The 57,671-nt window shown below is 58.3% G+C and carries 49 protein-coding genes (2 of these 49 cut by a window edge); 30 read left to right on the top strand and 19 right to left on the bottom strand.

Annotated elements, in window-relative coordinates:
* From ntrB to VGE55_RS11965, 4 genes are all read left to right on the top strand, one after another.
* Nucleotides 1-770: the 3' portion of a nitrate ABC transporter permease gene (gene ntrB / locus VGE55_RS11950; protein ID WP_331131909.1), read on the top strand. It extends 79 nt beyond the left edge of the window; only the last 770 of its 849 coding nucleotides appear in the window; its start codon lies beyond the left edge, outside the window; the stop codon is at nucleotides 768-770.
* A gap of 5 nt (nucleotides 771-775) precedes the next feature.
* Nucleotides 776-1,705, top strand: coding sequence for an ABC transporter ATP-binding protein (locus tag VGE55_RS11955; protein WP_331131910.1), 930 nt, complete (start codon nucleotides 776-778; stop codon nucleotides 1,703-1,705).
* Nucleotides 1,702-2,145, top strand: coding sequence for a cyanase (cynS, locus tag VGE55_RS11960; RefSeq protein ID WP_331131911.1), 444 nt, complete (start codon nucleotides 1,702-1,704; stop codon nucleotides 2,143-2,145). The genes VGE55_RS11955 and cynS overlap by 4 nt, the downstream gene beginning before the upstream one ends.
* An 84-nt stretch (nucleotides 2,146-2,229) precedes the next feature.
* On the top strand, nucleotides 2,230-2,589 hold the full coding sequence (locus VGE55_RS11965; protein WP_331131912.1) for an FKBP-type peptidyl-prolyl cis-trans isomerase: 360 nt from the start codon (nucleotides 2,230-2,232) through the stop codon (nucleotides 2,587-2,589).
* A gap of 7 nt (nucleotides 2,590-2,596) precedes the next feature.
* Here VGE55_RS11965 and VGE55_RS11970 read toward each other — a convergent pair whose 3' ends face one another.
* The 4 genes from VGE55_RS11970 to senB all read right to left on the bottom strand — a co-directional run bounded on the left by VGE55_RS11970 (nucleotide 2,597) and on the right by senB (nucleotide 8,588).
* Nucleotides 2,597-4,588 (bottom strand): methyl-accepting chemotaxis protein, encoded by a 1,992-nt coding sequence (locus VGE55_RS11970; protein WP_331131913.1) that lies wholly within the window; start codon nucleotides 4,586-4,588, stop codon nucleotides 2,597-2,599.
* 65 nt (nucleotides 4,589-4,653) lie between these two features.
* Entirely contained in the window at nucleotides 4,654-5,274 is a 621-nt protein-coding gene (locus tag VGE55_RS11975; RefSeq protein WP_331131914.1) for a TVP38/TMEM64 family protein, read from the bottom strand.
* Between the two features lie 4 nt (nucleotides 5,275-5,278).
* Nucleotides 5,279-7,573 carry a selenide, water dikinase SelD gene (gene selD / locus VGE55_RS11980; RefSeq protein WP_331131915.1) on the bottom strand — a complete coding sequence of 765 codons (2,295 nt, stop codon included), beginning with the start codon at nucleotides 7,571-7,573 and terminating at the stop codon, nucleotides 5,279-5,281.
* A complete protein-coding gene (gene senB, locus VGE55_RS11985) occupies nucleotides 7,560-8,588 on the bottom strand; it encodes a selenoneine biosynthesis selenosugar synthase SenB (RefSeq protein WP_331131916.1) in 1,029 nt (342 codons plus the stop codon). Before senB ends, selD begins: the two co-directional genes overlap by 14 nt.
* Here senB and senA point away from each other — a divergent pair.
* Together senA and VGE55_RS11995 are read left to right on the top strand one after the other, a co-directional pair.
* Nucleotides 8,587-9,831: a selenoneine synthase SenA gene (senA, locus tag VGE55_RS11990; protein WP_331131917.1), complete on the top strand. Its 1,245-nt coding sequence runs from the start codon at nucleotides 8,587-8,589 to the stop codon at nucleotides 9,829-9,831. The genes senB and senA overlap by 2 nt on opposite strands.
* Nucleotides 9,832-9,848: 17 nt before the next feature.
* A complete protein-coding gene (locus VGE55_RS11995; protein ID WP_331131918.1) occupies nucleotides 9,849-11,039 on the top strand; it encodes a methyltransferase in 1,191 nt (396 codons plus the stop codon).
* 4 nt (nucleotides 11,040-11,043) lie between these two features.
* Here the strand turns inward: VGE55_RS11995 and egtD are convergent, their stop codons facing one another.
* On the bottom strand, nucleotides 11,044-12,015 hold the full coding sequence (egtD, locus tag VGE55_RS12000; RefSeq protein ID WP_331131919.1) for an L-histidine N(alpha)-methyltransferase: 972 nt from the start codon (nucleotides 12,013-12,015) through the stop codon (nucleotides 11,044-11,046).
* Nucleotides 12,016-12,124: 109 nt separating this feature from the next.
* Here egtD and VGE55_RS12005 point away from each other — a divergent pair, with 109 nt between their 5' ends.
* The 4 genes from VGE55_RS12005 to phnE all read left to right on the top strand — a co-directional run bounded on the left by VGE55_RS12005 (nucleotide 12,125) and on the right by phnE (nucleotide 15,528).
* The gene (locus VGE55_RS12005; protein WP_331131920.1) at nucleotides 12,125-12,994 is read left to right on the top strand and encodes a putative selenate ABC transporter substrate-binding protein; all 870 of its coding nucleotides are present in this window, start codon (nucleotides 12,125-12,127) and stop codon (nucleotides 12,992-12,994) included.
* Nucleotides 12,991-13,821 (top strand): phosphonate ABC transporter ATP-binding protein, encoded by an 831-nt coding sequence (locus VGE55_RS12010; protein WP_331131921.1) that lies wholly within the window; start codon nucleotides 12,991-12,993, stop codon nucleotides 13,819-13,821. Before VGE55_RS12005 ends, VGE55_RS12010 begins: the two co-directional genes overlap by 4 nt.
* Nucleotides 13,822-13,885: 64 nt before the next feature.
* On the top strand, nucleotides 13,886-14,665 hold the full coding sequence (locus VGE55_RS12015) for a PhnE/PtxC family ABC transporter permease (protein ID WP_414675041.1): 780 nt from the start codon (nucleotides 13,886-13,888) through the stop codon (nucleotides 14,663-14,665).
* 26 nt (nucleotides 14,666-14,691) lie between these two features.
* Nucleotides 14,692-15,528, top strand: coding sequence for a phosphonate ABC transporter, permease protein PhnE (gene phnE, locus VGE55_RS12020; RefSeq protein ID WP_331131923.1), 837 nt, complete (start codon nucleotides 14,692-14,694; stop codon nucleotides 15,526-15,528).
* Here the strand turns inward: phnE and VGE55_RS12025 are convergent.
* The 3 genes from VGE55_RS12025 to VGE55_RS12035 form a co-directional block, all read right to left on the bottom strand.
* Complete coding sequence (locus VGE55_RS12025) at nucleotides 15,517-16,113, bottom strand: YHS domain-containing (seleno)protein (protein WP_331131924.1); 597 nt, start codon at nucleotides 16,111-16,113, stop codon at nucleotides 15,517-15,519. The two genes, phnE and VGE55_RS12025, sit on opposite strands and share 12 nt — an antisense overlap.
* A gap of 38 nt (nucleotides 16,114-16,151) precedes the next feature.
* Nucleotides 16,152-17,507, bottom strand: a complete 1,356-nt coding sequence (locus VGE55_RS12030) for an ATP-grasp domain-containing protein (protein ID WP_331131925.1) — start codon at nucleotides 17,505-17,507, stop codon at nucleotides 16,152-16,154.
* Nucleotides 17,508-17,579: 72 nt separating this feature from the next.
* The gene (locus VGE55_RS12035) at nucleotides 17,580-18,014 is read right to left on the bottom strand and encodes a hypothetical protein (protein WP_331131926.1); all 435 of its coding nucleotides are present in this window, start codon (nucleotides 18,012-18,014) and stop codon (nucleotides 17,580-17,582) included.
* 218 nt (nucleotides 18,015-18,232) lie between these two features.
* Between VGE55_RS12035 and VGE55_RS12040 the strand changes: the two genes are divergently transcribed.
* Nucleotides 18,233-19,903 (top strand): MFS transporter, encoded by a 1,671-nt coding sequence (locus VGE55_RS12040; protein WP_331131927.1) that lies wholly within the window; start codon nucleotides 18,233-18,235, stop codon nucleotides 19,901-19,903.
* A gap of 125 nt (nucleotides 19,904-20,028) precedes the next feature.
* Complete coding sequence (locus VGE55_RS12045; RefSeq protein WP_331131928.1) at nucleotides 20,029-20,262, top strand: hypothetical protein; 234 nt, start codon at nucleotides 20,029-20,031, stop codon at nucleotides 20,260-20,262.
* A gap of 457 nt (nucleotides 20,263-20,719) precedes the next feature.
* On the opposite strand, the gene VGE55_RS12050 is transcribed toward VGE55_RS12045, so the two are convergent.
* The 5 genes from VGE55_RS12050 to VGE55_RS12070 form a co-directional block, all read right to left on the bottom strand.
* A complete protein-coding gene (locus VGE55_RS12050; protein WP_331131929.1) occupies nucleotides 20,720-22,219 on the bottom strand; it encodes a bifunctional serine/threonine-protein kinase/universal stress protein in 1,500 nt (499 codons plus the stop codon).
* Entirely contained in the window at nucleotides 22,216-22,968 is a 753-nt protein-coding gene (locus tag VGE55_RS12055; protein ID WP_331131930.1) for a metallophosphoesterase family protein, read from the bottom strand. Before VGE55_RS12055 ends, VGE55_RS12050 begins: the two co-directional genes overlap by 4 nt.
* Nucleotides 22,969-23,054: 86 nt before the next feature.
* Entirely contained in the window at nucleotides 23,055-24,980 is a 1,926-nt protein-coding gene (locus VGE55_RS12060; protein ID WP_331131931.1) for a potassium transporter Kup, read from the bottom strand.
* A 73-nt stretch (nucleotides 24,981-25,053) separates the two neighbouring features.
* Nucleotides 25,054-25,773, bottom strand: a complete 720-nt coding sequence (locus VGE55_RS12065; protein WP_331131932.1) for a winged helix-turn-helix domain-containing protein — start codon at nucleotides 25,771-25,773, stop codon at nucleotides 25,054-25,056.
* Nucleotides 25,770-27,350: a sensor histidine kinase gene (locus VGE55_RS12070; protein WP_331131933.1), complete on the bottom strand. Its 1,581-nt coding sequence runs from the start codon at nucleotides 27,348-27,350 to the stop codon at nucleotides 25,770-25,772. Before VGE55_RS12070 ends, VGE55_RS12065 begins: the two co-directional genes overlap by 4 nt.
* Nucleotides 27,351-27,467: 117 nt before the next feature.
* On the opposite strand from VGE55_RS12070, the gene VGE55_RS12075 reads away from it, so the two are divergent.
* Nucleotides 27,468-28,166: a haloacid dehalogenase type II gene (locus VGE55_RS12075; RefSeq protein WP_331131934.1), complete on the top strand. Its 699-nt coding sequence runs from the start codon at nucleotides 27,468-27,470 to the stop codon at nucleotides 28,164-28,166.
* A 19-nt stretch (nucleotides 28,167-28,185) separates the two neighbouring features.
* On the opposite strand, the gene VGE55_RS12080 is transcribed toward VGE55_RS12075, so the two are convergent.
* Complete coding sequence (locus tag VGE55_RS12080) at nucleotides 28,186-29,451, bottom strand: divalent metal cation transporter (protein WP_331131935.1); 1,266 nt, start codon at nucleotides 29,449-29,451, stop codon at nucleotides 28,186-28,188.
* Nucleotides 29,452-29,567: 116 nt separating this feature from the next.
* On the bottom strand, nucleotides 29,568-29,888 hold the full coding sequence (locus VGE55_RS12085; RefSeq protein WP_331131936.1) for a DUF2917 domain-containing protein: 321 nt from the start codon (nucleotides 29,886-29,888) through the stop codon (nucleotides 29,568-29,570).
* Between the two features lie 154 nt (nucleotides 29,889-30,042).
* Between VGE55_RS12085 and VGE55_RS12090 the strand changes: the two genes are divergently transcribed.
* Nucleotides 30,043-31,506 carry a PLP-dependent aminotransferase family protein gene (locus tag VGE55_RS12090; RefSeq protein WP_331131937.1) on the top strand — a complete coding sequence of 488 codons (1,464 nt, stop codon included), beginning with the start codon at nucleotides 30,043-30,045 and terminating at the stop codon, nucleotides 31,504-31,506.
* Here the strand turns inward: VGE55_RS12090 and VGE55_RS12095 are convergent.
* Entirely contained in the window at nucleotides 31,469-32,365 is an 897-nt protein-coding gene (locus VGE55_RS12095) for a LysR substrate-binding domain-containing protein (RefSeq protein WP_331131938.1), read from the bottom strand. The genes VGE55_RS12090 and VGE55_RS12095 overlap by 38 nt on opposite strands.
* Nucleotides 32,366-32,466: 101 nt before the next feature.
* Between VGE55_RS12095 and VGE55_RS12100 the strand changes: the two genes are divergently transcribed.
* The 5 genes from VGE55_RS12100 to VGE55_RS12120 all read left to right on the top strand — a co-directional run bounded on the left by VGE55_RS12100 (nucleotide 32,467) and on the right by VGE55_RS12120 (nucleotide 39,507).
* Nucleotides 32,467-33,696, top strand: a complete 1,230-nt coding sequence (locus tag VGE55_RS12100; protein ID WP_331131939.1) for an MFS transporter — start codon at nucleotides 32,467-32,469, stop codon at nucleotides 33,694-33,696.
* A gap of 108 nt (nucleotides 33,697-33,804) precedes the next feature.
* Nucleotides 33,805-34,767: an MBL fold metallo-hydrolase gene (locus VGE55_RS12105; protein ID WP_331131940.1), complete on the top strand. Its 963-nt coding sequence runs from the start codon at nucleotides 33,805-33,807 to the stop codon at nucleotides 34,765-34,767.
* Between the two features lie 81 nt (nucleotides 34,768-34,848).
* Entirely contained in the window at nucleotides 34,849-35,193 is a 345-nt protein-coding gene (locus VGE55_RS12110) for a DMT family protein (protein ID WP_331131941.1), read from the top strand.
* Between the two features lie 77 nt (nucleotides 35,194-35,270).
* Nucleotides 35,271-37,877, top strand: a complete 2,607-nt coding sequence (locus tag VGE55_RS12115) for a glycosyltransferase (RefSeq protein ID WP_331131942.1) — start codon at nucleotides 35,271-35,273, stop codon at nucleotides 37,875-37,877.
* Nucleotides 37,870-39,507 (top strand): sulfatase-like hydrolase/transferase, encoded by a 1,638-nt coding sequence (locus VGE55_RS12120; protein ID WP_331131943.1) that lies wholly within the window; start codon nucleotides 37,870-37,872, stop codon nucleotides 39,505-39,507. The genes VGE55_RS12115 and VGE55_RS12120 overlap by 8 nt, the downstream gene beginning before the upstream one ends.
* Nucleotides 39,508-39,515: 8 nt before the next feature.
* Here the strand turns inward: VGE55_RS12120 and VGE55_RS12125 are convergent, their stop codons facing one another.
* The gene (locus tag VGE55_RS12125; protein ID WP_331131944.1) at nucleotides 39,516-39,851 is read right to left on the bottom strand and encodes an STAS domain-containing protein; all 336 of its coding nucleotides are present in this window, start codon (nucleotides 39,849-39,851) and stop codon (nucleotides 39,516-39,518) included.
* A 312-nt stretch (nucleotides 39,852-40,163) separates the two neighbouring features.
* Here VGE55_RS12125 and VGE55_RS12130 point away from each other — a divergent pair, with 312 nt between their 5' ends.
* The 11 genes from VGE55_RS12130 to VGE55_RS12180 all read left to right on the top strand — a co-directional run bounded on the left by VGE55_RS12130 (nucleotide 40,164) and on the right by VGE55_RS12180 (nucleotide 54,058).
* Nucleotides 40,164-40,442, top strand: coding sequence for a TcpQ domain-containing protein (locus tag VGE55_RS12130; RefSeq protein WP_331131945.1), 279 nt, complete (start codon nucleotides 40,164-40,166; stop codon nucleotides 40,440-40,442).
* Entirely contained in the window at nucleotides 40,433-42,274 is a 1,842-nt protein-coding gene (locus VGE55_RS12135) for a hypothetical protein (RefSeq protein ID WP_331131946.1), read from the top strand. Before VGE55_RS12130 ends, VGE55_RS12135 begins: the two co-directional genes overlap by 10 nt.
* An 8-nt stretch (nucleotides 42,275-42,282) precedes the next feature.
* Nucleotides 42,283-43,590 carry a type 4b pilus protein PilO2 gene (locus tag VGE55_RS12140; protein WP_331131947.1) on the top strand — a complete coding sequence of 436 codons (1,308 nt, stop codon included), beginning with the start codon at nucleotides 42,283-42,285 and terminating at the stop codon, nucleotides 43,588-43,590.
* Nucleotides 43,580-44,053 carry a hypothetical protein gene (locus VGE55_RS12145; RefSeq protein ID WP_331131948.1) on the top strand — a complete coding sequence of 158 codons (474 nt, stop codon included), beginning with the start codon at nucleotides 43,580-43,582 and terminating at the stop codon, nucleotides 44,051-44,053. Before VGE55_RS12140 ends, VGE55_RS12145 begins: the two co-directional genes overlap by 11 nt.
* Nucleotides 44,050-45,774, top strand: a complete 1,725-nt coding sequence (locus VGE55_RS12150; RefSeq protein WP_331131949.1) for an ATPase, T2SS/T4P/T4SS family — start codon at nucleotides 44,050-44,052, stop codon at nucleotides 45,772-45,774. Before VGE55_RS12145 ends, VGE55_RS12150 begins: the two co-directional genes overlap by 4 nt.
* The gene (locus tag VGE55_RS12155; protein WP_331131950.1) at nucleotides 45,771-46,925 is read left to right on the top strand and encodes a hypothetical protein; all 1,155 of its coding nucleotides are present in this window, start codon (nucleotides 45,771-45,773) and stop codon (nucleotides 46,923-46,925) included. The genes VGE55_RS12150 and VGE55_RS12155 overlap by 4 nt, the downstream gene beginning before the upstream one ends.
* A gap of 97 nt (nucleotides 46,926-47,022) precedes the next feature.
* Nucleotides 47,023-47,622: a prepilin-type N-terminal cleavage/methylation domain-containing protein gene (locus VGE55_RS12160; protein ID WP_331131951.1), complete on the top strand. Its 600-nt coding sequence runs from the start codon at nucleotides 47,023-47,025 to the stop codon at nucleotides 47,620-47,622.
* A gap of 87 nt (nucleotides 47,623-47,709) precedes the next feature.
* A complete protein-coding gene (locus VGE55_RS12165; RefSeq protein ID WP_331131952.1) occupies nucleotides 47,710-48,609 on the top strand; it encodes a prepilin-type N-terminal cleavage/methylation domain-containing protein in 900 nt (299 codons plus the stop codon).
* Nucleotides 48,606-49,133, top strand: coding sequence for a YcbK family protein (locus tag VGE55_RS12170; RefSeq protein ID WP_331131953.1), 528 nt, complete (start codon nucleotides 48,606-48,608; stop codon nucleotides 49,131-49,133). The genes VGE55_RS12165 and VGE55_RS12170 overlap by 4 nt, the downstream gene beginning before the upstream one ends.
* A 1-nt stretch (nucleotide 49,134) precedes the next feature.
* Complete coding sequence (locus VGE55_RS12175; protein WP_331131954.1) at nucleotides 49,135-52,227, top strand: ATP-binding SpoIIE family protein phosphatase; 3,093 nt, start codon at nucleotides 49,135-49,137, stop codon at nucleotides 52,225-52,227.
* Nucleotides 52,228-52,348: 121 nt separating this feature from the next.
* A complete protein-coding gene (locus VGE55_RS12180) occupies nucleotides 52,349-54,058 on the top strand; it encodes a DUF4394 domain-containing protein (protein WP_331131955.1) in 1,710 nt (569 codons plus the stop codon).
* A gap of 35 nt (nucleotides 54,059-54,093) precedes the next feature.
* Here the strand turns inward: VGE55_RS12180 and VGE55_RS12185 are convergent, their stop codons facing one another.
* Nucleotides 54,094-55,512: a hypothetical protein gene (locus VGE55_RS12185; RefSeq protein ID WP_331131956.1), complete on the bottom strand. Its 1,419-nt coding sequence runs from the start codon at nucleotides 55,510-55,512 to the stop codon at nucleotides 54,094-54,096.
* Nucleotides 55,509-57,671, bottom strand: the 3' portion of a protein-coding gene (locus VGE55_RS12190) for a peptidase M19 (protein WP_331131957.1). Its footprint extends 36 nt past the window's final position; only the last 2,163 of its 2,199 coding nucleotides appear in the window; the start codon falls outside the window, past its right edge; its stop codon occupies nucleotides 55,509-55,511. The genes VGE55_RS12185 and VGE55_RS12190 overlap by 4 nt, the downstream gene beginning before the upstream one ends.

Here is a 57,671-nt window from a genome sequence, read left to right on the forward strand (position 1 = left end):
CGCTGGCCACACGGCCAGAAAGCAAGGCTGTGTCGGTGGATGCGGAGTACGCTGCACTGGTGGGCAATGCAGCGGCCAGCGGCAGCAAAACACCGCTGCCCACGCCGTGGGATGTGGGTGCAAAGTTATACGAGCACCTCAGCGACCCGTTCTATGACAAAGGCACCAACGACAAAGGCATCGGCATTCAGTTGGCGTATTCGATTGCGCGTGTATTGGCGGGCTACAGCCTGGCCGCATTGCTGGCCATTCCCTTGGGGTTTGTGATTGGCATGTCGCCCTTGTTGTACAAGGCACTGGACCCCTTCATTCAAATCCTGAAACCGGTCAGCCCATTGGCCTGGATGCCCCTGGCCTTGTACACCATCAAGGACAGCAGCACCTCGGCCATTTTTGTGATTTTCGTGTGTTCCATTTGGCCCATGTTGGTCAACACCGCCTTTGGTGTGGCCAGTGTGCGGCGTGATTGGTTGAACGTTGCGCGTACCCTGGAAATTGGTGCCCTGCGCACGGCCTTCACCGTCATTCTGCCGGCTGCTGCACCCACCATCATGACCGGCATGCGCATTTCCATTGGCATTGCCTGGTTGGTGATTGTGGCCGCTGAAATGCTGGTGGGCGGTACCGGCATTGGCTACTTCGTGTGGAACGAGTGGAACAACCTATCGATTGCCAACATTGTGAGTGCCATTCTGTTCATTGGTTTGATCGGCATGTTGCTGGACAACCTGCTGGCCCGCCTGGCGCGTGCTGTGGCTTATCGGGAGTAATCGCCATGACCGTTCATCACGACCTCAACCCTTTCCTGCAAGTGGAGGGTTTGAGCAAAACCTACCAACCGGGCAACCCAGCCGTACCCCCAGTGTTTGAGCATGTGAATTTCGATATTCACCAAGGCGAGTTTGTGTGCATCATCGGGCACTCGGGCTGCGGCAAAAGCACCATCCTGAACATTTTGGCTGGGCTGGATGAGGCCTCGGAAGGCTACACCATCATGAATGGCAAACAGGTGGTGGGCCCGTCGCTGGAGCGCGGTGTGGTGTTTCAAAGCCATGCACTGCTGCCGTGGTTGAGCGCATTGAAGAATGTGGAGTTTGGCGTGCGCTCGCGCTGGCCCAAGAAAAAGCCCGAGGAAGTCACCGAGCATGCCATGCGCTATCTCGACATGGTGGGCCTGGGCAAAGCCGCCCACAAAAAGCCGCATGAATTGTCGGGTGGCATGAAGCAGCGGGTGGGTATTGCCCGGGCCTTTGCCATTGAACCGCAAATGCTGCTGCTGGACGAACCCTTTGGTGCGCTGGACGCGCTGACGCGCGGCACCATTCAAGATGAACTGTTGCAGATTGTGCAGGCCACCCGTCAAACCGTGTTCATGATCACGCACGACGTGGACGAGGCGATTTTGCTGGCGGACAAGGTGCTGCTGATGAGCCACGGGCCGCGTGCACGCATTGCTGAAATTGTGGAAATCACCCTGCCGCGCAACCGGACCCGGGCCTCTGTTCACCACGATCCACAGTACTACGTCATTCGAAATCACCTGGTGGATTTTCTGGTGAACCGCGCCAGCCCATCTTTGCCCGTTCCAGTCGGTGATGTGCAGGCACGTCACCAGCAACCCCCGGTGGTACGCCCCGGTTTGACCGCGCTCAAACCTGAGGCAAGCCCCGCCCATATCCATGTTTTGCAAAGGAGTGCACCATGAACCGCGACGATGTAACCCAACTGATTTTGACCGCCAAGCGCAAAAAGAAAGCGTCCTGGAAAAGCTGTGCCGAGGTGGTCGGCCAGTCCAAGGAGTGGACCACCGCCGCATTGCTGGGCCAAATGACGCTGACCGAAGACCAGGCGAAAAAAATTGGCACGTATTTGAATCTGCCTGAAGATGCGGTCGAGCTGTTGCAAATCACACCGTACAAAGGCAGCCTGCCCACATCCGTGCCCACCGACCCGCTGATTTACCGTTTCTATGAATTGGTGAGCGTGTACGGCACCACCTTCAAGGAGCTGATCCATGAAGAGTTTGGCGACGGCATCATGAGCGCGATTGACTTCAAGATGGACCTGCAGCGCGAGCCCAACCCACAGGGCGACCGGGTCAGCATCGTGATGAGCGGCAAGTTCCTGCCGTACAAAACCTACTGAAACACCACTAAGGCGAGATCGGGCCGCCGTGCCCGATACAATAGGGGTTTCGCAGTCCGCGAAGTACCCCTATTGGAGCCTGCCATGAGCGACACCCCCAACACCCCCGATGAACTGGTTCTGCCGTCTGGCGTCAAGCTGACCTTCAAACAGCGCGGCACCGGCACGCAAAAGCCAACACCCACCTCCATGGTGGAAGTGCACTATGAGGGCACCTTTCTGGATGGCCGCGTCTTTGACAGTTCCATTCGCCGCAACGAGAAAATTTCATTTCGCCTGAATCAGGTGATTCCGGCCTGGACCCAAGGCCTGTGCGAAATGGTGGTGGGCGACCGTGTAACACTGTTCTGCCCCGCCGCCACCGCGTATGGTGCACGGGGAGCAGGTCCCATTCCCCCCAACACCGACCTGCTGTTCGATGTGGAGTTGTTCGACATTCGCTGAACGGCCCTCAATCCAGACTGTACCGACCCACCAATGCGTTCAACTGGGTCGATAGTCCGTTCACTTCCGTGGCCACCTGCTTCAGCGCGGCCACGGCAGTCTGCGCCTCTTCGGTGCCTTGCGCAATGCGTTCGATTTGACGGGCAATGGTTTGCGAGGCCACAGTCTGTTCGGCCAGTGCCTCATGAATTTCATTCACCGACTCCCGGGCCTGTGCAGACTGCGCACTGATGCCTTGCATGGCCTGCTCGGCCTGGTCTGATTTGGCCATGCCATCGGCGATTTGGTCGTTCCAGCCTTTCACCTTGCTGACGGCTGCCAGGGTGTCGGTTTGAATGTCCTGCACCAGGCCTGAAATGTCCTGCGTGGCTTGTGCTGTGCGCTCTGACAGCTTGCGCACTTCGTCAGCCACCACTGCAAAGCCCCGTCCCTGTTCGCCTGCACGGGCCGCCTCGATGGCAGCATTCAGTGCCAGCAGGTTGGTTTGCTCGGCGATGTCATGAATGGTTTGTACGATGGTGGAAATGCTGTTGGAACGTTCACCCAGCAGGTCCATGTCGCGGGCCAGCTGGCTGGTGGATTCACCAATGCCTTGCATGGCATGGCGTGTAGCGCCCACCGTACCCAGTCCTTGAAGGGAGGATTCCCCGGTCTGGTTGGCCAGGTTTTTGGCGGTTTCAGCATGCTCAGCCACCTGGCTCACCGACACGCTCAGCTCTTCAATCGAACTGGCCACCGTGGCCGAGGAATCGGCCTGGTCTGCTGCGTTTTGATGAATCTGTGTCGTCGTGTTTTCCAGCGTGTGTGTATTGCTGTTCAACTGGGCTGTGAGTGCGGCAATGTCGGCGATGGCCTTGGCCTGGGATTGGCGGACCGACTCCACCGCAGCCGAGATGGTGCCCAATTCGTCTTTTTGCACCAGCACCGCACAGGGGCCCAAGCTGAAGCGGGAAAGCTGTTCGCTTTGGGTCAGCACGCAGGCCACATCCTGATTCACTTTCCGGAATACCAGCCAGGCCATGCCAACGGCGGCAGTGCAAATCAACAGGGCCAGCCCCAATTCCACGGCAATGTCGCGTTCCAGGCGTGCAATCCGATCATTGAGGGCCTTTGCAAGCAGATCCCCGCTGTGTTTGGCCAGCTCATCGAGCAGGTCTTCAATCGGCTTGGTTTGTTGTTGAATGGCGGCCACCGAGCTGTTGCCCAAGGCCTGGTTAACGGTGTGGGCCATGTCGTCCAAGGCTGCCTGTTGTACCGGATAGATTTTCACCAACTCTCGAAGTTTGCCGTCCAAGGGAACGCCGGCAGCCTCCACTTTTTGTAATGACAAAATCACGTTCGAACCCAATTGGCGAATCATCAACATGCGAGCACCAATGTCGCCAGCCAGCACATCATCCGCCTCGCCCCGCCCAATCAAGTTGACCATCCGGTTCCGGACCAAGTCCACTTGCTCATGCAGTTGGGGCAGGTCAAAGTTCAGGGCGCTGATGAGGTAATAGGTGGCCACCTCGGGGTCGAATGTCATGGTGCTGTCATCGGCTGACCAGCGGATCAAGCCGACTTCATCGCTCAGCAAGGTGCTCATCGTCTCGACAGACTGCCTGCCCGATGCCGCTTTGATTCCTTCCCATTGTTGAGCCAGGGCCTTGAGCTTGTGTGGGGTGTCCACCCAGTCCTTCGGTACTGCGCTGGTCAACGCTTGCAGCGACGCATCCACCTGTGCAGCGGTATTCACCGGCACCTTGGCCGTGCCCGTGCCTAGGGCGTTCAATTGCAGGCTTTCGCGGTGGTCTTGCAGGCTGTTTTGCAGGGCATACCATTTGGGTATGAGTGCAACGCCCTCCAGTTCATCCTGCGTGGTGTTCACCAACTTCATTTGCTCGTTGATCAACAGACCAAACAGTGTGGCCACCGCCAGTGCGCAGGGTGCGGCAATGAGCAAAAACTTGGATTGCAGGCGCCAGTTGTGGATGGCCTTGGGCAGCGAGAAGGGCATGGATACACTCCGGTCGATGAACGAAACACCGCTTGAAGTGTTGCCGATTTATTCCGTTCACCCCATCAAACAGTTGGGGGTCCACCCGTGCGGGTCAGTTGGAGCCGTTTATTGAGCCACACCCCCATCCACGGAATGGCTGCCAGGGCCAGCAGCGTGAGCACCAGCGCAGGGTCCAGTGCGTCGCGCCAGGTGGTGAGTTGACCCAATTCATGGCCCGCTTTTACATAGAGCCATGTGCCCGGTGCCATGCCCAACAGGCTGGTCCACAAAAAAGTGCTGGACCGGGTGGTGCCCAAGCCACAGAGCACATTGAACAGTACAAATGGGATGGCGGGGGCCAGTCGCAAGCTGAGCAGCATGGCCGACTCGTGCCGCTGCACGACTGCTGAAAAGCGTTTGAGCCGGTCGGCATGGCGCTGTGCAAGCGCTGGTTTCAACCAGTGCCGGCAGGCCAGAAACGTGAGCCATGCACCCAGTGTCGAGGCACCCAGTGACAAACCAAAACACAGGCTGGAGCCCATGCAAACGCTGCCCAGCACCATCAGCACTGCAGCACCCGGCAGACACAGTGCAGTGATGGCGGTAAACACTGTGGTGTACGCCAGCGCAACCTGCCAGGGGTGGGTTTCAAACCACAGGCTCAGCCATTGCGCCCACTGCAGCAGCTCACCTGTGCTCACCATCGGATCAACCTTTCAGCACAATGGGTTCCAGCGCATCACTGGGGGCCAGTACCCGGCCGATGATGCGCGTGTGAACGTAGCCCAAGGTTTTCAACTCGGCCACACACGCGTCCACCTGGTCCGCAGGAACCGTGGCCAACAGGCCACCTGCAGTTTGAGGGTCGAACAACAAGGGGTAGCGTGGGTCGTCCACATGGTCGGCCTGATTGCGAATGGCCCGGCGCAGGCGAACGTTGGCGGGTTGCAGTGAACTTACAATGCCCGCCTTGACTGTTTCCAGCGCTCCGTCCAGCAGTGGCAACTGGTCAAGAAACAATTCTGCGTCCACTTCCGAGGGTTTGGTCATTTCCACCAAATGGCCCAGCAGCCCAAAACCAGTCAGGTCTGTACAGGCCTTTGAACCATGCTTGCGCAGGCACTGGGCACCCAAGCGATTGGACACCATCATGGACTGCAAGGCTGACTCAATCCACCGGCCTTTGGTTTTCAGTTGGGGCAGGGCGGCAAACAGGGTGCCTGTGCCAATCGGCTTGGTCAGCACAATCGCATCGCCCGGTTTCATGCCGCCTTTGATCATCACGCCTTCCAGGTTTTCGTCCACCAAGCCGTTGATGGCAAAACCCAGGGCCAGTTCCTTGCCTTCGCCCGTGTGGCCACCCACCAAGGCGCAGCCTGCGTCGTTGAGCACATCGACCGCACCGGACATCATCTGGAACAGCAGTTCTTCGACCTTGGCTTCCAGCCCTGGCGGTACGGTCACCACGGCCGTGGCGGACTGCGCCTCGCCACCCATGGCGAAAATGTCGCCCAGGGCATGGTTGGCGGCAATGCGCCCAAACACATACGGGTCGTCTACAAAAGCGCGGAAAAAGTCCACCGTGTGCACCATCGCCTTGCCGGGCGGCACTTTCACAATGGCCGCGTCGTCGGGGGCATGCAGCCCCACCAGCACATCGGCCCGTTCGACAGGCTGCAGGGCGCCCAGCGCACGGCTGAGCACGGTGCTGCCCACTTTGGCACCGCAGCCCCCGCAGCGCATGGCAATGGCGGAAATGGCCTGCAACGATTCTTCCTGGCTCAGGGCCACTTGCGGTTGGCTGGTCTCGGCAGGTTTTTCCGCCGACATGTCCGGGAAGTCGCTGAATTTCGCCATGAAGCGGCGATCAATCCAGTCTTTCCAGCGCCACACCCAGGCACCCCAAAATCCGATGGCGCCTTTGGAGGCCACCGCAAAACGGTCGCCCGTGCTGATCAACGCCAACCAGGTGCGTTGGGGTCGGTAATCGTCCAACCGCGCACCTTCCACCCAGTTTTGCAAATTGTTGACCAGGGGTTTGCCCATGCGCACGGCAAACACACCGGCCTTTTCCAGTGGGTTGGCCTCGAAATGGGCAATGTCGCCCGCTGCAAAAATATCCGGGTCGTTCAGGGTTTGCAGTGTGGGGCCAACCCGAATAAAGCCCTGCTCGGTTAATTCAAGCCCCGTGGTTTTCAGCCAGCTTGCGCCCCCCGCCTGTGTGACCCACATCACTTCATCCACAGACAATTCAACGCCTGTGTCGGTTTGCAGCGTTTTTCGCGCGCCGTCGGCTTGCAGGGCAGTCACTTCCGCGTTGCAGTGCAGCGTCACGCCCCGTTGGCGCAACACAGTCTCGAACTTGGCGCGCACCGTGGCATTGTGGGTGGGCAAAATGCAGGGGCTGGCGGTGAACAGGTGGAGTTTCAAATCGGCCGGGTTGTGGCCCAAGGTTTTCAATTCTGCCCGCAGGCGGTGTTGCATGGCCAGGGTTAGTTCAACGCCGCCGGCGCCACCACCCACCACGGCAATTGTGTGGGTGCCTGAATGCGCTTTGACACGTTCCAGCAAAGCCATCCACTTCTGGTTGAATTGCGCAATCGGTTTTACCGGCACCGCCCATTCGGCTGCGCCCGGCACGGTCAAGGTTTGGGGTGTTGAGCCAATGTTGATGGACAGCGCATCGTAAGCAATCGCAGGGCGGTTTTTGCAGAGTACTTTTTTGCGTTGGCGATCCAGCCCCACCACCTCATCCACCACCAGGCGTGCACCGGCAAACGCACACAGTCGGCCCAGGTCGATGTGTACATCGTCATAGCTATAGTGGCCGGCAATGTAGCCCGGCAGCATGCCCGAGTAGGGCGTGTGTACATCGGTGCAGATCAAGGTGAGCCGAACACCGGGCCAGGGTTTCATGCCAAACATGCGCAGCACCCCGACATGGCTGTGGCCGCCGCCAATCAGCACGATGTCTCGCAATACGGGTTGTTCAGTGCTTCGCATTCGTTGTTTGCTCCAGTTCAATCAGGTTTAACAGCGCTGTTTGTTCAGCGCTGGCCGTAAACAGGTGGGCCCTTTTCGCGCATTGTTGCTGCAGGGTGTGCATCAGGCTGCCGGCTGGGCAGCCAGCGGCCACATCGGCTTTGGCTTGCCGCAGCAGGCGGGCCAATTGTGCCGCATTGCCCATCTCAAAGTAACCGGCATAATCCCGACCCAGCATGCCCACATTGCCTTCCATGCGCGAGGCCAGCACCGGTGTGCCGCTGGTGACTGCCTCCATCACCACGTGCGCACCGCCCTCCATCTTGCTCATGTGTACCAACAAGTGGGCACGTTGGATGCGCTTGCGGGTCGCTTCATGGGGCAAGGCACCCAACCAGCGATATTGGGGGTTCGCAGCCATGGCCTCCTGTGCCATTTTTTCGTACTGGCTTTCAAGTGCTGCACCCAGGTGTATCAGGTGAATGTCCGGCTCATCGGCCAGTTCAATGGCTGCCTGCATCAGGGTGTCCGGCAATTTCTCGGCCCGCAAATGGCCCACGGCAATGGCGGCGAGGTGTCGATGGGTTTTTCGCACGGGTGCACGGCTGGGGGTGGACTGAAACACCACCCGGGTTTTGCTGCGGTGCTCAGCCGGCACAGTGTTCAGGGCTTCGTCCTGCAACACAATCAATTGGTTGGCCAGGGTCAGGGATTGCTGTGCCTCGGCGTTGTCGGGCAAATCCTTGTACAGGTCGGTGCCGGTTAACGCCACCACCAGGCCGGGCGCATTGGCCATGCTGTGCCGGTGCTTTGCCCAGGCGGCAATCGAATCAGCCGATCGGCGTGCGTGCAAAGCCAGCATCCACTGGTCTTCGTGGGGGGCATTGGGGTGGTCGGGCCACTGTTTGACAATGCGCACCTTGCAGTGGCGTTGCAGCAGCTTTTGCCAGCGGCGCGCTGTTTGCCAGTTGCCATTGTTCGAATCGGCCAGCGCTGGGCTTACAATCACCACAGAAGTTTTATTGGCCACGGTCATGCACACACCCAATTCAAGTCCAGATACAGCACCGCCAGTGTACACGAGCCCGCGTTGGCAAGCGGCACACGATGCCCGCTGCGCAGGGCCCGCCGACCTGGCGCTGCGCTTGGTTGAAACCCGGGTGCGCACCCTGGGCCTGCTGCATGATTATGCCAAGGCACTGGGCGAGGGTTTGGGTGTTCCGCAGCACAGCGGTTTGAACCCGCCGCTGTGGGAGGCTGGTCACATTGCCTGGTTTCAGGAATGGTGGATTGCCCGCAATGTCGAGTTGTTGAAAGGCATACACTGCAACCCGGCGCATGCGCGCAAAGCCAGTCTGCTGGAGCAGGCCGATGCCCAGTTCAACAGCAGCCAGGTACCCCATGCCACCCGCTGGCAACTGGCGCTCGACGGCTTGCCCGCCATTCAGGATTACTTGTTCGACACGCTGCAACTCACCTTGCAGGAGTTGGCTCGGGTGGAAGCCTTGATTCGGGCGCAGGGCTTGAGCCCTGTCGAGCAGGACGCTGTGCTCTATTTTTTCAGGCTGGTGTTGTTTCACGAGCAAATGCACAACGAGGCAGCCGTGTACATGGCCCGCCAACTTGATATTCCGCTACAGCCGACCCACGCGCAGCCTTCACCATGGCTGTTGGATGGGCCGACGCTGGCACCGCTGCAAGTACCCGCTGGTGAATGGACACTGGGCTGGCAAGGCCATGGTTTTGCGTTTGACAATGAATTGCAGCCGCACACGGTGGCCTTGCAAGCGTTTGAACTGGATGCACACCCGGTAAGCTGGGGGCAGTACCTGGCGTTTGTGGATGAAACGGGCCACGCATTGCCCGCGCGTTTTGAGTGGCGAGGTGGATTGCTGACCGAACAAGTCTGCGGTCAAGCTCGCTCGGTGAGCCTGGACACAGCAGTGGTCCATGTGGGCTTGAACGATGCCTTGGCGTATTGCGCATGGGCAGGCCGTCAATTGCCTTCTGAGGCGCAGTGGGAATACGCTGCATGCACCACACCAGGCCTGCAGTGGGGCGAGGTGTGGGAGTGGACTGCCTCCCCCTTTGAACCCTGGCCCGGGTTTGTGGCCCACCCGTATGCAGATTATTCCGAACCCTGGTTTGGAACCCGAACCGTGTTGAAAGGGGCATGCAGGGCCACGGCCGCAACCATGCGACACCCCAAGTACCGCAACTTTTTTACGCCCGATCGAACCGATATTTTTGCCGGGTTTAGAACCTGCGCAGCCCGTTGAACAAGGACCCCGCCACGATGGCCATTGATTTGCACCGACACACATTGACTTGGAACGAGGGGGCCGACCATTACACCACCCAGTGGATGACCGAACGGCTGGTGTCGCCGCCCAAGCAGGTGTTGCTGGCCGATGACACCGTCACGGCCGACATGGCTTATCGCGACATCATGCAGGGCGCTGTGCTGCTGTACCGGGGCGACTTTCAAAACGCCAAGCAGTTGATGTCGGCACTGGCCCGTCGGGTGGACAAGCGCAAGGGCTCCAAGAAGGCCAAGCCGGAAGTGACGCCCGCCCACGCCTTTCATTTGCACCGCCAAAGCCAGGCCCAACGCGCCCGAGTCCTCAATTCGATTCTGGTCCCTTTGAATGCCGACTTTTCGGTCCCCTTGCGGCGAGCGCCCGATGTGCATGAAGCCCTTCAGGCTGCCTGGGGCACCCTGCAATGGCAGGGTTTGGCTTGTATCTCATTGCGCGAGTTGTTGGGCTTGATTGGCGCGTTTGAATGGCGCAAAAAAGGGGTTGAAATTGCTGCGCTGGGTGCAGCACCCAACAACCGGGTGTTTCCGTTTTATGGCGTGTACTCTCCGGTGCGGGGCGAATACCTCGACCTGCTGGCCAAGGCCGATGTAAAGCCGTTCGTTCGGCCCGATGCGTTGGCCTTTGACATTGGCACCGGCACTGCGGTGATCGCAGCGTTGCTGGCCCGTCGGGGTGTGCCACGCATTTTGGCGACTGAGCTGGACACGCGTGCCTTGGAGTGCGCTGCTTTCAATGTGCAGCAACTGGGTGTTCAACAACAGGTGAGTGTGGTGCAAGCCGACCTGTTTCCACCCGGGCAGGCCGACTTGCTGGTGTGCAACCCACCGTGGTTGCCCGCCAAACCGGTGGCTGCGATTGAGCGTGCCATTTATGACGACAACAGCGCCATGCTGAAAGGGTATTTGAATGGCGTGAAGACCCACCTGAAACCGGGTGGTCGGGCTTGGTTGTTGATGTCGGACCTGGCCGAGCATTTGGGCCTGCGAAAACCCGGCGAACTGCAACAATGGATTGCTCAAGCAGATTTGCGGGTGGTGCATGTGTCACACACACGACCAGTGCACAGCAAGTCGCTCGACCCGTCCGACCCGTTGCACCAGGCGCGCAAGCAGGAAGTCACCTCGTTGTATGTATTGGAGCCTGTCTCGGAACCTGAGGCGCTGTAAACGCCTACACAGGCGCCCAGCACACGGCAAACTGCTGTTGTGGGTCGGTGAGCAGGGTGGCTTGTTGAAAGCCAGCATCTTGCAGCAACTGGCTGAAACCGTTCAGGGTCCACTTGTACGAGTTTTCGGTGTGTATGCGTTCCCCAGCCTTGAACCGGCGACTGCCCTGTGGCCATGTCACGGTGACCTCACGCACCGCCTCCAGATGCATTTCAATGCGGCTTTGGTCGGTGTTGTACAAGCCCACATGCGCCCAGTCGGCCACCTTGAAATCGCTACCAATGAGTGTGTTCAGGTGCAACAGCAAGTTGCGATTGAAGGCGGCGGTCACACCCAGCGCATCGTCATACGCCGCCTGCAACACCCGTGGGTCTTTCACCAGGTCTACACCAATCAGCAGGCCACCGTGCTTGTTGACAGCACAACACGCATGCACCTGTTTCAAAAACGCCAGGGCTTCACTGGGCGTGAAGTTGCCAATGCTGGAGCCCGGGTAAAACAACACGCGGGCGTCACCGGGGCTTAAGCCCAGTTCGCTGGGCAATTGCAATTGCGTTGAGAAGTCCATGCCCACACCGGCCATGTCCATGTCGGGGAATTGGCGCTGCAGGCATTCCAGCGCCCCCTTTAAAAACGCCACGGAAATGTCCACCGCCACATACCGGGCTGGTTGAAACACATTGAACAGGTTGGCGGCTTTTTGACAATTGCCTGCGCCCAGGTCGATCAGACTGGCTCCCTTGGGCACCAAGTCAGCCAGCGCCTTGGCTTGGGCCTTGAAGATGCTGGCCTCCACGCGTGTGGGGTAATACTCCGGAATGCAGGTGATGGCTTCAAACAGTTTGGAGCCCAACTCATCGTAAAGGTATTTGGGTGAAATGTGCGCCTGCGGTGTAGCCAAGCCTTCCAGCAATTCGGTCTGAATTTGCTCGGCATTGCTGTGGTGGAGCTGGATGAACCGGGGCATGTGTGTCATGGTAAAAAATACTTATTGCAGTTACAAAGTGCATTCATTGTGCCGCAAAATCGGTTCTATACTCGGTTGGCCGGTGTTGTTGCAGGCCTACTCAATCAAGGAGCAATTCATGATCAGTTTTTCACCCTCCCGCACATTCAAAGTATTGATGACCTGCGCCATGATCGGATTGGCCGGTTTAAGTCATGCCGAGCAAGTGTTCCGTGTGACAGCCATTCCTGATGAGTCGCCCACCGAGCTGGCCCGCAAAGCAGCACCCTTGATGAAGTACCTCTCCGAGAAGCTGGGCATGAAGGTGGAATACACCCCGGTCACGGATTACGCCGCCTCTGTGGAGGCCATTGCCAACAAGCAAATCGACATGGCCTGGTTTGGTGGCTTTACTTTTGTGCAAGCCAAAGTGCGTTCCAATGGCCAGGTCATTCCCCTGGTGCAGCGCGCGGAAGATGAAAAATTCAAATCGGTGTTCATCACCACCGACCCGGACATCAAAACCCTGGCTGACCTGAAGGGCAAGACCGTGTCCTTCGGCTCCGCTTCCAGCACATCGGGTCACCTCATGCCCCGTTACTTCCTGCAAGAGGTCAGCAAGCTGGACCCGGACAAGGATTTCAAACGTGTGTCTTTCAGTGGTGCGCATGACGCCACCATTGCTGCGGTTGCGGCCGGCAAAGTCGACGCGGGCGCATTGAATATTTCTGTCTGGCAAAAATTTGTGGAAGAAAAAAAGGTCGACACCAACAAGGTGCGCGTCATCTACACAACACCCGAGTACTACGACTACAACTGGACCGTGAACAGCAGTGTGTCGCCCGAGGTTCGCAAGAAGTTGGTCGATGCATTCCTGTCATTGGACAAGAGCACACCCGAGGGCAAGGAAATTCTGGAACTGCAGCGTGCCTCCAAGTTCATTCCCACCAAAGCTGAAAACTATGCCGGCATTGAGAAAGCCGCTCGCGCTGCAGGTCTGCTGAAGTGAATGTGGTGATGCAGCAATGCGCTGGCCGTCACCCGGCGGCCAGCGACCAAAGCCCCCTGGCTTTGCAGGGGGTGTCGTTGAATATTGCAGCCGGTGAGCAGGTGGCTGTCATCGGCCCTTCCGGTGCTGGCAAAACCACGCTGTTGCATTTGTTGGCCTGTGCGCTCAAGCCCCAGGCGGGCACGGTGCAGTTGGGCGGACAAAACCCCTGGCAGGTGTCCAAGGCTCAGCTCAAGCGCCTGCGGCAGTCCTTGTTTTTGGCCCCGCAAGTGCCCCCACTGCCACCGCGCCAGCGTGTGGTTACGGCGGTGCTGGCTGGGCGTGTGCCGCACATGGGTTTGTGGCAAAGCCTGCGCAGCCTGTTTTACCCCCGTGATGCAGGCCTGGCCCAACAGGCTTTGGCTGAATTTGATCTGTCCGAAAAGCTGTTTGACCGTGTGGACCGCTTGTCGGGTGGCGAGCGTCAGCGCGTTGGGCTTGCCCGTGGGTTGGTGTCGGGCGCCAGCCTGTTGCTGGTGGACGAGCCCTTGAGTGCACTCGACCCCGTGCGGGCCGAGCAGGCCATGCAAACACTCACCGGGTTTGCGCAAGACAGCCAAGCCACCTTGGTGTGCACCCTGCACCAAGTGGACATGGCCCTGAAACATTTTCCGCGGGTATTGGGCCTGCGCGATGGTCGTTTGGTGTTTGACTTGCCGGCAGCCGAGGTAACCCCGGCTGTATTGACCGACCTGTATGCCCAGCACCTGGATGAACTGACCGGCCCCGCGCCCGAGTTTGTGGCACCCGATGCCAAGCCAGCCCCAGTGCCCATGCACTGCCGCTGAGGAGAGGACCGTGAGCAGTACCCTTGAATCGCCCCAACTGCGTGACCCGGCCTGGTGGCCCCGCGTGTTCTGGACATTGGCGGGTCTGGTGTTGTTGTGGCCCATGCTGGTCAGCACCGAGTTCAAGCCTTGGGTGTTGCTGGCCGAAGAAAACCTCAAGCCCACCCTGAATTTTCTCAAAGACATGGTGCCCCCCAAGGTCGAGCCCGAGTTTTTGACCATGGTGCTGCGCGAAAGCTGGCGCACCGTGGCCATTGCCACAGCCGGTTTGGCCTTGGCCTGGTTGCTGGCCGTGCCCATCGCTTTGTTGTCGGTGCGGGTGTTGTCGGTGTCGGCCATTCCGGGCCGCATGGGCGCCTTGCCTGCGGTGTTGCGTCAAGTGGTGCGTTGGGTGGCCATTGTGCTGCGCAGTGTGCCCGAGTTGATTTGGGCGCTGGTGTTTGTGCGCGTGGTGGGCTTGGGTCCCACCTCGGGTGTGTTGGCCATTGCGCTCACCTATGGCGGCATGCTGGGCAAGGTGTATGCCGATATTCTGGAATCGGGCGACCCCCATGTGCCACAAAACCTGCTGCAAAACGGCAGTGGCCGATTGCAGGCTTTTTTCTACGGGGCATTGCCTCAAAATGCCGGTGAATTGGCCAGCTACACCGTGTACCGCTGGGAGTGTGCCATTCGTTCGTCGGCCGTGCTGGGCTTTGTGGGTGCGGGTGGATTGGGGCAACAGCTCGACTCCTCCATGAAAATGTTTGCTGGCGGCGAGGTGAGCACCATGCTGCTGGTGTTTGTGCTGCTGGTGTGGCTGGCCGACCGGGTCAGCACCTGGCTGCGCAGCGTGCTGGCCTAAGTGGGGTGTTGGATGAGGATCACGTCATGCGCCTGAAAGACAACCCCGTTCCTGTAGACATTCCCAAGCCGATGTTTGATGCGCGCTGCACATCGTGTTGGGTGGTGCTGTCCATTCTCGTGTTGATTGCGGCCAGCTTCCTGAGCCTGGATTTGCAGTGGCGTCAGTTTTTCTCGGTCGATGCCGCAGGTCGCATGTTGAAATTCATCCGGGAATTGTTGTCGCCGAATTGGGAACCTGCCTTTGTGAAAAAAGTGGCCCTGGCCACGCTGGAAACGCTGGCCATGTCGGCCTTGGGCACCTTGATTGCGGCGGTGTTTGGTTTGGTGTGGGCGTTGCCTGCCAGCAAAACCCGCAACAAAAGCAATGACCAAGGCTTGTATGTGGCGCGGGGTGCCAGCCGTGCGGTGTTGAATTCGCTGCGCAGCGTGCCCGAGCTGGTGTGGGCTGCACTCATGTTGATTGCCTTGGGCTTGGGGCCCTTTGCAGGCACCATGGCGCTGGCTTTGCACACCACCGGTGTGCTGGGCCGTTTGTTTGCAGAAACCATCGAGAATGCACCCGACCACGCTGCCTTTGCCTTGCGGGCCCGGGGCGTGGGGCCTGTGGCGGTGTTTTGGTACGCCACACTGCCCACCGTGTTGCCGCAACTCATCAGCTACACCCTGTACCGTTGGGAAAACAACATTCGCGCTGCGGCCATTTTGGGTGTGGTGGGCGCAGGTGGTTTGGGGCAAATGCTGGCTTACCACATGGGCCTGTTCCAAATGCACGAGACCAGCACCGTGCTGCTGGCCATGATGCTGCTGGTGGCGCTGGTGGACTTTTTAAGCTACTGGTTCAGGGTGCGTTCATCCCGCTGATTTGCGTGCAGCCGCTTCCACTTCGCGGGCTTGTTCGGCACCGGTTTTGTAATGCGGCACGCGGAAAACCAGTCGTTTGGCCCGCTGCACAAAGCTGTTGTGGCCTTCCACCTCAGCCTTCCAATATTCATCGGCCAGGGCAATGTTCTTGTCTGGGTCGAGCATAAATGCTTTCCGGGACATTTCCCCGCCGAAAATGTAGGTCTTGCCGTCCTTCACCCAAAAGTCGGTGGCATTGCCGCCCCAGGGAATGGCAAATGAAATACCGTTGGCACAGTACCCGCCGTACTGTGGAATGTATTGTTCCGGGTTGCCGTCAAAGCGGACCTTGTGGTCCAGGCTGGCAAAATAAAAGTCCACCCCTTTGTAAGTGGAGTTGAATTGCGGCAGGCCCTGCACGTAGCGATTGTCTGTTTGATAAGCGACCACATCGGCACCGCCCAACATCACGCGGGGTGATTGTTCCAGCGCGATGGCATTCACGGGGCCCAAGCCTTCACCCGGGTTTTGGGCTTGCATGGCCGAACAACCTGTCAATGTGTACACAGCCGTGGCCAGTGCAAGGGTTTGAATCAAACGTTTCATGGGGTTTCCTGCAAAGTGATCATGCTGGGATGGACCAATCAGCCCGTGGCAAGTTCCATCTCAAAAGTGGTGTGGGCCAGCGGGTCCAGCAACTCACGTTCACTCAACTCGCCTGCATAAGGTGCTGGCCAGCCCAGCAAGGCGCTCGCCTTTTCGCAGCGCAGTTTGAGGTCCAGTGGGTCCATGCCGCCCAAATGCACAATGCCGTATCGGTAACTGCGCAGCCACTTGAAGTCTCGTGCAATCTCGGATGCATCCTTGGGAAATTGAAACAAGAGGCTGTCCGGAAATTCTCGTTCAAGCGCATGGCGTTGTTGTAGCGTGGGCATTGCCGGTCGCATGGTCGGATCAAAGCTTCGGTACACAAAACTGCTGGCGGTGCCCGCTGTGGGGGCCGTGTGGTCAAGCAGTGCCGGGTCCATGCCATGGGCCAAAGCAAAGGCAATGTCGTGCAAGTTGACGCCTCGCACCCGCGCGTACAGGTCGGAAAACTGCGCAGCCATGCGCGGGTTGAATTCAATCACCGTGATGGTGTCGGTGTGTTCATCATGAAAAAATTCCATGTTGAACAGACCGTGTGTAAAGCCCACCCGGTGCAAAAATCGCCGGGCGATGTCTGCGGCGCGTTCTTGGACCCGGGTGTTCAAACGGCTGGGGAAATCGAACCGCATGAAGGCATCGGTGCCCGGGTACATCACCGCATCCACCACACCCAGTGTTTTCAATTTGCCGTTGAACACATAGCCGTCCAGGCAGTACTGCCGCGCTTTCACGGGCTTTTCCAGCATCAGGCTGTGGGCTGTGCCTGCATCAGGCAACCGTTGGCGAATCACTTTTTCAAAGGGTTCGACCAGGTGCCGAATCACCCACAATTCCCAGGCACTGAAGCGGGTGTGCTTGAACAGATTGGCCTCGTCGGCCACCTCGGCGGCCAGCACCGAGAATGCTGCTTTCACCGGCTTCACATACACCGGGTAGTGCAGGCCTGTTGGCACCGGGCCACCATAGTGGGCCTCCAGCCGTTGGTAGGGTGTATTGGCTTCGGGCGCTACCTCGTCTAGCACTTGGCGGGCATACAGTTTGTGCTGGCAGGCCAACACGGCCGACACTGGGGTACCCGGCCAGCCCATTTTCTCGGCCAGCAGGGCCGCACACAAAGCCCCAAACTGTTCATGGTTGGACATCACGCCGGTTGCGCCATGCAGCTTGGCCTTCCAGGCCATCAGGCTGCAAAAACGGTCCATGTCGAACCAGGCCAGGCGCGCATTGCTGGGGAAGCTGAACAAATCAAATCCAGCATTGATGTGGGGCCAGCGATGGCCGATGGCTTGGGTCGCTGTCCTGTCCCAATCGTAATTGAACAGAACCAGGGTTTTGGGGGGCTTGGTGGCCATGAAAGACTGCATCGATTCAGCGGTGATGAAGTTATAACACCGTGGCTGGCCTTATGGATTCACTGCCCGGTTTTAGCAGGGTCCGTTCAGAGTAGACAGGGGGAAGCCAAGCTCACTGTTTTTCTTGGTTGTGCCCCGGCGAATGGTTTGTAACCAAGCCAGCAGGGTGTATTCAAACCGGGGGCCCTGTCCTGCCTTTTCAGCGGCCACAATGCGTCCTGGGTGCTCGGCTTCCAGTTGCTGTGGCCAGTGGGCCTCACTGGACTGAATAATCACGGGTGTGTGGACGGCAAACATTCTTAAAAATTCAGCGGTCTCTTCAGCATGCGAGTCAGTCACATTGAGGTCGGCAATCAATACATCGCATCGGGTGGGACAGTTCTTCAACTGGGCCAGAGAACGGAAAAATTGCAGGGTGACCGTTTCGCCCAGCAGTTGGCGCAGGTTCAGCTCCAGCAGACTGCGGTGTATTTCAAAGTCTTCCAGACAAAAAATCACGGGTTTCATGGGGACAACCAGTCACGAACAAACCACCAGTGTAGGGGGGTTGAGTGCAAACCCCCAAAAGGCAGGGTTTACCCCTCACTCCATCTCAGGGGGTGGGCCGAGCTGATTCAGAAATCCGGGTTTACCCGTCAGAGTCCTGTCAGGAAGTCTCTCCATAGTTCAACGCATCATCCGTGCAAAGCGGGTGTAATTCTTAAATAAAGCAAAGGAGACGTGACATGGCCAACGCAGCCGCAGCACGGCCGATGACTGGTGAAGAAAAGAAAGTGATCTTCGCCTCATCGCTGGGCACAGTTTTTGAATGGTATGACTTTTATCTGTATGGTTCACTGGCAGCCATTATTGCGAAGCAGTTCTTCGCCGGACTGGATCCCACATCCGCCTTCATTTTTGCGCTGCTCGCTTTTGCAGCAGGTTTCATCGTGCGCCCCTTCGGCGCGCTGGTGTTTGGTCGCCTCGGTGACATGATTGGCCGGAAGTACACCTTCCTGGTCACCATTCTGCTGATGGGTGGCTCCACCTTTATCGTGGGTATTTTGCCCAACTACGCCAGCATCGGCGTGGCCGCGCCGATCATCCTGATCGTTCTGCGCTTGCTGCAAGGCTTGGCGCTGGGTGGTGAGTACGGTGGTGCTGCGACCTACGTGGCTGAGCATGCGCCCCACGGCAAGCGGGGTGCTTACACCGCATGGATTCAAACCACAGCAACCTTGGGTCTGTTCCTGTCATTGCTCGTGATTCTGGGCACACGGACCACCCTGGGCGAAGAAGCCTTCGCTGATTGGGGCTGGCGTGTTCCGTTCATCGTGTCGATTCTCCTGCTGGCTGTGTCCGTGTGGATTCGTCTGTCGATGAATGAATCACCTGCCTTCAAGAAGATGAAAGAAGAAGGCAAAACCTCCAAGGCACCATTGACCGAGTCTTTCGGCCAGTGGAAAAACCTGAAGATCGTGATCCTTGCCCTGTTTGGTCTGGTGGCTGGTCAGGCGGTGGTGTGGTATTCCGGTCAGTTCTACGCACTGTTCTTCCTCACCTCCGTGTTGAAGGTCGATGCTGCAACCGCCAACATTCTGGTGGCTGTGTCGCTGATCATCGGTACCCCGTTCTTCGTGGTCTTCGGTACCCTGTCCGACAAGATTGGCCGCAAGCCCATCATTCTGGCGGGTATGCTGCTGGCCTGTTTGACCTACTTCCCTCTGTTCAATGCCCTGACGCAAGCGGCCAACCCAGCGCTGGCTGAAGCCCAGGCCAAGAACAAGATTGTGGTCACCGCAGCACCCGGCGATTGCTCCTTCCAGGGCAACCCCGTGGCACGCGAAATTGACTTCAAGAAGTCTTGCGACATCGCCAAGCGTTTCCTGGCCCAAAACTCGGTGTCCTATGAAAACGTGACCACACCCGGTTATGGTCCTGCAACGGTTCAGATCGGCCCCATCACAGTGACCGCACCGGTGGGTACCGTGGTGAACAGCAAGTTTGATGACGCCTCCAAGGCCGCCATCGACGCGTTCAAGAAGGAAGTGGGTGCCGCACTGAAAGCCGAAGGCTATCCAGCCAAGGCTGACCCTGCCAAGGTGGACAAGGTCAAAATCGTGATCATCCTGACCATTCTGGTGATCTACGTGACCATGGTGTACGGCCCCATTGCCGCGATGCTGGTGGAAATGTTCCCAACCCGCATCCGTTACACCTCCATGAGCTTGCCTTACCACATCGGTAATGGCTGGTTTGGTGGCCTGATGCCCACGATCGCCTTCGCGATGGTGGCCCAGAACGGCAACATGTACTACGGTTTGTGGTACCCAATCGTGATTGCAGCAGCCACCTTCGTGATCGGTCTGCTGTTTGTTCGCGAAACCAAAGACGTCGACATCTTCGAAAACGACTGATGGTCTGACTGTTTGCCGATGCAGTCCTGTGCTGCGTCGGCATTCAACAAAGCGGCTTCCAAGTTGCAGTACTGGATTTGGAGGCTGTTTTTTTGAATGTCTTTTAAAAAAACAGGAGCAACACCATGTGGAAAATTATTGTTGGATTCATCATTTTTGCGGCCATTTCAATGTTCGTGATCATCAAGGGCGGTGACAGCCTCGACATGAGCGGTGAGAAGCATGACACCGGCTCACATTCTGAGCCTGCAGCGCCGGCTGCGGCCGAAGCGCCTGCGGCAGCGCCAGCTGCTCCGGCTGCTGATCAAGCAGCGCCTGTGGCACCTGCAGCTGCACCAGCTGAAGCGCCGAAGCAGTGAGTCGTGTTGGCCTGCGCTGAGGGTTGGTCCTGCACGGTCACACCCCTTGGCGACGGCCAATCTGTGGTTCAAAACCTGGGCCTCGCGATCGCTGAGGTCGACCCTCCAAAAAACACGGTCGGGAATCGACCTCTGAACTGACCGTTGGTCAGTTCACCGCGCCTGCTTGTCACGGTTTTGCAGATTGTCCTGACTGTCGCTGCAGGGGAGGTGAACCGCGCAGGCCGCCAACCGACTCGGTGCCAAGCCCCAAGCAATACCGGCTTGCCCGGCGCCGAACAGTCAGCCCCCCGATCGGTTTGACCCGCACAGCATTCGAACACACGGACCGAGATGTTTGAGCCACGCAGTGGCGAGTTATCGGTCCGGTTCGAAGGCGCGGGGCAACCTTTGCCTTCGGGGGGCGTTCGGCACGGGCTACCGGTGTTGCTGGGGGCTAAGCAAAACAGGCACGGGCTCACCAAGTCTTGAACACATCCAACCCGTCATACACGTCCTCTTTCACTTCCAGCAACTGCTCAAACGGCAAGGCCGCCTTGATGAGCATCACCGAGCAAGACGCATACATGGCCACTTTGATGGGCACCGTGCGCATCAATCGCTGCATTTGCAATCCATGCGTGGCAGCCCCCATGATGATAAGGTTGACATGGTTGCCGGCTGCGTAGCTCAACAGTGCTTCGGCCACATCGTTGGCCTCCAGCACATGGAATGAAATGTGGTGCGCATCCAGGGTCAGGGGTTGAGCCCACTGTTTGAGCAGGTTCAAATGGTGGCGTTGGATCTCCGATTCGCTTTGGTTCGAGCTGCCACTGAGCAAGCCTTGCCGAATCACGGTCACCACGGCCAAGCGTGCGCCTGGCCGCAAGCCCATGCTCCGCTGCACAGCCTCCCGCAGGGAATACAGCGTTGCATCGGTCACGTCTTTGTTCGGAACAGCCACCATCACGATGGGTACATCGGCAATCTGCCGCTCGGGCAGGGGGCTGGGGTGGTACTGCATACCAGCGGCGCGCAACCAGCGCTTGAAATGCACCCAGAAGGATGTCCGCACCAGGCGTTGTCCGCGTTCGGTGATGCGCACCTGCACCGGGTTGTTGAGTTCAAAGGCCAGGTGGGCTGCGGACGGGTAGCGCCGCACGGCTTCGGGTTCCAGGCATTTCAGCACCACTTCCTGAAACCACTCGGGCAAGTCGGCCCGCCGTACCCGGGGTGGCACCGGGTTCATCCACAGTCGCTGGCGCAAGCCACCTTGGGTGCTGGGTGCGCCAAAGGGCAAACGCCCCGTGGCCAACTGGTACAACATGACCCCAATGGCAAACACATCGCTGCGCGGGTCGCCCCGCACGCCGACCACTTGCTCAGGTGCAATCCAGGCTGGCGAACCCACCGCCTTGCGCAGTTCTTCGGCCATCAGGTCCGGGTAGTGGGCATGCCAGGACAGCCCAAAGTCCAGCAGCACCGCCTGGCTGAAGTCAATGTCGCCCTGCGCTGTTTTGCGGAACAGCACATTGGCCGGCTTCAAGTCCAGATGGCACACATTCTGTTTGTGCAGGCTGTGGGCCGCACGGGCCATGGCTGAGCCCATCGTGGCGATGGTTTCCGGGCTCAGGGTTTGAGCCTCGTCCATGATGTGTTCCAGCGTCACGCCCGGAATGTATTCCATCACCAGGTAGGGCAGGCTGTCCAGGTCGCCAGCCGCCACAAATCGGGGCACATGCGGGCCAGACACTGCAGGCAAAATTTGCCGTTCAATTTCAAAGCCGATGATGTTTTCCCCGCCATCGCCTTCGCGCATGCGGGGAATTTTCATGATCATGTCAAAACCGGGGTTTTTGCTGTTGTGGCCCAGGTCCAGGTCGTATTCAACCCGATAGATGTAGGCCATGCCACCGGTGTGCAGGCACTCGTGCACCACAAATCCGTCGAGTTTTTGACCCTCGACGAGGCGTGTCATCTGCCGATTTCCAGCCGGTGTGCCATCTGCTCAGGCAAACCTTGCAAGCGGATGGCTTCCGCGGCCGACTGCGTGTCGTAAGTCACCCGGTTGAAGCACAGGGTTTGCAACACATCGTCGTACAGCGCATACATGCTGCGTGCATCGCCATCGCGGGGTTGGCCGGTGGAGCCCACTGTGGCCACCATGGGGCGCCGGGTTGGCACCGGAATGTGCACGCCCGGTACCGGGTCGAAACGCATCATGTGACGGCCTGCACCCGTGTAAAACAGGGCTTGGTGGTGCACATGGCCCACAAACACATGCGCAGCGCCAAAGTCGCGCTGAGCGGCTTCCATGCATTGCTGGGCCTTCAATTCGTTGTCGACATAGTCCCAACGCTCGGGTTTGTTGGCGCTGGCATGCACAAACAGCGCCTTGCCATGCACCACCGTCATGGGGCGGGTGGCCAAAAACTCCCGTTGTTCGAGGTTCAGTTGGTCGTGCGTCCAGGTTGCACTGGAAGAGCCCATGTCGTTCAAGGCTGGCGGTGGGTTGACTGCCATGTCATCGTGGTTGCCCTTGATGATCCAGGCGCCTTCTTCCCACAGGGCCATCACCGCATCAACCACACCAGCCGGGTCACCGCCATACCCCACCAGGTCGCCCAGCACCACAAATTGTTGGGCACCATTGTCACGCGCGTGGGCAATGCAGGCCTTCAGGGCATGGAGGTTGCTGTGGATGTCCGACAGCAGGGCGATTTTCATTGTCTCTCTCGTGTTGGGTAAATCTTGTTATAAAACAATGATATCCCAAGCACGCTAACGGCAGCCTTACAGGCTTTGAAAATCGCCTAGATCTGGATGCGGGTACCCAGTTCCACCACGGCACCATCGGGCAGCTTGAAGAAGGCCGACACGTTGCCGGCATTGCGGCTCATGGCAGCAAACAGCTTTTCACGCCACAAGGCCATGCCTTGGCCGGGTGTGGCCACCACACTTTCACGGCTGAGGAAATACGAGGCCTCAAAAGGCTCAATGTGCAAGCCAAAGGCTTCGCAGCTTTTCAGCGCGTCGGGCACATTGGGTTGCTCCATGAAGCCAAAGCGCAAACGCACCCGCCAAAACAGTTTGGACACTTGTTCGACCACTGCACGGTCGGCTTCTGCAATCCAGGGCAGTTCGCAAAACTCAACCGTCAGCAGCACATTTTTTTCGTGGATGACCTGGTTGTGCTTCATGTTGTGCAGGAAAGCCTGCGGCACGGTGTCGGGGTTGGCCACCGGGTAAATGGCGGTGCGCTGGGCGATGTGCACATCGGACTCATGAATGTGCTGGATGAACTCCTCCAGCACGATGCCGTCGTCCTTGATCTTGCTGACCAGCAGACTGCGGCCTCGTTTCCAGGTCACCATGACCATGAACAGGGTGGCGCCCATCACGATGGGGAACCAGCCGCCGTCGAAAAACTTGATGGCACAACTGGTCACCAGGAAAATGTCCAGCGTGATGAAGAAGCCTGTTGCGCCAAAGGCAATCCAGGGCGACATTTTCCAGCCGTTGCGCACCACGAAGAAGGTGAGGAAGGTGGTAATCAGCATGGTCAATGTGACGGCAATGCCATAGGCCGAGGCCAGCGCGGACGAGCTTTTGAAGCCCACAATCGCCAGAATGACCGCCATCATGAGCGCCCAGTTGACCGAGGGCATGTAGATTTGGCCACGCTCGGCGGCCGATGTGTAGCGAATTTCCATGCGCGGCAAGTAACCCAGCAAGATGGCCTGCCGTGTCATGGAGTAGGCGCCTGAAATCACGGCTTGCGACGCAATGATGGCGGCCATGGTGGCCAGCACAATCATGGGAATCACCATGTACTCGGGGAACAGTTTGAAGAACGGGTTTTCAATGGCGCGGGGGTCGCGCATCAGCAAGGCACCCTGACCCAGATAATTCAATGCCAGTGCCGGGAACACCAAGCCAATCCAGGCCACGCGAATGGGTTTTTTACCGAAGTGGCCCATGTCGGCATACAGGGCTTCGGCGCCTGTTAACGCCAGCACCACCGAACCCACCGCAGCCAACACATGGAAGCCGCGCGCAAACATGAATTCAATGGCCAGCAATGGGTTCAAGGCCTGCAGCACTTCGGGTGTGCGAATGACTTGCAGTGCACCCGCCACGCCCAGTGTGATGAACCACAGCACGATGATGGGGCCAAACAATTTGCCGATTTTCTGTGTGCCCCATTGCTGCACGAAGAACAATCCGAGAATGACCACCAATGACAACGGGACGATGGCCACGCTGAGGTCGGGGTTGAGCACGGTGAGGCCTTCCATGGCACCAATCACCGAAATCGCCGGGGTGATCACGCTATCGCCATAAAACATGGTGGCACCAAAGATGCCCAGTACCAACAGGGTGTTGCGCAGTTTGACCCGCCGCCGCACGGCATTGGAAGCCAGGGCAGTCAGGGCCAGGCTACCGCCTTCGCCTTCGTTGTCGGCCCGCAAAATCAGGATGACGTACTTGAGTGTCACGATCAGGATGAGCGCCCAGAAAATGGTGGACACTGCACCCAGAATATTTTGGTCAATCAGTGCAAGGCCGGTGTGGTCGGCAAATACTTCCTTCACGGTGTACAGCGGGCTGGTGCCAATGTCGCCGTACACAATGCCGATGGCAGCCAGGGTGAGGGCGGCCAGGCCTTGTTTGTGCGCTTGATGGCCCGCGTGGGTTGGTGTGCTGTGCGGTGCTGCGGTGCTGGCTGGGGTGCTCATTGAACAGGGTTGGTGCTGTTGACGGGGCAAATTATTGCACTGCACACATAAGGATTGCATAAGGATGCAAGGCTCAGGTATTTTCTGAGGCCTTCAAGCGGTAGCCCACGCCAGTCTCGGTCAATATCAGGGCAGGTTCATTGGGGTTGTCTTCCAGTTTGCTGCGCAATTGCGCCATGAACAGGCGCAGGTAATGCAGGTGGTCCACATAGTCGGCGCCCCAGGCATGTTTCAGCAGCTGCCGGTGGGTCAGCACTTCACCGGCGTGACCCACCATCAGCGCCAACAGTGCATACTCCTTGGGCGTCAGGTGCACGGCCTCGCCATGTCGAAGCACCTCCCGTTTGCCCAGGTCCACCGTTAAACCCGCCTGTGCATAATCAGGTCCAGACTGGCTGGGTGCCGCAACCGCTTTGTAACGGAACAACACCCGAATTCGGGCCAACAACTCGGCAGCGCTGAAGGGTTTGACCAAATAGTCCCGGGCACCCGCATCCAGCAACTGCACCTTGCGTGCATCGTCAAAGGTGGCCGAGGTCACAATCACCGGGCATTCAATGTTTTCCCGGTTGATCCAGTCCAACAACGCATCGCCCAGGCCGTCTGGCAGGTTCAGGTCCAACAGCACCAACTCAATGGCTTGCGCGGTGCCCAGGTGCTCAAGCATGCAGGCTTGCGCCTCGCGCAGTGTTTTACAGGACTGCACCTGGTGGCCGACGTCCTCCAGCGTGCTGCGCAAGGCCTTCTGCAATTGCAGGTCGTCTTCCAGCAACAAAATTCGCAGCGCATTCATTCGGGCAATCCGTCTGGGGCATGGGTCGGGCTGGGCAAACGCCACACAAAAATGCTGCCGCCGCCGTCCCGGTTGGAAATTCGCAAGGTGCTGTGGTGTGCATCGGCCACGGCTTTGCACAGGGCCAGGCCCAGTCCAAAACCGGTTCGGTGCCGTGACACGTCCTCGGGCAAGCCCAAATCGGCTCCGCGCGCAAACAGGTCAAAGACCCGGGGTTTGATGGCATCGGGAATGCCAGGGCCTCTATCCAGCACCCGCAGCACCCGTTGGTCACCTTCCACCGCCAGTTGCAGTTCAACGGGCTGGTCGGCACCACTGTAGTTGGCTGCGTTGTCCAGCAAATTGTCCAGCGCCTGTGCCAGCAGCACGGCATTGCACTCCATCAGCAAGGGCTCTGCGGGCAACGTGACCTGCAAGGTGCGGGCTGGATAGGCCTTGCGGAACTGTTGGGCCACGGTGCCACAAATTTCCTGCAGGCTTTCCCACTGCATGGGTATGGGCGGTGAGCTCGCTTCGAGCCGGGCCAGTTGCAGGGTGTTCTCCGACATTTTTTGCAAGTGGTGAATTTCATCACTCAAGGTGACGGCCAAATGCTGTGCGTCCGCCACAGGCAGGGGCTGCTGCCGATTCCGCAACTGGCCCACCGTGGTCAGCAAGGTGGCCAGTGGTGTGCGGAAGTCATGCGCAATCGCAGCCAGCAGTGTGCTGCGCAATTGCTGGCTGCGGTGTTCCTGCTGTACGCGGTCCAGGGCATTCTGGGTGTACCAGCGTTCCAGGTCGTTGGCCAACACGGCGCACCAGCGTTTCAGTTGTCCCATCTGTTTCAGTTGTTGGTTCAGGGTCAGGCCCTGCGGGGCTGCGTAGGCCACCGACCCCCACGCCCGCCCCCCCGACTTCAAGGGCAGGTACAACAGGCTGGAGCTTTCATGCCGACCAGTCAATGGCCCCTGTTCGCTGATTTCATTGCAGGAGGCAATGAGACCCCGCAAGGCAGTTTTGTTGGGCTTGTTGATGACCACAGCCGTGTGGGCATGCAGGGCCGGGCGGTAGGGCCAGTGCGGGCTGATCAAACCATGCAAGGGGGCAATGCCCTGCTCGGCAGCCCACTGCTCCAGCACTTTGAATTTGTCCTGTGGTGTGTGTTGGCTCAGCAATTGTTCCGACAACTGCAATTGGTCTTCTGTCTCGTCGGCGACGTGGCGCTCGGCCTGCAGCAGTTCACGCAGGCGCGAGGTCAGCAGGCTGATCAATGCGCCAGAGGCAAACACCATGAGCACCAGTGCCACATCCTGTTTGTGGTGGATGTCCAGCGTGTAGCGGGGCGGCACGAACAGCCAGTTGAAAGACAGCAGCCCCGCGATGTTGAACACCAGGGTTTGTAGCGTGGTCAGGCGCAAACTGGCCAAACAACTGGCGGCCACCAAAATGCCGGTGAAGTCCCGAAAGCCGAGGTGACCATCGGCTGCAATCATGATTGCAAAGCCCAGCCCCCAGATTCCCAGGCCCCAGCGGATGGATTCCGGTGCCTGAAAAAAACCATCGCGACCAAGGCGACGGGGTGTGCGAGTGCGACTCATGCAGCATCAATCCGAGTGGGTACGGCTTTATTTAAGCATGAAGTGGGGAAATTGCGGGGCTGTGCTCTGCATTCACATTGGTTAAGCTACGGACTGAATGGGCACGGAGCAGTGGACATGGTTGAAGTCAAAGCAGTGGTGTTTGATGTGTTTGGCACCTTGGTGGACTGGCGATCGGGTGTGGCCCGTGAGGCAGCCCGCATTTTGGGTGGGCAGGGCATTGTGGCGGACTGGGGGGGCTTGGCCGATGCCTGGCGTGCGCAGTACCAGCCTGCCATGGAGCGGGTGCGCAGTGGCGACATCCCTTTTTCCAAGCTGGATGTATTGCACCGGATCAACCTGGACCATGTGCTGGGTGCGATGGACATTCCCGCCGATGAGGCCACACGGCAAGAACTGAACATGGCCTGGCACCGCCTGGATGCATGGCCCGATGTGGTGGCGGGTTTGCAAGCCTTGCGCACCAAACGGCTGATCGCGCCGTGTTCCAACGGCCACATTGCCCTGATGGTGAACCTGGCGCGCCGCAACGGGTTTGTGTGGGATGCCATTCTGGGCGCCGAGCTGGCCCGGGACTACAAACCCAAGCTGGCGGTGTATCAGCACACGGCAGCGGCTTTTGACTTAAGCCCAGAACAGGTGCTGATGGTGGCAGCGCATTCATCCGACCTGGCTGCGGCACGCCAAGCCGGTTTGAAAACCTGCTTCGTGGCCCGCCCGGCCGAGCATGGGCCTGGCAAAGGCGAGACAGTGGCCAGTGTGCCGGTGGACTGCAGCGTACAAGGCATTGATGAACTGGCCAGGCTCATGGGGTGAGCCTGCTAGCACGGACCTGTTAAATGCCTTCCCACAGCATGGCCAACACAGCCAGGGCCATGACCGCTGTGGCAATCCACCCGATAACGCGGTGGCGCCGGGTGATGGTGAATTCACCCAGCACCTTGCGGTTGGATGCCAGCAGCATCATGACCACCATGATGGGCACTGCAATCACGCCATTGACCACCGCACTCCACAGCAGGGCGCGAATGGGGTCGATGGCGGTGAAGTCGATGAGTGTGCCGCCGAGCGTGGCCACAATCAGCACCCAGTAAAAGCCTTTGGCTTCTTTAAACTGGTGATCCAGCCCTGCATTCCAGTCGAACACATCGGCAACGGCATAGGCTGCAGAACCTGCCAGCACAGGCACCGCCAGCATGCCGGTTCCAATAATGCCCAGCGCAAACAAGGTGAAGGCCATTTTGCCGGCGATGGGCTCCAGGGCAACAGCCGCCTCTCGGGTGGTTTGAATATCCACCAAACCATGCTGGTTGAACACCACCGCGGCCGAGAGCATCACGCAGAAGGCGATCAGATTGGAAAACAGCATGCCCACGCTGGTGTCCAATTTGATTCGAAACAAGTGCTCACGGGCAAACAGGGGTGATTCCAATACCTGGGCATGTTCACCCATGCGCTGTTTCATCTCGGCTTCTTGCGAGGCTTGCCAAAAAAACAGGTAAGGGCTGATGGTGGTGCCCAACACGCCCACCACCATCATCCAGAATTCAGGGCCGCCCTGTTGCAGGTGCCGAACGCTGTCCCAGGACATTTGCCACCAGTCCACCCGCAGAGTGAGCGCAACAGCCACATAACTCAGCAGCGCCAGGGTCAGGTATTTCAAGACCCGCACCATGGACTCAAAATTCAGGAACACCGGCAGTACCGCGCACAGCAAGCCAAACAGAATGGCATGGCCGTGTTCGGGGCCACCCACCATCAACTGCAGGGCTTCACCCATGGCTGCAATGTCTGCGGCGATATTCAAGGTGTTGGCAAACACCAGCATCAACACCAGCACCATGGCCACCGGTTTGGACATCACTTTCTGGATGTTGGCGGCCAGGCCACGCCCGGTTATCCAGCCGATGCGGGCACTCACCATCTGAATGCCGATCATCAAAGGTGTTGTGAGCACCAGGGTCCACAACAGGCCGCCGCCAAATTGCGCCCCGGCTTGTGAATACGTGGCCAGGCCGCTGGGGTCATCATCGGCTGCGCCGGTGATGAGGCCTGCGCCAAGGCGCTGTGTAATTTCCTGGGTACGTCGAAACAAGGTCATGGGGCGATTTCTTCAATGGCTTGATGGTTGGGCAGATCAAGCCTGAATTGTCGCCCCGCTCTATTTACCGAGTATTAAGGCACCCCATTCGATGCACCCGTTCAAAGCCAATCGGTTCAATCGCTTCGGGGTGCCTGGGTCCAGCCGGTTTTAACCAAGCCCCAGTTTTCAACAAACTGCAGGCCTTCGCCCAAGGTGTCCGGTGCACGCCGCCGCCCTGGCTGTCGGTACTCCAACAGGGTGTCTGCATCCAGCGACTCCAGCACCACATGGCGGTTGTTGTGGAGTTTCCATTCATCACCCGCTTTTAACAGATGGTCGCGGTGGTCACCGTCGCTGGTCAGCCAGATTGCGCCTCGCAGCACGCGCAAGGTGCCGTGGCTGCGAAAACTCAAGAGTGATGACAGGGACATGCGCAAGCTGCTGGATGCAATCATGGTGTTCTCCAGGTGGTGAGAAAAGTGCAACAACATGGAGTCCATCGTAGAGCCTTGGTCCGAACCGGTACAGATTCAGCCTGGTGAAATTGTGACCATCACAGTGCCTGTGAAATGCAACTGTACTGGTGTACATTGGGGGGAACTGTGACTGATGCGCGGCCAACCAAACCGGCACACTATCCCCATGCTGCTCTACGAAGACCTTGCTCACCAAATCACCGGGCTCATTCACGATGGCGTGATGCGCCCAGGGGACCGTTTGCCCTCGGTGCGCCAATTGGCGCAACAGCAAAAGCTGTCCATCAGCACCGTGATGCAGGCCCTGCGCAGTCTGGAAACCCACGGGCTGGTGGAAGCGCGTCCGCAATCCGGTTTTTATGTGCGTGGCAAAGCACAGCGCGTGGTGAACTACCAGCCGGTGAACGACATACCCGAGGCGGTGGATGTGGACCTGAGCGCCCGCCTGATGCGGGTGCTCCACCTCAACCAAACACCGGGCATTGTGCAAATGGGCTCGGCCATTCCTGCGCCAGCCCTGTTGCTGGCCCCACGCCTGAACACCTTGTACAGCCGCATTGCCCGCACCCAGCCTGGTTTGCTGGCCACTGGCAGCCACGACAACATCAGCGAGCCTGTGTTGGTGAATACGCTGGTTCGCCGCTATCTGGAGTGGGGCTGCACTGTGCGGCCCGAGCAGGTGGTAATCACCAATTCCTGCACCGAGGCGCTCATGCTGTGCCTGCGCACCGTGACTCGACAAGGCGACACGGTGGCGGTGGAGTCGCCCACGTACTATGTCATGTTGCAGTTGCTGGAGGCCATGGGTTTAAAGGCTTTGGAAATTCCCACCCATCCGGAAACCGGTGTGTCGGTGGAGGCCCTGGAGCTGGCCACGCGGGACGGGGGTGTGGCCGCCTGCCTGTTCATTCCGAATGGCAGCAACCCGCTGGGCTGCGTCATGCCCGATGCCAACAAACAGGCGGTGGCGCGCCTGCTGGCCGAGCGAAACATTCCGCTGATAGAAGACGACCTGTATGGCGACCTGTGCAACACGCCCGAGCGGCCCAGGCCCATCTACGCGTTTGACCGCAGCGGCAACACCATGCTCTGTAGTTCATTTTCCAAAACCGTGAGCCCAGCCTTGCGCATTGGGTTTGTGGCGGGCGGCAAGCGTGCGCGCCAGGTGCTGTTTCAAAAAACCGTGAACAGTGGCAAAACCAATGTGATCACCCAACGGGTGTTGGCGGCCTTGATGGACTCGCGCGGGTTTGATGCGCACTTGCGTACTTTGCGCCGCCGTTTGAATGAGCAAGTGGCGCGAATGCGGGATGCGGTCACACGGCATTTTCCGGCCGACACCCGGGTGACCAACCCGCAAGGTGGCTTCGTGTTGTGGATTGAACTGCCCGACGACATCGACACCGTGAAACTGCATGGCAAGGCCATTGAGCAGGGGATTGCCACCGTGCCTGGCCCGTTGTTTTCAGCCAGTGGCCGTTACCGCAATTTTTTGCGGCTGGCCTGTGGACAGCCTTGGGGCGAGGCCACCGACCATGCCGTGGCCCGTTTGGCCCAACTTATTCAAGCGACGCCAGCACGTTCAAGAAAAGCGTGAGCAGGGGGCGTTGGTTGGCCAAATCGGCTTTTCGATACGCCACGGACAAGGCGTAATACGCACCCGCATCCACCACCGGCAGGTAACGCACCCGGGGCAATTGAATAACGGCCAGCGGTGCAGGCAACAGGGCAACCCCCAAGCCTGCCGCCACCAAGCCAATTTGCGTGGTGGCTTCCTTCACCTCTTGCACAATGCTGGGCTCAAACCCGGCGGCCTGCCCAAGGCGGCTCAAAATGCCCGGCAAGCCGGAGCCCACGCCTTTGGGAAAGGTGATGAAGGGTTCGTCCTGCAATTCCTTGAATGCAACGCGGCGGCGTTTGGCCAACCGGTGGTGCGCATTGACCACCAGCAACAAGGGGTCTCGGCCAATTTCCTGCACCTCCAGGCCTTCTGGCACCGGCCCGCCGGAATGCCGAACCAAACCCACATCCAGCAGGTTGTTGCCCAAAGCCTCAAATTGCTCATTGGTGAACATTTCCGACAACTGCCATTCCACCGCCGGGGCCTTTTGACGAAAGGCAAACAACAACTGCGGCATGATGGAACTGTAGGGCAGCGACGAAGCAAACCCCATGCGGATGAGGCCCTGCTGGCCCTGTGCAAATTTTCGGGCTTCCACACTGGCGGTGTGCACTTCCGCCAAAATGCCCCGGGCACGCAGCAAGAATTGCTGCCCGGCATCGGTCAACTCCACCTTGCGTTTGGTCCGGGTAAACAGCTTCACGCCCAGTTCCTCTTCCAGGTCCATGATCTGCATGGACAGCGGTGGTTGCCCGATGTGCAGCCGCTCGGCAGCCGCCGTGAAGTTCAACTCCTCGGCCACCGCCACGAAATAACGCAAGTGTCGCAGTTCCAATTAATATTCTGCATATATAAAAAACACCCTAAAAATATATTGGACTGGTGTTTTTTGCGCAACTAGACTTGTGTTTGTTGAGGCAAACACCGCAGGCACGCATGTCCAGCATTTACACTGCACCCGCTTACCTGGAAGCGGGCACCAACGAATACAAACAGGCCAACCTGGCCATGTTTCTGGGTGGTTTTGCCACGTTTTCGCTGTTGTACGGGCCTCAAACCCTGCTGCCGCTGTTTGCCCAAACCTTTCACGTGTCACCCGCCGGTGCCAGCCTCACATTGAGTGCCGGCACGGCTGCCTTGGCACTCATGTTGATTCCGTTCAGCCTCCTTTCTGATCGGTATGGCCGAAGCCTGTTGATGAAGTGCTCCTTATTCGGATCGGCCTTTTTTACATTGCTGGTGCCCTTGGTGGACAGCTTCTCCCACTTTCTGGTGCTGCGTGTGTTGCTGGGCATCGCGATTGCTGGTCTGCCCGCCACAGCCATGGCGTACCTGGGCGAGGAAATTGCCCCGAGTGCCCGGGGGCGTGCCATGGGCTTGTACATTGCAGGCAATGCGTTTGGCGGCATGAGCGGCCGCTTCATCATTTCCTGGCTGACGTCGATGGGTGGCTGGCACATGGCTTTTTTGTGTTCGGGCTTGTTGGGCATGGCTGCCGCCATCCTGTTTTACCGCAGCGTGCCGGACTCCCGCCATTTCCGGGCTCGCGCCGTGAGCCTGTCCGTGTTGTGGCAAGACGCCCGCGCCTTGTTTGCAGACGCGGCGTTACCAAAAATTTATGCCGTGTCCTTCATGTTGATGGGCGTGTTCGTGGCGCTGTACAACTACCTGGGTTTTCGACTGGAGGCCTCGCCCTATGGGCTAAGCCACACGCAGGTGAGCGCCATCTTTTTGTTGTACGCCTTGGGCACGCTGTCGTCGGCCACAGCCGGGCGGTGGGTCGACAAAATTGGCCGCCGCAATGTGCTGTGGCGCATGGTGGTGTTGATGATTGCCGGTTTGGCGCTCACGCAGTTTGCCTGGCTGCCGCTGATTGTGGCGGGCGTGGCCCTGTTCACCATGGGGTTTTTTGGCACGCACTCCACAGCCAGCGGCTGGGCCGGTGAGCGAGCCCGCGAGCGCCGTGCGCTCAGCTCGGCGGTGTACCTCACGGCGTATTACCTGGGTGGCAGTTTGTTGGGGTCAGGTGCCGGCTTGGCCTGGGGCTTTGGTCAATGGCGCGGGGTGAGTGCAACCCTGCTGCTGGCCTTGTTGGCCGTGCTGGGTTGCGCCTTGCTGCTGAAAAAAATCACGCCGCTGTCCTCAACCATGCCGTTATCGCGCTAGGGTTTACCCGGTTGCAAATGCTTATCGCGCTTACTTTTTTGTTGTAGACATCCAGCAGTCACGTCATTGGCGTACACTGAGCGCTCCCGTTGTTTAGGAGACCCATTCATGAAGCACTCTGTATCTGCACTCGTGGCCAGCCTGGCCCTGGCTTTGGGTGGCTTGGCTGCCACAGCACCCGCCATGGCAGCTGCGCCCATGGTGAAAACACAGGCCCCCGGCTACTACCGCATCTTGCTGGGTGACTTTGAAGTCACCGCCCTGTCGGACGGCACCGTCAAATTGCCTGTGACCAAGCTGTTGCACCAAGACGAAAAGAAAACCAGCAAAGCGCTGAAGGACAGCTTTTTGGGCAATGAAGTGGACACCTCCGTGAATGCCTACCTCGTGAACACTGGCAGCAAGCTGGTGTTGATTGACACGGGTGCGGCTGGCCTGTTTGGCCCCACGCTGGGCAATGTGATGGCCAACCTGAAAGCGGCTGGTTACAAGCCCGAACAGGTGGACGAGATTGTGATCACCCACATGCACCCGGACCACGTGGGGGGCCTGGTGGCCGATGGCAAGGTGGCCTTCCCCAATGCCACATTGCGCATTGACAAAAAAGACACCGACTACTGGCTGAGCAAAGCCAACATGGACACAGCACCTGAGGACAAGAAAGGCTTCTTCCAGGGTGCCATGGCCTCGGTCAACCCCTACGTGGAAGCCGGCAAGCTGAAAACCTTTGAAGGCAACACCGAGATTGTGCCGGGCGTGAAGGCGATTGCCAGCTACGGCCACACACCGGGCCACACCGTGTACGAAGTGGACAGCAAAGGCCAGAAGCTGATGCTGTGGGGTGACCTCATGCACGTTGCGTCGGTTCAGTTCAGCCACCCTGAAGTGACGATTGGGTTCGACAGTGACAGCAAGGCCGCTCGCAAGGAGCGTGAAAAGGCCTTCGCCGATGCCGCCAAAAATGGCTATCTGGTGGGTGCCAGCCACTTGTCATTCCCGGGTGTGGGCCACTTGGTGAAAAACGGCAAGGGCTACACCTTCCTGCCCATCAACTACCAGGGTTTGAAGTAATTCAAGCCTTGATGTAAACCTTGAAAGCGCCCCCTCGGGGGCGTTTTTTGTTGAACGTGTTTGCGCTGAGGTGCTGTGGTCATGTCCCCCAAACTGCTGCCTGTGCTGTTGCTCATCATTTCAAATGTGTTCATGACCTTTGCCTGGTATGGTCATTTGAAGTTTGGTGAAAAGCCGTTGTACGTGGTCATTCTGGTGAGTTGGCTGATTGCGCTCATTGAATACTGCTTTGCCATCCCGGCCAACCGAATTGGCCACACGGTGTATAGCACTGCAGAACTTAAAACCATGCAGGAGGTCATCACCCTGGCGGTGTTTGCAGTGTTCTCGGTGGTGTATTTGGGCGAGCAGCTCACACTGAACCACGCAGTGGGCTTTGCCTTTATTGGCTTGGGTGCTTTTTTCATTTTCAAGGGCCCGTTGTAGGCCTTTGGTCTGGTGGTGCACCCCAGCCGCTCAAACTGCGTTAACCTAGCTTTGCCTGTTGCAGTGTGAGGTGCGGTATGCCGTCGTTTTTGGCCTTGTGTGCGTTTGTCCTGATGGTGTTTGGTGGTTATGGCGCTGTCAACCAACCCGTGCAGGAGCCCGCCTGGCCGGATGTCATTCCCGGCTTTGCCTTTTCCCCCTACCAAAAAGACCAAAACCCGCAAAACAATGTGTTGCCCACGCAGGCCGACATCATTCGTGATTTGGCCCGCTTGCAGGGCAAAACCCGCGCCATCCGAACTTACACAGTAGACGGCGTGTTTGGTGACATACCTGAGCTTGCCAAAACCTATGACATCAACGTCGCCCTGGGCGCCTGGATTGGACCCGATGCAGTCAGCAATGCCCAGGAGGTTGATCGTTTGGTGGCCATCTCGCGGTCTGCCCCGCACAACATTGTTCGCATGCTGGTGGGCAACGAGGCCCTGTTGCGCGCCGATGTCACCGTGAATCAACTCACCGCGTATCTGGACGCAGTGCGGGCATCGACCGACATCCCGGTGAGCACTGCGGAACCCTGGCACATCTGGTTACAAAACCCCGAGCTGGCTGACCATGTGGATTACATTGCTGTTCACCTCTTGCCATTTTGGGAGGGCGTGGACATGGACCACGCGGTGGACTACGCGTTCAACACCCTGCACCAGGTTCAAACCCGCTTTCCAGGCAAGCGGGTGGTGGTCTCTGAAGTGGGTTGGCCCAGCCAAGGCCGCACCATTCAGCAAGCGGTGGCCTCGCAGGCCAACCAGGCCATTTTTTTGCGGCGTTTCATTCACCGTGCCCAGGCCGAGGGCGTGGTGTTTTATGTGATGGAAGCATTTGACCAGCCCTGGAAGCGAACGATTGAAGGCGCAGTGGGTGCCCATTGGGGTGTGTACGATGCAGACCGCAACCCCAAGTTTGAAATGCGCAACCCCATCATCGCCGTGCCGCACTGGAAAATGCTGGCCGGTGTGTCGGTCGGTCTGGCCCTGTTCATCACGGTGTTTTTGTTGGCCGATGGCCGGTCTTTGACCACTGCAGGCCGTGCATTCCTCATGTTCAACGCCTTTTCCGCTTCCACGCTCGTGGTGTACATCCTGTATTCGTTTTCGCAGCAATACCACACGTGGCTCAGTGTGGCTGTGTCGGTGCTCATGTTGCTGGGTGTGTTGGGCATTGTGGTGGTGGTGCTGGCCGAAGCCCATGAATGGGCTGAAGCACTCTGGGTGGCTGGCCGCAAGCGGTTGCTGGCCAAGCCATTGCCACGCCAAGGCGCGCAGGCGTTGGCCACCTTGCCGTTTGTGTCCATTCATGTGCCCGCGTATGAAGAGCCTCCCGAACTGCTGAAAGCCACACTGAATGCCCTGGCCCGGCTGGATTATCCACACTTTGAAGTGCTGGTGATTGACAACAACACCCGCGACGAGGCCACCTGGAAACCGGTTCAGGCGCATTGCATGAGCCTGGACAGTTCAAGCCGTCGATTTCGCTTTTTTCATGTCAGCCCCTTGGCAGGGTACAAGGCGGGTGCCTTGAACGTGGCGCTGGCAAACACCGATGCCCGGGCCGATGTGGTGGCGGTCATCGATGCCGATTATCAAGTGGCCCCCAACTGGTTGCGGGATTTGGTGCCTGCGTTTTCCAAACCCTCGATTGCGATCGTGCAAGCCCCGCAGGACTATCGGGATGCTGGCGACAGTGCTTTCAAGGCGTTGTGCCACGCAGAGTACAAAGGCTTTTTCCACGTGGGCATGGTGACCCGAAATGAACGCAATGCGATTATTCAGCATGGCACCATGACCTTGGTGCGGCGTGCTGTGCTGCAAGAGTTGGGTGGGTGGGGCACCAGCACCGTGACGGAAGACGCCGAGCTGGGGCTGCGCATTTTTGAAGCAGGGCATGAGGCTACGTACATTGACCACAGTTATGGCCAAGGCCTGATGCCGGATACATTTCTGGATTACAAAAAACAGCGCCACCGGTGGGCCTATGGGGCCATGCAGATTTTGCGTGAGCATGCTGCGGCCTTGTTGGGCTTTAAACGCACCGGGCTCACGGTGGGCCAGCGGTACCACTTTTTGGCCGGTTGGTTGCCTTGGATGGCCGATGGCCTGAACCTGCTGTTCACGGGCCTGGCGATGGTGTGGTCTGTGCTGATGCTGATCAACCCCTTGATGTTTAATGCGCCGCCATTGCTCATCAGCACCGTGCCTTTGCTGTTTTTTGTGTTCAAGCTGGTCAAGTTGCTCACCCTGTACACCACGCGGGTTGGCACCAGTTTGGGCCAGGCCATGGCCGCCACCCTGGCTGGCCTGGCACTCAGTTACACCATTGGGCATGCCACCTTGAGCGGTCTGGTGTTGGGGCGTGCCATTCCATTTGCCCGCACACCCAAGACGGGCTTGCGTGCCCGCTGGCGGCAGGCTTTGGCCGCTGCGCGGGGTGAATCCATCTGTGCCGCTGCATTGTTGTGTCTTCAAACCCTGCTGGTGCTTCGGTTGGGTGTGGATGTTCAGGAAAACCTGGCCTGGCTGGCTGTGCTGTTGTTGCAAAGCCTGCCTTGTGTGGCTGCGGTGGTGGTGTCGCTGATCAGTGCCGGCACAGAATGTCCAGCGGACAAAAAGGCGGAATCACTTGTTTAAAAAAAGCGCAGTTCAATTGCTTGGCGCGGTGTTGTTGCTCAATGCGCTAATTGGCTTTGAAGCAGTGTGGCCCACCGTGTGGGTCAAGCCCACCCTGAAATTGGGGCCCGACTTGTTGGTCCTCATGCTGCTCATGGCCGCGTGGACGGTGTGGCGTGGTCGCCTGGGGCAACGCGTGTTGTCGGTGCTGTCTGGCTTTTACCTGCTGCTGGTGGTGGGGCACTACGCCGACATGGTGGTGCCCAACCTGCTGGGGCGTCCTATTAACCTGTATTGGGACTTGCCGCAGTTGCCCCGTTTTGTGTGGGTGAGTGCCAAAGGCTTGCCCTGGTGGATGAGCGTACTGGCCGCTGTGGCCTTGGTGGTGTTTGTGCTCGCTGTGTACCGGGCCATTCATTGGGGGTTTTCGGCTTTGGCCGATGGCCTGTGGACATACCGGCAAACGGTGCGCCTGTGGGTGTTTGTTCTGCCGCTGTCGGCAGTGGCTTGTGCCAACTATGCGGGTGTTGAATCCACTTGGCAGGTGGTGTGCAAGCCGGTGGTGCCCACTTACTGGAAGGAAGCGGTGCGCCTGTGGGATGCCTTTTCGCCCACAGGGGCGGCCAGTCTGTTGCCCGCCAGCACCGTGGTGGATGTCGCCATGGCCCAGCCACCGGGCACCGTGTTGACGGGTTTGAAGCAACGCGATGTCATGCTCATGTTGCTGGAAACCTATGGGGCCATGCTCTATGATCAGCCTGATGCCAACGCTGCAGTGGCAGGCTCACGGCGTGAGCTTGAAAGAGCGATTGAACAACATGGCCGACATGTGGTGTCCGCTTTTTACACGTCACCCACCGTGGGCGGTGCCAGCGACCTGGCCCACATGTCCGTGTTGTCCGGTATCGACCTCAACCTGCACCAGCCTCGCAAGTTTGACGTGCTCATGACCACCGAGCGACCCACGCTGTTGCAAGTGTTTCAACGGGAGGGTTACGAGGTGGTGGGCTTGTACCACTCGGTGTTTTGGGATTGGGTGGAGCGCAGTTTTTATCGTTTTGACCGCTACATCAGCGGGCCAGACCTGCAGTACACCGGGCCAGCCTTTGGCTTTTGGAAAATTCCCGACCAGTACGCCTTGGCAAAATACGCAGCGCAATACCCGGTCAAACCTGGGGATAAACCGCGCTTGACAGTGTTTCCCACCATTTCCACGCATTTTCCGTTTTATCAGGTACCGCCCTACCAGCCCGACTGGAAAAGGGTGCTGAGCGACACGCCTTTTGACCCGGTGGCTGCTGCTCGCGCACAGGCCGAGCAAGTGAACTGGGCCAACATGCGGCCAGACTACCTGCGCACCATCAACTACTGCCACCAGTGGTTGGCCGGGTATTTTGAGCAGCCTGAGCAACGCGACACGGTGTATGTGATGTTGGGTGACCATCAGCCCACTGGCAGCGTGACCGGGCCGGACGCTTCGTGGGATGTGCCGGTGTTTGTTGTCGCCAGCGACCCAGCCCTGCTGAACCGTTTCAAACAGTTGGGGTTTTCAGAGGGGCTGACTCCAGCCCAACGCAAGCCACTGGGTGGCCTGCACGACCTCACTGCGACGCTGTTGAAGGCCTTCGGGCCAGAATCCATCCAGCCCTGACAGCGAGCTCACTCAGCGCATTGAACAATGGCCGTTTTTAGATCGGGTTGAATTTTAAACAGCCGGTCCATTTTGGTCAGTTGAAACAGTGTGACCACCGGTTTGCTGAGGTTGCACAGCACCATCCGGCATTGCTGACTGTTCATGTTTTTCAGCAGCATCACAATGCCCGCCAGGCCACCACTGTCCACCAGCTGTGTGGCTGTCAGGTCCAAAACAAACCGCTTGTGGTGCGGCATCAATTCTTGCAGCGTTTCGCGAATGTGACCGGCGGTTTTGGCGTCCACCACCCGTGCTTCCAGGTGCACCACCTGCACATCGTCCTGCTCTTCAATGGTCATCATAGGCAACCCGTTTGAAATATCCAGTAAAAAAATCCAAAACCGCTGTCAGCCAGTATCAGCAACAATATGCACTTTCGAATTTATTCGAAATTTGACAATTGTTTATATTGATTTTCTGACCCAAGTCGTTATAGCGTTATACAGCAGCACCTGTGGTTCAGATGTAAACAACGATTAATTCCAAATATTAGACAGGGCTACGACAGGGTGGTAAACAAATTTTTACGCGTTTTTTACGCGGTTATTGCGGCTTACTGTTTGGTGACGGTTTCGCACGCGGCGCCATTGGCAAGCGATGCCCCACCCCAAACCATGCGGTGGGAGCTTCGGCTGGATGACCTCCGTCTGGACCGGGCCTTGGCGCGCTGGGCAAAACAGGCTGGCTATTCATTTCGTTGGGATGCCGACCGGTATTTGTTGATTGGTGCCCCCTCGGTGTTTGACGGTAATTTTACGGACGCCATTGAGCAAGTGCTGGAAACGCCGGGCATTGCCAATTCCGAGTACCCGTTGGAAGCCTGCGTGTATGCAAACAACCCGCCCTTGCTGCGCATCACGCGCTTGGGCGACCAGGCGAGGGAATGCCAATGAAGCCCCTCAGCCCAGTGACCAGTGTTTGCGCAGCAATCTTGTTGTTGCAGGGGTGTACCACCCCAACGGCCCAAAAAATAACGGATTTCAAACGCAGCCAGGCCGTTGAAAAGCGTGACGCTGTGGTGCGCAGCCTGCCGGGCGACAGCCAGGTGCGCGGCGGCGCCGACTTTGCCGAGGCATCGGCCAAAAAGCAGAGCAAACCCACGGTGCTGCGGTTTTCCAGTCGCAGTTGGGTGGGGGCGGCCATGCTGCCCACCAATGCGGACGACAAGCTACCCCCGGGTTTTTCGGCAGAATATGTGATGAATTTTGCCGACGGCAAAGCGCCGTTGCCCTTGTCGGTGGTGTCGGCCCGTTTGGCCCAAATGGTGGGTATTCCGGTTCGTATTCAGCAGGATGTGTACAACAACCCGGCCACCAATGGTGGCAACGGCAGCAGTGATACCAGCGCATCATCATCCAGCGGTCAAGCTGCTGCCGGTGGTTCAGCAGCAGCGGGCACGGCCAAGGCGGGCGATACAGGTTCAGCTGCCGCCATGGCCGAAGCCATGCGGGCTGTGCAGGCCTTGCCGCCGGTGGGTTCAAAACCCAGTGCCGCCAGTGCGGGCAGTGTGTCGGGTGGCGGTGCAAACCCACCTGCCAGCAGCCTGATGTTGTCGGCTGCGTCCATGAACTGGCGTGGCACCTTGATTGGTTTTCTAAACAACCTCACCGACCAGTTGGGCTTGTCTTGGGAATACCGGGACGGCGCCATTGTCATCATGCGGTTTACCACCGCCATGTACGAGGTGGCCAGTTTCCCCAACGGCTATAACTACACCATCAATTCCGGTACCACGGGTTCCACAACAGGGCAGGGCATGAGTGCCTCGTCCCAATTGAACGTGGCCGAGCAAGGTGCCATCAACAGCATGACCAGCCTGGTGTCGGTGGTGAAAAAAATGGTGGAGGGTGTGCCGGGTTCCGAGGTGATTGTCTCTGAAGGCTCTGGACGCCTGGTGGTGCGAACCAGCCGCGACGCCCAGGCCAGTGTGCGTGAGTTCATTCGTGCCGAAAACGCGAACATGCTCAAGCAGGTTCAAATCCAGATGGACATCTACTCGGTCACCACCAGCAATGCGAACGAGCTCGGTGTGGATTGGGCGGCGTTTTATCAAAGCCTGTCCGGCAATTATGGTGTGAGTTCATCCGCACCCACCACCTTGACCTCGCTGAATGCCGGTGCAATCACGGCCACCATTTTGCCCGGTGGTACCAGCGACACCAGCCGGCGCTTTGGCAATTCATCGGTGGTCATCAACGCCCTCAACCAAATTGGCAACAATGTGCAACACCGCCCCATTTCGCTGATTGCGCTGAACCGCCAGTGGGCGCGCAAAGCCCGTTTGAACACCACGGGTTATCTGTCCGAGACCAAGCCTTCCGTCGGCTCCGCCCTGGGTGGTGGCACAGGCTTGCCCGGTTTAACCACCAGTTCGATTACGACGGGCGATCAGTATGCCGTCATGCCTTTTATCCTGGAAAACAACACCGTGATGGTGAAGATGGGCTTGAGCCTGTCGGACCTGCTCGGCCTGTTTGAAGTGACCACCGGCAGTGGCGACACCCTGCAGCGGGTGCAAACACCCAACACCAGCGCCATTTCGGACCAATACACCATTGCATTGAAGCCCGGTGAGGTCATGGCCATCACCGGTTTGTCCAGAGACATTTCCAGCGGCGATGAGCGCACGCTGGGTGAGGGCATCAGCCTGGGTTTTGGGGGCTCACGCGTGGCCAGTGCGCGGCGTGAGAATTTCATCGTGTTCATTCGCGCTGTGATTTTGTAGGTTTCGCCATGAAAGACGAGACCAGCACGATCGGTCTGTATGCCAAGCGCTTGCTGGTGGCGGGTTTGTCCTGGCAGCCCGTGTTTGCGCGCAGGGTGTGGGGGCAAATGGCGGAAGTCCGCCAGAACGCACTGCTGATGGATTGCAGCTTTTACGCTGCCGTCAAGGCCGGCAAAACCATGGTCGCCGGGTTTGACAATTACGACGAGTCGCTGAGCAAAGAGGAACGCAAGGAAGCGCCCTACGCGCTGGCGGCTGTGTTGGCCCGTGCATTTGGTGACACCGACTCGCTGGTGGCCTGGCGCATTCGCGCGGGCGACCGCTTGGGCGAAGTTGCGCTGGTGGTGATCGAGCACGGTGTACCCACCATGGACGTGATCGCCACCGAAAGTGAAGTGCTGGCCATGATGGAGTATTACCAGCGCAGTCGGGAAGAAAGCCAGTTGTTTCGGGTGGTCAGCAACGACACCAAAATCTGGGTGGCGGATGTTCACATTGAGGACGATGCAGCATTCATCAAGCGGCATGTTCAGCGCAATGACAAAATCCAGACCATCCCGCTGGACTACAAAAACCTGTCGCAGCTGATTGCCCTGGTGTTTGTGGTGCTGGGCGCATGGATGGGTTACCAGTACTACAGCGACGCGTCGCAAAAGCGGGCGTTGGCCCAGCAGATCGCCTTGCAGGACAAGACGCAGGAATATGGTCAGGCACTGGAGCAAAGTTTGGGACGGGTGGGCTTGAGCAACGCCGATTATCAAACCCTGTTGCAGTCCATATACGACTTGCCGTACTTCATCAATGGCTGGGCTTTGCAAAGCATGGAGTGCAAGTACGCCGCGTGCACCATGAAATGGATGTCGGTCGGTGGGTACACCGATCAGTTGGAAGCCGCGTTTCCTGTGAAAGAGGGCTACGGTGTGTTGCTCAACAAGGCGACGCCCTCGCAAGCGGTGGTGACGCGCAATTTCAACTTGCCATTGTCAGGTCCCAAGGCATGGCGAGAGTTGGCCGTGAAAAGCGAGTTGGACAACTGGGTACTGAAGCAGCGCCAGGTGTATGAGCATTCCAAGCTCAAGATTGAGATGTTTGCCGAACCGGAAATTTGGCCCACTGGTTACGCCAACATTTCTCCAGAAGGGGCGGTGAGCCGTTATCGCTTCCGCTTCAAAGGTGGTGTTTCCATGGCGGAAGCCTTCATTCGGGCGCAGGAAAAATCGATGTATTGGGATTCTTTGTCCATGACGTTTGCTGCGGTCCGTTCTGCAGCCCCTGAAATCGAGCTGGATTTGCAGGGGGCCTACTATGCGTATTGATCGGTCCTGTTTGCTGCTGGTGTTGTGCTTGCTGGGCGGAGAGGTATTGGCTGCCGGTTCATCGGGCGGAATCAGCATTCGCGCCCTGGCCGACCGTCAACGCAAAATTGAAGAAACCGAGTTTTTGAACAAGCTCAACGGCACGCCCACGGCCAGCTCTGCGGGCGACGGAGCGCCTGCACCGGCCGATCCAGGTCAGTCAGGCATGCCGCCCATTCGCAGCCTGTTCCCATTGGTGGAAGAAGAGCCTGTGGCTGCCCGAAACACCGTGATGGCCATTTATGGACCCTTGGGTGATTTGAAGCTTGAAGTGGCCGATGGCAAAGGTGGTGTGCAAACCTATCGCCAGGGCGATGTCTGGAATGGCCACCGAATCGTGTCCCTGAGCGAGCAGGGTGTGCAGATTGAAAAAACTGGCGCTGCCAAAAGCCGCCGGACCATTCCGGTGGGGGGGCGGCCATGAATGCACCTGCGAAAGTATCGGCAAACGCATCGGTCAAAGTGGCGCCCAGCATCGCCCCCCGTGCCGACGGGCCTGTGGTCATCAATGCCTTGTCCGAGTTGCCGTTTTACACCAGTGTGTTGAGTGGGCGAACTGGGTCTCATCTGGTGCTGTTGCCCGCAGCGGTTGAGTCGCATTTGGTCATCATTGAGACCGGGATCAAGCGGGCCTTGGTGCTGTTCAATCCCGATTCCCCGGTTCCGCTGGCACCCTTCATTGCCCAGGCCCGTGGCCGTCTGATTGCCAACAAATACCAGTTGGATGGCAAGGACCAACCCTGTTCGATCAGTGTGCTGGAGCATCTGACCGAGTTGGCCCGATCCAATGAAGTGGATTTGGAAGGCCTGGAAGACAGCAATTTTTCGCAAAGCCAGGCCAAGGAAATTTTTGAATCGTGGGTGAATGCGGCTGTGCGTGAAAAAGCCACCGACATTCACGTGCGGGTCACCAACAACGTGGCCCAAGTGCACCTGCGTGTGGACGGTGACCTGGAGCCCCTGCGGGACGGGCAGAACGGCATTTACACGCCGCTGCAGGCCGAGCGGGCCATGGCCTGGGCCTACAACAACGCATCGGGCAAAGGTTCCAACAGCGAGTCCCAATTCTCGACCACCGAGAACCTGTACTGCATGATCGAGCCCCGGGAAATTGCCGGTCAACGCGTGGCCCTGCGGTACCAGAGCGTTCGGGGTTGGTCAGGCACCAAGCTGGTGTGTCGTCTGTTGTATGTGGATGTGGACAGCCCCACCCTCAGTTACGAGCAGTTGGGCTATGCGCGTTCGCAAATTCAGGAACTGAAAAACGCCTCCAACACCCCATCGGGTTTGATCATTTTTTCAGGTGTGACGGGCTCCGGTAAAACCACCTCGCTCAAGACCTTCATTGAAACCCATCCGCATTTGGAAGCGGATGCGTTTTACTCGCTGGAAGACCCGGTGGAATACCCCTTGAAGGGCGTACACCAAATTCCGATTCAGCGTGACCTGATTGACCGGCAGGCCTCCATGGCCAAGTTCTCGGAAGTGATTGCTGGCCTGATGCGCGCCGACCCCGGTTGCGTGATGATGGGGGAAATTCGCGATTCCGCCAGTGCCATGGCTGCCCAGCAAATTGTGGAAACCGGCCACATGGCCTGCGCCACGGTGCACGCGCATTTGATTTCCGGCATTGTGCCCCGCCTGACCAACGATGAAATCGGCATGAGCCGTGAGGTGCTCACCAACCCCAACATGCTGACCCTGCTGGTGTACCAGGCGCTGGTGCCCAAGCTGTGCACCAACTGCCGCATCAATGGCTCGGTGTACTCGCGGGTGTACGCCGACTCTGAGCATGTGTACGACATTTTGTCGCTGGCCGAGCAGCGGTTTGGTCTAACCCGCGACCGCTTCTTCTTCAAAAACCCGCGGGGTTGTGGCCGCTGCCGTGGACGCGGAACCTCGGGCTTGACGGTGGTGAGTGAGGTGTACAGCCCGGACACGGAGTGGCTGAAGTTGATTCGCGAGGCCAAAGATTACGACGCCATGCGCTACTTCCGCTCCAAGTCCAATGGCCAGTTTGACAGCCCGGACATGACGGGCAAAACCGTGTTTGAACATTCGCTGTACAAGGCACTGATGGGCACGGTCGACCTGCGGGTGTGCGAGCGATTCGACAGTTTTCACCGCTTTGAGGTGTTGTCGTGAACGGCATCATGGCCTTGTTCAAGTCACTCTGGACCTATGTCCAGTTGATGGATTTTCGCGGCAAGCGTGATGAGTTTTACCTGCAGTTGGCCCGCTCCATTGAGCGACGCGAGCGGCTTCGCACATTCCTGGTGGAAGAGCAGAAAATTGCCAAGTCCAAGGCCACGCGGGATTCGTCCCGCGAATTTGCCATGCGGCTCATGTTGGCCAAGTTGAGTCAGGGGCAGGACTTCAAAATCAGCCAGATTTTGAGTGAAGTCATGCCCAATGAAGACCGCCTGATGTTGTCGGCGGTAGACCAGTCCAAGGACAAACCCGAGACCCTGCGTTCGCTGGTGGTGGCCATTCAGCAGCAGAAGCAGGCGCGCAGCCTCATTTTCAAGGCCATGTTCCCCCCGTTCATCATGTTGCCCGGTGTGTTTGTGTTCAGCTATGTGCTGGCCACCCGCAGCATCCCCATCATTGCGCAAATTGCGCCGCCCGAGGTGTGGACGCCCTACAACGCGGCTGTCCGCAACTTTTCTGAATCGGTGGCCAGTCACGGCTTTCAGACCATGGGCGTGATGATTGCCCTGATCGCATTCTTCATTTATCAAATGCCACGCTGGAAAGGCAAATGGCGCGGGCGGATTGAACGCATTCCACAAGGCATCGGTTTGTTGCTGTTTCCGGTGTTTCCGATTGCCTTGCCCTTGTCGATTTACAGGGATTTTCAGGTGACCTTGTTGCTCACCTCACTGGCTGTGCTGCTCAAAAGTGGCAGCACCCTCACAGGGGCCATCGACAACCTGCGCTCCATGGCGCAACCGTGGATGCAATGGCATTTGCGGCGTGTCAGCCGCCATTTGTATGTGGCGCCCACCGAGTATGTCGAAGCGTTTGCCAACGGTTTGCTCAGCCCCAAGTTGCTGGCCCGGTTGGCCACCACCATCCGCAACGACACCCGTTTTGACCGGGTGCTGATTGAGCTCGGTACGCAGGGCGTGGCCGAAGTGCGCAAGGAAATTGAAAAAACCTCCAAGGGCATGAACACGCTCTTGATGGTGGCTTCGGCCGCCTGCGTGCTGTTTTTGTACGTGGGCCAGTTGTCGATTGCGCAAAGCATGACCGACGCACTGGACCCCGTGAACAGGATGAAGCAGTTCCGTTGATTTTTTAAAGCAGTACCGTAGTGCAGTACCGATGTTGTTTTTTTAAACCCGTGTTCAGCATGATGCGAAACACATATTTTTTAGACAGGAAGACCCCATGAACTCATACGCTTTTCGCAAACACCAGGCTGGTATCACGTTGATTGAAGTGTCCATCGGCCTCATCATTGCCGCCATCGTGGCCGCTGTGGCTTTTGTTGCATTCCAGAACAACGCACGCCGCACCAAGGTGCGTGAAAACACCACCGCCATCACTGAAATTGTGGCGGAAGCCAAGCAGAAGTTTGGTCGTACCAACCAGTACACCGCGCTGAACGGCAAGAACGACACCACCGACCCGGCTGTGATTTCCTCCACCATCCCCAAAGCGATTGCATCTGCCGGTAACACCTACGGCGTGAAGCCCATCCTGTACGGCAGCGGTATTGACGGCAAGGTTGAAACCACACCCACTGGTACCTACGCCACGCTGGCTTGGGGCGGCGTTCCTGCCGACCAGTGCTATGACCTGATCAACGCTGTGGCCCAAGCCACCAACGCCATTTATGTGGTGAACACATCGACGGTGTCCATCGGCGGTGCATCCGGCACCAGCGTGGTCAGCACCACCGGCGCCATCAACGCTGCAACAGCCACATCGGCTTGCAACGGCATCACCACCAGCGGTTCGCTGTACCTGGTGTTTGACCGCGGCTAATTCGCACTGCGTGTCGATTGCTGCCCATCCTGCCCCTTCGGCAGGGTGGGGGCGTGTTTAAACGGAGTACCGGAATTGTTCAAACGCATGCTTCAAACACAACGGGGTTTCACCCTGATTGAAATGTCACTGGGCCTGATTGTGGCTGCGGTGGTGGCTTACCTGGCCATTCGAAGCACCGTGAAGGACTACACCGTGCAGGGCGCGTATGCCCAAGCGGACCAAATCAAACAAATTCGAGATGGTTTGAGCACTTATGTTCAAATCAATGGCGCCACCATTGTCTCGGGTGGCTCTGTGGCCGGTGTGAGCAATGCGCTGGCACCCACCATAACCGAACTGCTCAACCTGCAGTTGCTGCCCAGCCAGGCCAGTACACTGGCCACGCTGAACCAAAGCCCGTTTGTGCTCAAACTCACGGTGAGCCCATCGGGTTGCTCCCTGGGCAATTGCGTGATTGACGGCTATGTATATGTGCGCGACCCTTTTCTGGCCAAAGGAGACAACCCGGCCACCGGGCAATATGATGGCACCAAGGTGGGTGCCATGATGCAGCGCCTGGGCGGCAATGGATTCGCCCGGGTAGCACCCAACGGAAACCTGGTGAGCGCTGTGGGCTCATTCAGTTTCAACAACTCCACCAATTTTGCGCACCCCACGATTACCGTAAGCGGGCAACCGTATCCTGCCGGCGTGGTTGGCATGCGAATCGATTCATTTACGCCGACAGGCTCCAGCGACTCGGGAACCGGCGGTGGTGGTTCGGGTGATTGTCCCAGTGGCTCCGTCAACAATGTGCTTGCTGCGGGGACCAACGGTAAGGGCAATGGCAATCAATGCTTTTTCAGTTACCCGGCCGTTCCTTTGGGCACCAGCACAACAGTGATGAACTCCAACAAGTCAACCACTGGCAGCCTGACGGTGATGTGTATGGCCGTGAACAATACGTCCACCATTCAGATCACCTCCCTGCTGTGTATCAAATGAGCGCGCCAATCCAGAGCCAGACCCGCCGCCATTTGCTGTTGGCGAGTTTGGTGTCGTGTGCAATGCCCGGTTTGGCTCTGGCATCTGTTCGCCCGTTGTTTCTCGATGTTCAACGCGCTGGTGAACGCTACCGCATGAACCTGCTGCAACCGGATGGATACAAAGCAGCCGCTTGGATGCTGCGGGATGTTCAGGCCGATAACATGGTCGGCCAACCCGATGCCAACTTGCTTTTGCGCTTGGCGATGCTTCAGCGCTGGGTGGCTGAGCATTACGGGTATTGTGTGTTTGACATCACGTCGGGCTTGCGCATGCCCAGCACCAATGCCCACACCGAGGGTGCAGCGCACCAGTCGCGCCACTTGCCGGGCCCTTCATTGCGGTTTCGGGCGGTGGACTTCATTCCTCGCGGTGTTGATTTAAGCAAAGTGCACACCTTGGCCTTGCACATGCCGCAAAGTGGTGTCGGGCTGTACGATGAACACCTGCACCTCGATGTGCGCCCGCAATCGGCCCGGTGGTGACATGAACGCCATTGCCAGTTCCGTCAAACAACACAAAGCCCTGGTGGTAAACGACAGCGTGCTGGAGCGCACCTGGCTGACCAAAGTATTGTCTGCAGGCGGCTACTTTGCCCAGCAGGCCAGTTGGCTGGACAATGTGGTGGGCTGGATTGAGCGTGAGCAAACCGACCTGGTGTTGTGCAGCAGCGAGGCGGACGCCGCCCAGGTGTTCAACCTGTGCAGTGCCATTCAAGCCGCCAAGTTTGATTTTTTTGTGTATGTGATGGTGTTGGGCCAGCAGGCCAGCGAGCGTTTGTGTATTCAGGCTTTGCAAGCTGGCGCTGATGAATTCATTGCCAAACCGGTGGACCGCAGTGAGCTGGCGCTTCGTTTGGGTACCGCGGCACGCATCATTGACTTGCAAAAGCGGTACTTTGCACTGCGCGCCGCCATGCCCTCGGCCATGCAAAAGCTGTCGACCGATATGCGCGCCATGGCGCAGTTTCAAACCTCGCTATTGCCACCCAAGGGGCAGGACATTCAAGGCCTGCTGTATGACCACTTCTGGTTGCCCAAGGTGTTTGTGTCGGGCGACTTGTTGCAGGTGTTGCCGCTGAATGAACAGTGGGCCGGTTTTTATGTGTTTGACGTGGTGGGCCACGGTGTACCTGCTGCGCTTCGCGCATTGGACTTGTACCGCTTGCTGTCGGCCAATCCACACGATGGCATTTTGTTGGATCAGCAGGACCTGTCGTATGTGCAGCGCGTGCGCATGCCCAACGAGGTGCTGGCCGATCTCAATGCCCGCTTTCAGATGGAAAAGGAAAGCGATGTGTATTTTTGCATCACGTATGGCGTGATGCATGTGCACACCGGCGAGGTTTTCTTCTCCTCAGCGGGTTCCCCCAGGCCCATGGTTCAACACTTGAACGGTCAGTTCTCGGTGAAAGGCGATACCGACCTGCCGATTGGCGTATCGCCAGATGGCCATTTTGTTCTTCACCAATTCAAGGTCGAAGCGGGTGAGCGGATCTTTCTGTATTCCGATGGCTTGACCCAAGTGATGGATGAGGCTGGCAATGCACTGGAACAGACTGGATTGATGGAGCTGCTGACGCGCCATGCCCAGCAGCCCTTGGGGCGGCAGGTGCAGCAGGTTCGGGAGGGCGTGGCTTACTGGACCAGTGGCAAGCCCGCCAACCGTGTGTTGGACGACGACTGCACTTTACTGGCCCTGCAGTGGAAAGAACCTGAGCAAGTGGATGCGGAGCCGACCCTTGCCGACACTCCGTCAATTGACGAAGCCAAAGGTGCAGAGGAAACCCCGGATTCCAACAACGCTAGCCACGTTGAGGATGGGGCTGAATCCGAACCAAGCGCAGAGCCTGCATTTCAGTTTGCCCGCCGGAAGGAAAACAGCCGGGTGGTGTTGTTACAGGACGCACAGGCCTCCGCTAAGCTGCCGGAGTGGTTGCGCACCTGGGGATATGATCTGACAGTCAGCCTAAGTCTGGCCGAGGTGGAAGCGCAGTTGATGAGCCTGTCGGTGACTTTCCTCCTGCTGGATGTGCAGCAGTGGAAGCCCGCCTATGCCGAGCTGATCGAACGTGCTCGCCGTTTGGGACAAAACCCCAGCCTGTATGTGCTGGTGGTCAGTAACCCATCCATTCGTACGCAGTGGATGAGCTGTCTGCAAGGCGGTGTGGACAATGTCACCACCACCGATTACTCTGCGCGTGAAATTTACACGCGACTGGCTACGGGTTTGCGCCTGGCCGACATTCACAAGCGGTTTACGTCCGACCAGGAGCAGGCCGATACCTTGCACCAAGAGGTGCAAGAGGACATGGAACGGATTGCGGCCATGCAATTGGCCAATCTGCCCGCTCAGCGACTGTATGCCCCCAAGTTGAAACTGGATTGCCTGTTTGAGCCTGTGCATTTGGTGAGCAACCAAATGATGAATGTGGTCCCTCTGAAAGATGGATCCGTGGCCTTTTTTCACTTGACCGCCCAAGGCAGCGGTTTGGTGGGCGTGGCCCGTGGTTTGACATTTTTTCGGCGTTTGACCTATGCAGTGAATGAAGACCGCTCCACTTTGTCACGCTACATGAACACCAGTTTCTCTCCTGCTGCAGTGCTGACCGAACTCAATGCCTGGGTGTATGCCGAGCGACAGCAGGATTCCCAGTTTTCCCTGTGCTATGGCGTGATCAACCCGGAAACGGGCGATGCACGCCTAAGCCACGCAGGCTACCCCATGGCCGTGGTCACTCGGGCCCGTGGGGGCCTTGAACAGTTGGGAGCTTACGGCCCGCCACTGGGGGTGAGTGCAGATGCCACCTTTCAGGACGTGTTTTTTTCGCTGGGTTCGGGCGACCGCCTGTTTCTGTTTCCTGGCACACTGAATGAACATCCCGCCATGGGCGATGACTTTGTAGAAAACAAGGATCGCTTGTTTGAGTCGTCCATCGCCGTTGACTTTACAGGGTTGCAGCAGCACCTTCACCAGGCTTTAAAGAAGCCCGCCCCTCGGCAAGCCCTTCAGGCACCTCGGGAGTGGGTTGATTTGTCCATGCTGATGTTCCAGTGGGGCGAGCATGTGCCGCTGGTGTTCAAAGCCATCAGTGTGTCCGCGCTTCGTCAAATTGAAAGTGCTTTGCAATCGATGTTGTCGGGCGAATTGCAGACCTATGACAAAGCGTGGCAGGTGGACATGCCGGTGGATGCAGACCTCATTCCCGAATTGTCAGACCGATTGGCTGAGGTGCTGCGCATGCTGGGCGTGGATGAAGACCGGGTGGCCAATATTCAGTTGTGCCTGTTTGAAATGGCCAGCAATGTGTGCCGACATTCCGGGCTGGGCAGCGGCGATACCTTGCAAGTGCAGGTGGTGCATGGGCCCAGTGGTTTGTTGTTAAAGTTGACAGACCGGGGTGTGCCCATTCCAGACGGTACTTTTGCACAGGCTGAAGTCCATGACTTTGAATTCGATGTGAACGACGATGCCGCCATACCACTGGGCGGTATGGGGCTGGCGCTGGTGCACAGCCTGACCAGCCGGTTTGAGGCCATTCGAGTGGATGACCACAACCACACCTTGATGTGGTTTTGAATGGTTGTTGTTTGACAAAAATTAACATTTAATGGCATCTGAATGTTGATTCGTGTTGTTGCAAGGTTGTGGGACTGGCAGAGGCTTGCGCATCCCTCAATGAAGCAACAGAGGTAACAACATGAAAACATTTAAAAAAACATGGGTGGCCATGGCTGCCGCAAGCGTATTGCTGGCGGGTTGTCTGGGCAGTGGGAACAGCCCTCGATCGCAGGGGGATGTGGTCATTCTGACCACCAGCAATGATTTGCTGACCTTCAACCGAACCACCCCGAACGACATCCGCACCCGCGTGACCGTGACCGGTTTGGTCAGTGGCGACAGCTTCATCGGCATGGATTTCCGACCCCGTGACCGCAAGCTGTACGCGGTGGCGCGTACCTTGCCCGGCAACGGTGGGCGCTTGTACACCATCGACACCAACACCGGGGTGGCCACTGTGGTGGCCACATTGACCGCTGCGGTGGGTTCTACATACACCACGCTGGACCCCGCTGCCACGGTGTTTGGGGTGGACTTCAACCCCCAGGCCGACGCCTTGCGTGTGATCACCAACACCGGCCAAAACCTGCGCATTGTGCTGAACGCAGGCGGTGGCAACGGGGTGGGTGCCACCTTTGAAGATGGGGACATCAACCGCACCGATGCTTCGGCAACACCCTTTGCCGACTCGGCCACGGCTTACACCAATGCTTTTGATGGCACCACATCGACACGGATGTTCAACATTGATGTACGCAACGGCAACCTGATCCAGCAGACCGTGCCCAACAACGGCACATCGGTGGTGGCTGCTCCGTTGTTTGCCGCCGCCACCACCATCCAGTCCATCGGTGAGTTTGATGTGGATGGCAGCAATAACCAAGGGTATGCCTTGATGCAGGTGGCGGGTAATCTCACCTTCTATCGAATTGCGCTGCCCGACTCCACAGCCACCTTGCCGGTGGCGGGGCCCGCTGCAACCGCAGTGGGTGTGGTGCCGGTCAGTGGCGTGGTGGGCATGAGCCTGGCCTTGCCTGCAGCACCGGAAGTGGTGGTGCTGGACGGCAGCATCGCGGGTGGCCAGCGCCTGGTCAAGTTCGGCGTACGCACGCCCAACACCGCCACCACGGTGAACATCACGGGCGTGGGCAGCGGAGAGCGTTTGCTGTCCATGGACTACCGACCCAGCAACGGCAAGTTGTATGCCCTGAGCAGTGCCGGAAAAATCTATGTCATTGATGCCAGCACCGGCGCAGCCACCCTGGGTTCAACCCTGAGCGCCGCCACCGCGATTGTGAATGGCTTGGCCGATGGCAAGCAGTACGCCATCGACTTCAATCCAGCCGCAGATGCCTTGCGCATTGTGAGTACCCCGGGTACAACCGACACCACGTCCAGCAACCTGCGGGTTCCGGGTGCCGGGTTGGAATCCACTGGCGCGACCACGACCGACACGGCATTGAGTGGCGGCACTGCGGGTTTTGCCATCACACAGGTGGCCTACACCAACAGCTTCACCGGGCCAGCCCCCGCAGCCACCCGGCTATTTGACCTGGATGCGGCCAACAACCAACTGTTGCAGCAAACCAATGCGAATGGCGGAACGTTGGCCCTCATTGGCTCCACCACGCAAACATTCAACCGTTATGGGGGCTTCAATATTGCGGGGGGTGACAATGGCATGCGTTTGGTGGCCGGACGTACGGCGTCAACAGGGGTATTCAGTTTGTTTGATGCCAGTTTGACCACCGGTGCCGTCACCGCCGCTGCTGTTGCCTCGGGCAACAGCGAGATTGGAACGGGTGCAACACAGGCCACGGATGTTCAGGCCTTGACGGTGCGGTTTTAAAACATTGCGCCTCTAGCCAGGCGCATCACTCTGGCTCAACCCTGCAGGGGTTGGGCCAGCACCCACAGTCCCACCGCAGTAAACACCACCATCAACACCAGCATCGGCAACTGGTTCAAGGCCGCTTTGCGGGTTGAACCCTCCATGCGCAGCGCCTCTGCATGGCTGAGCCACACGGCGGCGACATGCCCCACCAAAATCAGCACCACCTGGCTGGTCCAGATATTGGCCATGTCGGGCAGCCAGGGGAGGCGGCCGGTGATGGCGGTGCCAAACAGGTTCCATCCCCAGCCCAAGGGGTCGGACACCAGACCACGGATTTTCAGGCCCTGGCTGAGTAGCAAGGTGTAGTAGTGCGTCACGTGATACACCACAGTAATCGGTATCAGGCTGGGCAGGTGGCGGCGCATCATCAGGCGCATGGCGTGAGCCTTGCCAGTCATGGATTGCCCCAAACGCAAAAACAGCCAGAACAAGCCGAGATAAAAAAACGGTGAGGCCAGCAGCAGACCGAATTCCCACGCAAAAAACCATGGGCGAACCACCGGGTAGATTTTCATCGGGTGCTCGCCGAAGGCCAGTGTGAGCAAGCCCAACGGGTCTTGCCAAAACACATTGAAGTACACCTTGGTTTCTCGCAACCCGTCGAATGCGGTGGACGACAGCAGGAAAAACACGAACACAGCCTGCGCAGGGTGCCACAGGCGCAGGCGCTTCAATTGCGAAAAAGGCATCACCAAGGCCCAGCGAACTTGGCCTTGCTGGCTGGGCAAACGCCGCAGCGGGGCACAGGCTGCAAACACACGGAACAGGGCTGCCAGCGGGTCACCCCGTTGCAGCCAGCGGCGGGTGCCAAACAGGGTCATGCCTGTGCAGGTGATGACCCCATACCCCAGCAACATCCAGGCAAGTTGTCGAGGGTTGTTGTGCAAAAACAGTTCAATGCTGACCATGGCCACAAACAGCATGGTGGCGGGCCAGTGGCCCAACCAGCGCGGGTAGGGGTGTGTACCTTTCCAGTTGGGCAACATCAGTACCTGCCAGGGAAACTGCCGCGCATACCAGTTGCCCAACAGCATGGCCGTATAGGCCCCACCCAGCACAAACACAATCCAGAAGGTGGTCATGTTGATGTTGCGCATGCTGTCGCGGGTGCCCAAAAAACCGGTGAGTACACACAGCACCAGCACCGCAAGCCAGAATGCCGCCGCGCTGCGATGCAGGCGTTGAAGTGTGCTTGTGCGCACCAGCGGATGGCGCAGGGGAATGTGCGAATTCAGCAAGCGGGATTGATTCCCGCCCAAAGCCAGCAGCACAAATGACAGCACCAGGGCCAGCACCGAGCCCCAAATGTACAGCCCATAGGGCATGGGCAGTTGAACCGGTTCACCAAAGGCGTGGCCGAAGGCCACGCCGGGTGCAAGCAACAGCAGGGCTGTTGCAACCTTTTTCATCGGGGGTTTGCGCGGTAGTACACGTTCTCCCACATGCGCACATAGGCTTCGGCCGAGTTGTACAGCGCATCCAGGCCTTCCGAACCGCTTTCCAGTCGGACCTCTTCCACAAAGTCGGCCACCAGTCCGTAATGGGCCATGCCCACTTCATCGATGTGCCAAAACTTGCCACTTTCCGGAATGGTCAGCAGGTTCACTTGCATCGCTGGCAGCGATTGGTAACGCGGCCCCCAATCGGCACCGCGGAACAGGGTGAAGGGGTATTGCACCGGTTTGCTGTTGCCACCGCGTGGGCCCGGGTGGCCACCAAAGCCGTTGGCATCCGCGCCATAGCCCAGCGCAATCGGTGTGTTGGTCACACCCGCTTTTTGCCGCCAGAATTTCAGCTTCTGCAAAAATTCCTTGTGCTTGATGCCGTTGCCTTTGTACGGGTAAATCACGCCACCGTCCTTCAGCATGCGGATGGCCTGGTCGCTGGTCAAACCACCATGCGCATCATGGGACGAGGCCATGGGGTAAGCCGGTGTCTGCTTCTCCGCCAGGTCCAGCATGATGTCCTTGCTGTGGTACTCGGCGTGGTCGATGTCAATCACGAAGCCTTTTTTCATGATGGCTTTCAGCGCATACATGCCCAGGTCGGTCACCGTGCGGGCATTGCAGCGAATACCGTCCGGGTACACCGGTGCTTTGCCGCCCACCGCGTCAAACAGCAGTTTGGTCAGTGGGTCGCTGCCAGTGCCTGGCACGGCTGTTGTCATTTTGGTGCCCGGTTCACGCACGGAGGGTTCGTCTTTGGGGTAAGCACGGCACTCGGTGGTTTTCCAGAAGGCACCGGTGTCCAGGAAGTTCAGGAAGTTGATCACGTCGCCACTGAAAATACCGGCGCCGCCCAAGGCGCTGTCGATGTCGTGGAAGGGGTACACATGGCGCACACCCAAGGCCCACAGTTTTTCAATTTCGGCGTCAATCGATTGTTCGTCGCATTTCCGTTGTTCAGTGCCATCGGGCAGTATGGTCACGCCACAGTTGAACACCTGGGCCACCTCAATGCCGGGCACCACGGCCAGCTTGCCCTGGTTGGTCACTTTGCGGGCTTCGGCCGGGCTTTTCACAATCCGGAACCAACCTTGTCCCGGGCCGCCAAATTGCGCGTCCACATAGTCCTGAATGTCGTACAGGTATTTCACTTGCTTGGTTGCCACGCCCATGTCGGTGCAGTCGGCTTCGGGCTTGTTGGCATACAGTTGCCCAACGCGGCACAGTGCGGCAATGTTGGTGCCGTGGATCACCATGAGACGCAGGCCTGCACGCCAGGCCCGCTCTACCCACGCGTGGTACATCACCTGGTGGGTCAGGAAGTTGCGGCGGGGCCAGTCCACGAATGTTGGCCAGCCTTTGGTGTCATGGGTGCCGGTGGGGTTTTGCTCCAGAATGTTGTTGGCATCGCGAATGCCGTTGGGGCCGTGGAAGTCGGCGCAATCCTTCAGCGCATGGGGCACGCCAAAGCGGTGAATCACTTCACCGTACAGCACGCCACCCGCAGATGGGCCCACATCGCCCTTGAGCGACATCTCACTGGACATGCCCATGTGCGTGTGCGTGTCAGCAAAACCGATGATGGGCTGGTCTTCCCCTTTGCCCGGGTAGGGCTTGCCCACCATGCCCGTGGGCATTTCCGGGTAAGCCGTGCAGTTGTTGGCCGCCATTAACTTGAATTGGCTTTTTTCGCTGTCGGTGCCGGTCAGCACCAAGCCTTGGGTCTCGTCGAGTGCCAGCAGTTTCCCGCTTGCATCAAAAAACCGGAACACGCCTTTCTTGTCATCAAACTCGGCTTTCCAGATGGCCGCATCGGTCGGCTCGGCGCTGGCTGTGGTCGCGCTGCCCTGGGCAGTCACCATCTGCTTGTCGCGCCCATAAATCAGGTAGTTGCCCAACGAGGCCGGCCGCAGTGTGAAGCTCTCGGCTTCTGTTGCGGGGGCTGCTGTGTATCGGTTGCCGCTGGTCTTGATGTATTGACGGCTGAACACGGATTGCAAGCCGTAACACTGGTTGGCAATTGAAAACTTTGACACGGTGGGCACTTCTGCGGGTGTGACCGGCGTCGGTTGTGCACCGCCTGAGGCGGTTGGATCGTTGTTGCTTGACAAGCAGGCGCTCAA

It is taken from the genome of Limnobacter sp. (genome assembly GCF_036405155.1).
Taxonomy (GTDB): Bacteria; Pseudomonadota; Gammaproteobacteria; order Burkholderiales; family Burkholderiaceae_B; genus Limnobacter.

Bases quoted from the DNA above. Each gene is read 5' to 3' on its own strand.
- VGE55_RS11955 (WP_331131910.1), top strand. From the start codon at position 776: ATGACCGTTCATCACGACCTCAACCCTTTCCTGCAAGTGGAGGGTTTG.
- cynS (WP_331131911.1), top strand. From the start codon at position 1,702: ATGAACCGCGACGATGTAACCCAACTGATTTTGACCGCCAAGCGCAAA.
- VGE55_RS11965 (WP_331131912.1), top strand. From the start codon at position 2,230: ATGAGCGACACCCCCAACACCCCCGATGAACTGGTTCTGCCGTCTGGC.
- VGE55_RS11970 (WP_331131913.1), bottom strand. From the start codon at position 4,588: ATGCCCTTCTCGCTGCCCAAGGCCATCCACAACTGGCGCCTGCAATCC.
- VGE55_RS11975 (WP_331131914.1), bottom strand. From the start codon at position 5,274: ATGGTGAGCACAGGTGAGCTGCTGCAGTGGGCGCAATGGCTGAGCCTG.
- selD (WP_331131915.1), bottom strand. From the start codon at position 7,573: ATGCGAAGCACTGAACAACCCGTATTGCGAGACATCGTGCTGATTGGC.
- senA (WP_331131917.1), top strand. From the start codon at position 8,587: ATGCACACACCCAATTCAAGTCCAGATACAGCACCGCCAGTGTACACG.
- senB (WP_331131916.1), bottom strand. From the start codon at position 8,588: ATGACCGTGGCCAATAAAACTTCTGTGGTGATTGTAAGCCCAGCGCTG.
- VGE55_RS11995 (WP_331131918.1), top strand. From the start codon at position 9,849: ATGGCCATTGATTTGCACCGACACACATTGACTTGGAACGAGGGGGCC.
- egtD (WP_331131919.1), bottom strand. From the start codon at position 12,015: ATGACACACATGCCCCGGTTCATCCAGCTCCACCACAGCAATGCCGAG.
- VGE55_RS12005 (WP_331131920.1), top strand. From the start codon at position 12,125: ATGATCAGTTTTTCACCCTCCCGCACATTCAAAGTATTGATGACCTGC.
- phnE (WP_331131923.1), top strand. From the start codon at position 14,692: ATGCGCCTGAAAGACAACCCCGTTCCTGTAGACATTCCCAAGCCGATG.
- VGE55_RS12025 (WP_331131924.1), bottom strand. From the start codon at position 16,113: ATGAAACGTTTGATTCAAACCCTTGCACTGGCCACGGCTGTGTACACA.
- VGE55_RS12030 (WP_331131925.1), bottom strand. From the start codon at position 17,507: ATGGCCACCAAGCCCCCCAAAACCCTGGTTCTGTTCAATTACGATTGG.
- VGE55_RS12035 (WP_331131926.1), bottom strand. From the start codon at position 18,014: ATGAAACCCGTGATTTTTTGTCTGGAAGACTTTGAAATACACCGCAGT.
- VGE55_RS12040 (WP_331131927.1), top strand. From the start codon at position 18,233: ATGGCCAACGCAGCCGCAGCACGGCCGATGACTGGTGAAGAAAAGAAA.
- VGE55_RS12045 (WP_331131928.1), top strand. From the start codon at position 20,029: ATGTGGAAAATTATTGTTGGATTCATCATTTTTGCGGCCATTTCAATG.
- VGE55_RS12050 (WP_331131929.1), bottom strand. From the start codon at position 22,219: ATGACACGCCTCGTCGAGGGTCAAAAACTCGACGGATTTGTGGTGCAC.
- VGE55_RS12055 (WP_331131930.1), bottom strand. From the start codon at position 22,968: ATGAAAATCGCCCTGCTGTCGGACATCCACAGCAACCTCCATGCCCTG.
- VGE55_RS12060 (WP_331131931.1), bottom strand. From the start codon at position 24,980: ATGAGCACCCCAGCCAGCACCGCAGCACCGCACAGCACACCAACCCAC.
- VGE55_RS12065 (WP_331131932.1), bottom strand. From the start codon at position 25,773: ATGAATGCGCTGCGAATTTTGTTGCTGGAAGACGACCTGCAATTGCAG.
- VGE55_RS12070 (WP_331131933.1), bottom strand. From the start codon at position 27,350: ATGAGTCGCACTCGCACACCCCGTCGCCTTGGTCGCGATGGTTTTTTT.
- VGE55_RS12075 (WP_331131934.1), top strand. From the start codon at position 27,468: ATGGTTGAAGTCAAAGCAGTGGTGTTTGATGTGTTTGGCACCTTGGTG.
- VGE55_RS12080 (WP_331131935.1), bottom strand. From the start codon at position 29,451: ATGACCTTGTTTCGACGTACCCAGGAAATTACACAGCGCCTTGGCGCA.
- VGE55_RS12085 (WP_331131936.1), bottom strand. From the start codon at position 29,888: ATGATTGCATCCAGCAGCTTGCGCATGTCCCTGTCATCACTCTTGAGT.
- VGE55_RS12090 (WP_331131937.1), top strand. From the start codon at position 30,043: ATGCGCGGCCAACCAAACCGGCACACTATCCCCATGCTGCTCTACGAA.
- VGE55_RS12100 (WP_331131939.1), top strand. From the start codon at position 32,467: ATGTCCAGCATTTACACTGCACCCGCTTACCTGGAAGCGGGCACCAAC.
- VGE55_RS12105 (WP_331131940.1), top strand. From the start codon at position 33,805: ATGAAGCACTCTGTATCTGCACTCGTGGCCAGCCTGGCCCTGGCTTTG.
- VGE55_RS12110 (WP_331131941.1), top strand. From the start codon at position 34,849: ATGTCCCCCAAACTGCTGCCTGTGCTGTTGCTCATCATTTCAAATGTG.
- VGE55_RS12115 (WP_331131942.1), top strand. From the start codon at position 35,271: ATGCCGTCGTTTTTGGCCTTGTGTGCGTTTGTCCTGATGGTGTTTGGT.
- VGE55_RS12125 (WP_331131944.1), bottom strand. From the start codon at position 39,851: ATGATGACCATTGAAGAGCAGGACGATGTGCAGGTGGTGCACCTGGAA.
- VGE55_RS12130 (WP_331131945.1), top strand. From the start codon at position 40,164: ATGCGGTGGGAGCTTCGGCTGGATGACCTCCGTCTGGACCGGGCCTTG.
- VGE55_RS12135 (WP_331131946.1), top strand. From the start codon at position 40,433: ATGCCAATGAAGCCCCTCAGCCCAGTGACCAGTGTTTGCGCAGCAATC.
- VGE55_RS12140 (WP_331131947.1), top strand. From the start codon at position 42,283: ATGAAAGACGAGACCAGCACGATCGGTCTGTATGCCAAGCGCTTGCTG.
- VGE55_RS12145 (WP_331131948.1), top strand. From the start codon at position 43,580: ATGCGTATTGATCGGTCCTGTTTGCTGCTGGTGTTGTGCTTGCTGGGC.
- VGE55_RS12150 (WP_331131949.1), top strand. From the start codon at position 44,050: ATGAATGCACCTGCGAAAGTATCGGCAAACGCATCGGTCAAAGTGGCG.
- VGE55_RS12160 (WP_331131951.1), top strand. From the start codon at position 47,023: ATGAACTCATACGCTTTTCGCAAACACCAGGCTGGTATCACGTTGATT.
- VGE55_RS12165 (WP_331131952.1), top strand. From the start codon at position 47,710: ATGCTTCAAACACAACGGGGTTTCACCCTGATTGAAATGTCACTGGGC.
- VGE55_RS12170 (WP_331131953.1), top strand. From the start codon at position 48,606: ATGAGCGCGCCAATCCAGAGCCAGACCCGCCGCCATTTGCTGTTGGCG.
- VGE55_RS12175 (WP_331131954.1), top strand. From the start codon at position 49,135: ATGAACGCCATTGCCAGTTCCGTCAAACAACACAAAGCCCTGGTGGTA.
- VGE55_RS12180 (WP_331131955.1), top strand. From the start codon at position 52,349: ATGAAAACATTTAAAAAAACATGGGTGGCCATGGCTGCCGCAAGCGTA.
- VGE55_RS12185 (WP_331131956.1), bottom strand. From the start codon at position 55,512: ATGAAAAAGGTTGCAACAGCCCTGCTGTTGCTTGCACCCGGCGTGGCC.